This is a genomic window from Pseudomonas sp. WT-JTC (genome assembly GCF_056711565.1).
The window spans coordinates 3494340-3552010 of sequence record NZ_CM160042.1 but is presented as its reverse complement, the minus strand read 5'-3'; the positions used below and the strand labels follow the sequence as shown (position 1 = coordinate 3552010).

Genomic DNA, 57671 nt, shown 5'->3' with positions numbered 1-57671 from the left:
TCGCGACGATGGTCAGGGCAGAGGCTGGAGGCTGGTTTTGAAGGTGGTGACCACTCGGTTACGGCCTTCGTGTTTAGCGTGATACAGGCGTTGATCGGCTGTGCGCAGAATTGCCTCGATGGTGTCGCCGTCGCGACCGGATTGCGATACGCCGATGCTCACCGTGACCACGGTTGAGCGCTGCAGGCCATGAAAAGAACTATTTGCAACGGTGCTTCGCAGACGCTCGGCGATTTCGTGCGCGCCTTCAAGTGAAGTCTGGGGCAGCAGTATCATGAATTCTTCCCCACCTACTCGGGCTACGCCGTCATACGGCCGAATCGAATCCAGGCATTTCTCCACGAAACTCTTCAGGATGTCATCGCCAACCTGGTGCCCGAAGCGATCGTTGATGGACTTGAAATTATCCAGATCGAGTGCCAACACGGAGAACGGCGCACCGCCGCGTTTGGTCCGGCCAATTTCGACGTCGACCCGCTCCATGAAGCGACGCCGATTTTCAGCGCCGGTCAGTGGATCGGTCGCCGCAAGGTGCCCGAGTTCCTGATTGGTGCGCTGGAGTTCCTGCAGGGCGCTCTCGGCATACGCCATCGCTTCGGCAAGACGCACCATCAATTCCTCTTGGCTGTAGATCTTCGAAAACGACCGCGTGGTGAGGAACGCTTGCACCACCCCATAGCTCAGCATGAAGAATCCACCGGCGAAGATCGCATGAGCGAGCCACCACATATGGTTCCACGGACGCGCAAGGATGAAGGCAAGAGATGACAGCGCGAACGCGGTGACCGAGATGATGAAAATTATCATCAGCGGCGAACGGATACGGCGCAACAGAAGTATGGCCGCGGTCAATGCGGAAAGAACGAGGGCACCACCCTCCATGGAGAGGCGCACCGCGAGATTGCCGGCGATCGGCAAGTTCGCGACGTACGCCACTGCCAGGTCAACCAGCAGGAACAGTCCTATCCAGGTCAGCCACGGGTGGGCCTTCATTCGTTGGTCCGCGGCATCAGGTGGGCGGTGGTACGACAGCATTCCGACCAACAGCAGAATCGACATGACCAGTCGAGAGGCTGGTCCATAAAGCAGGAAGAGCCAGATATTGTGGTGTGCAAGCCCTGTGAACGCACCATGCAACGCGTAGATCAGTACAAACCCGAGGAAACCAAGCGTCATCCATCGTAGCAGCGGATCCCCCGATGACTGATAGCAGCGCCACGTTACGTAAGTGACAAACGAGCCCGCCAGGGTGGCTGTGATGATCGCGATTACATGGAACAGGTGATTCTCGAATACAAGCGTGGGGTCCTGGAAAAAGTACAAGTAGCCAATCAGATAGGCCGGAACGAACGCAAACCCTGCGAGCAGCAAGTAGGCGTAAACCTTGACCATGAGGCGAACGGCTACAGGTGACTCGTCGGTGGCGATGAGATTGCTCATGGTTCCCTCCAGTTTTAAATCCGCATAGCCAACACCGGTCGGGTGTTGAAGCCGCCTGCATGCCAACAGTCTCTCGCATCACTACGCAAACATGGGATGGAGCGATCTGCGGCATTTCAATTATGGATAAGAATTCAACCTGCGGATCAGAGTTTTTTCAGGAAGCCCAGCAGCAGCTCATTGACCTCTGTCGCGCGCTCTTGCTGTATCCAGTGGCCGGCACCTTCGAGGATATGACACCCGCGCAGTTGCGGCAGTGTCTGCGCGAAGGCTTCGATCTGCCGCGGGGAGCCCGCAAACTTCAGCACGCCGTCGCGGCTGCCGGCAATGAACATCGACGGCTGCCGGATAATGCAACCACGCCAGGGTGCCAGCAGTGCCCATGAACGCGTCATGTTGCGGTACCAGTTCAGGCCGCCGCGAAATCCGCTGCGGGTGAATTCGCGGGTGTAGCAGGCAATATCCTCAAGGCTTAGCCAGGCTGGCAGGGTTTTGGGTTCGATCATCGCCCCCAGGAAGCCCTGGCCCGGCTGCAGCTGGCCGAACACCGGCCAATCGGGCCCGTCACCCGAGCCATTGAAGTAGATGCGCCGGATCGACGACTCGACGTCCCTTTCCAGTTCGGCCTCGGCCACACCCGGCGTCTGGAAATACTGGATGTAGAAGTCACGGATGCCCCGCGAGGCAAGCGCGCCGAGGAGCTCCACGCGCCCCGGTGGCGAGAAGGGAACGCTCATGCCGACCACGGCGCGGAACAGATCGGGCCGCATCATTGCTGTGCTCCAGGCCACCTGCGCGCCCCAGTCATGGCCGACGATGACGGCTTGCTGTTCGCCGAGTGCGTGGACCAGCTCGACCATGTCGCCTACCAGGTGCAGCATGGTGTAGGCGTCGGGTTCGGCCGGTGCATCTGTGCCGCCATAGCCACGCATGTCGGGCGCGACCGCTCTGTAGCCAGCGGCCGCCAGCGCAGCAAGCTGGTTACGCCACGAGTACCAAAGCTCCGGGAAACCGTGGCATAGCAAGACCAGCGGGCCACAACCTTGCGTTGCGATCTGCATGCGGATGCCATTGATATCGAGCAGTTCGAGGTGTGGCTCGTTCATGTGCGCTTCCTGCGATTCAAGCGATGGCCCCCAGCAACCGTGGCAAACTCGCCAGAGCCTGCTGCCTGCCGACAGAGAGCCGATGCAGCTGTGCCAGTTTTTCGGTGTCGGTTTCTTGCAAACCCCTGACCACCGCCGTCATGAAGTACAAGCGCGACTGCCTGATCCAGCGGTTAAGGCCGTCATGCTCTCCCCAGCGTAGCTGGTTACCCAGGTAGACCGCCCAGATTCTGATCCAGTCCGTGGGGACGTGAGGCGGGGGGACCATCATGCACAGCGAGTTCATTTGCGCTTGATCGACCAGGTGGCTTTCCACATAGGCGATCAAGGCCGCGCTGAACACGGGTTGGCAGCTGCTGACCATCAACAGGTTGATCTTGCCGCCGTCGAACACCTTCATTTCAGGGAGTGTCGGGATGGCACTGGCGCTGCAATCGATGTGCAGGGCACTTGGGCTCGTGGCGATGTTGCCCTGCTCGAGCACGATGCGCGTTGGCTCGATCACTCGCACTCTCCCCAGGCGCACAATGTTGTCGATGCGTCGAAGCTCGCGTAATTCCGCCTGTGTGACGGTGGCGCAGCGGTAGGCAGTGGGTTCGACGGACTTGTCCAGGCGCAGGAGCTGGCCCGCCGCCTCGAGCCTGGAGAACAGGTCCGGGATCGAGTCTGCGGCTGCGATGGCCTCGAACTGTGCCGTGACACCGCCGATTGTTCGTTCGAAGTTGTCGAGGCCGGGTTGCATGTTGGCCCGGTCGATCAACCACGGATCGTTCGGCATGATCCAGCAGATTGTTGCGGGCGCAACACCGTTTTGCAGCAACCACAGGCAAGCGTCGATCCCGGTCTTGCCCGAGCCCACCACTACGTAGCTGGAGTATGGGTGCCGGATTTTCGGCAAGTCGTTCAGCGGCACGCATTGCACGCCGGGTTCCACCTTGTACCTGGGCGGGTGGGTCGAGGGAACTGCTGTCTGCGCATGGGTGGCGTCTACCACCTTTTTGTGCACCCGGACCTGATGGTTTACGCCGCTGACCAGCGAGGTAAACCGGTGGTCGTCAAGGCGGTCGCCGGTGTAGTTGCACATGGGGAAATAACGGACTCGACCTGACGGCAGAAACCGCTGATTCATCACCTGGTCGAAGTAACTCACCACCTCGGCACCGGAGGCCAGCTCATACAAGCCCTCGTTCAGTGCCGTCGTGTCTTTCGTTCCGCTGCCCAGTTCGCGTGAGTTGACGCCATAGCAGGTCGAGGGCTGGTGCAAGCGGACGAAGGGGTAGGCATCATTCCAGTGACCACCAGGCCGTTCGTGTCGATCCACTATCACGATGCGTGCATTCGTTTCCTCGAGTAGCGTATCGACGAAAGCCATGGCCGTCGCGCCAGCACCGATGATCAGGTAGTCGGTTTCGATCGGATTTGCGTCCATATGGTTGCACCTTCCTGAAGGTTGCCGCCCCTCAACCTCAGTAGATTAGCCAGCGATGCCGTGTGCAATAGAACGAATGCTCCTCACCCACATAACCAATGGAGTTAATGGCTGCAGCCTGAATGTCCTGGCTCAAATCGGCATGCACGAAGAAGCATCCAGCTACGCGGCCCGGATTTAATTTAACCCGTTGTCACTCAACGCGCCGCTATCGGCACCGTCACGGTTTTGCCGAAGGCCGACTGAACGGTCACCGTCGCGCCAGGCGCCGGGCCACTGCCGGTGGTCGTCACCGCTATCTGCCAGCGCGCGCCTGCCGCCGTCGGCGTCAGGGTGGCGGCGCCAAGGCTCACTGGACCGGAGGTGGTCGTGGCAGTCGCCGTGATGGTATTGCCCGTGCCACGCGAGGTGGTGCCGGACAGGACCCAGTAGTAGCGGCTGTTGCTGCGGGCGGTGACGGTAGCGCTGGTGACGATCAGGTTCTCGGCGACCGCCGCCGAGACCGCCACGGACACCGTCGTCGGTGCCGACTCCGCCCCCTTGGCATCGGCGGCCTGATAGGTAAAGGTCGCGGTGAACGGCGCGGGGACCGTGGCCGGTGGTGTGTAGATCACGCGCAGACCATCGGTGCTGACCGTACCCTTGCCGGAGTCCGGTTGTGCCAGGCCCACCACTTTAAGCGGCACGTTACCGTCAGGGTCGGTGTCGTTGGCCAGGACGTTGATGGTCACCGGTTGGCCGTTGTTGCTGATGGCGCTGTCGGGGTTGGCAAGCGGTTTTATGTTATCGCCGTCGTTATTGTCACGTTTATCGCCAGTGCGGAAAGTCGGCAGCGCGGCGGAGTTTACGTAGGTGACGCCGTCCCAGCCGGGCAGGGGCGTTGGCATAAGCTGGAACTGGCCCGGGTGCTCGACATCCCAGCGCAGCAGCATGGAGGTGTCCTCGTGCTGGGTGTTGTGGCAGTGCTCCATGTAGGTCCCGGCGAATTCGCGGAAGCGGATGGCGATGTCCACGTCCACCGAGCTGTCGATGCCCTGGCCAATGAGATAGACGTCCTTGCGTGCCCATTTTTCCCATTCCGGCGGTGCCTTGCCGTCTCGATTGAGGACGATGCCTTCTTCGAAATGCACGTGCACCGGGTGGCTCCAACCGTTGCCGCCGTTCCTGATTTTCCACACTTCCAGGGTGCCGTCGCCAGAGAACCCGGCATCGGTCGGGCCGTTGGCCAGTTGCGGAGCGGCGCTGATGATTCGAGGGTCCATCTGGAAGCCGAAACCGCCGTCGGTCTTGATCGTCCAGGGTTGTTCGTCGGTGCCGTCGGAGCGACCGAAAGTGAATTCGCGATGGCGTGCCAGTTTCAGTTTGGCCTGCATTGCCGGATCGTCGCGGTTGATCGTCAGCGGGATCATGACCTTGCCGACCGGTTTACCCGGTTTGGCGGGTTCGTAGTCGGCGGGGTTCATGCTCACGTCCTGGCCGGCATAAGGCTGGACCACCATCTGCAGGAACTTGCCCACCACCGGGTCGCCGGCGTCCCATTCCAGCCCTTTGCTGCCCAGCTTGAGCACCGCCTTGTACTTCCCGGACAGGACATCGGCCAGGCTCAGTGGAGTACTCTCCGGACCCTTGCCGTTCTGGTGCTCCATCAGGTTGACGAAGTACAGCTTGTCGCCGGTCCTGATCCCGTTTTTCGCGAAGTTGACGATGATGTCGAACCGCTCGGCAATGCCCTGGGTGGGCAGGATGGCGTTGTGGTCCTGCACATCGCCGTCGCCGTCCAGATCCATGCTGCCATCGAACGGCACCGCGTGTTCCATAAGGTTGCCGTCGTTGCCGATCATGTGGAACGGCACGCGGGTGTAAGACACGCCGGAACCTGCCGGGCCGGGGAATTCGCCACCGCTGCCGGCGACTTCACGCACCAGCGCGATCCTGAAGAAGCGCGAGACCGAGCCGTTGAGAATGCGGAAACGATAGCTGCGCGCGCGCACGTTCAGGCGTGGCTGGTACTGCCAGTTGACCAGGATCTGGTCGCCGAGGAAGCCGTCGGTGTTGAACGGGTTGAACCACAGCTGGCCGTTCTGATCCCAGGCCTTGTCGGCCACCAGCAGGTTGACGTCATAGTCACGGTTGCCCCAGGGCAGCGCCGAACCGCTGGGCAGGCGCAGGTTGACACCGTCTTGCAGCGCTTCGTTGCCACGATCCAGGGCGCTGTAGTAGTTCATCATCGTCGCGTTGCCCTTGTAGACGTTCTGCGCGGTGAAATCGAGCATGTGGTCATGGAACCAGTGGGTGCTCATGGTTTCGCGCCAGTCGCCACGAATCTTGATGCTGCCGTTGTTGCACGTCTTCAGGCCCGGAGTGGCATCGTTGACGAACAGGGTTTCGCCCGGGGCGCAGGGGAACGCCGCGCGCGGATCCTGAGCGTTGGTGTTGATGCTGTCGTAGCCGGCCAGTTGTATCGGCCAGCGATAGTCGTAGTACTGCCCCGGAAAGAAAAATGCATTGGCATAGCCGTCGCTTTCGGCCGGGGAGTGGCCGTTGTGTTCATGGGTGCTGAGGGTGTGCAGGCCAAACCCCATGTTGGCCGACGGATCGATCGGCAGGGCGTTGTAGTGACGCATCAGCACCGGTTGGCCGTAACGCACCATCAGCAGTTTTGGCGGAAAGGTGCCGTCGAAGGTCCAGAGCGCCTTGTGGTTCTGGATCGGCATGTTGGGGTGGAAGCGGGTGTCGATGCCTTTGGTGGTGCCTGCGATGACCGGAGCATCCGAGGTCTGGTTGTAGAGCCCGCCAGGCCCGAACTCGCCGACAGCGTAGTTGTGCAACTGGCGGCGGTCGCGCATGCCGCCGTTGAGCTTGGCGCCCGCTTGAGCGGTCTTGAAGGCGACCTGCGGGTAGAACTCGTTCCAGCGCTGGTGCGACCAGCCTTTTCCTGGCGGACGACCTTCGGCCGGCGAGCCGACCGGATGGCGGTTGAGGAAGGCTTCGATCTGCGCTTTCCACGGGTTGCGGTCCAGCACGTTGGAATACTGCGACGGAAACGGGTACAGCCCCGGCTGGCGCATGAAGGCTTCCAGCGCCGCGGCCGAAGGACCGCTGCGGGCGATGTTGTTGGGGTCCTGCGTGGGCGCCGGGCCGACGAGCGGAACCGGGAAGGTCAGGGGAGGGGCCGGCAGTGTCGGGTCGAGTTTCTCCGTGCCGAATTCTTCGAACAGCAGCAGTTGCTGGGTGTACGGCTGCGCTCCGAACAATGGGCTGGGCTTGCCATTGGTGGGGATCTTGAAGGATGTCTGAAGGGCTGGCGGCAGCACGTTGTCGGCCGTTGGCGTGGTGCGGGTGCCAAAAGCGCCATTGGGCAGGGCGATGGCGCCCTGGTTGGCGGGTAGCATGGCCCGTATGGCATCCACCGCGGCCTTGGGGTCGGGCGGCGAGTTGGTAAACGCCGAGGGGTCGGTCGGTGGCGGCTGGCTGACATCGTCCAGCGGTGCGGCGTCTGCCGTGGCCAGGGACAGGAGCATCGCACAAGGCAGGCTTGATTTGCGCAGCCGGCCGAAGGAATCGCATGGTGGTGTCGCGCTTTTCATTTTTCACCCCTCCGCTGATGCTCCACCGTCTCCATGTCCGGGACGACAGGTGTTGCGGGCATAAGGGGCGGGGTGCAACTAATGAGCCATCACCCGGGCGAAGGAAAAATTCAAATAAATTAACAAGTTGTTCTGAGCGTTACAGACGGGTGAAGCGGGGGTGGGTGAAGTACCCCATTTGTGGGGAAAGTAGCGGCGCTGTTTCACCGACCGCTTTTGGTGGATTTGCATGTACCGCTCACGCGGGGAATTGGCCTATCCAGTGCCTGGCAATCTCTTCGCGCCGGCAGATCCACACCGCGTCGTGGCCTTGCACGTAATCGAGAAAGCGCGCCAGCGCCATCGCACGACCGGGATGGCCACTGATCCGCCCATGCAGGCCGACGCTCATCATCTTCGGGTGTTGCGCGCCTTCTTGCCACAGCAGGTCGAAAGCATCCTTGAGCAGCTGGAAGAAGTCTTCGCCGCAGGCGAAACCGTTCGGCAGCAGATAGCGGGCGTCGTTGTTGACCAGTGTGTAAGGGATCACCAGGTGGGCGGGTGAGCCCGGGAGCCAATAGGGCAGATCATCGTTGTAGGCGTCCGAGCTATAGAGAAACCCGCCTTCCTCACGCAACAGGCGGCGGGTGTTCTGGCTGACCCTTCCTGTGTACCAGCCTACGGGGCGTTTACCGCAGATCTGCTCGATCACGTCGAGGGTCAGGCGGATATGGCGCCGCTCCTGGTCTTCAGGCATGTCGCGATAGTCCAGCCAACGGTAGCCGTGCCCGGCAATCTCATGCCCGGCGGCGCAGAGCGCATGGCCAATCGCCGGGGTGAGTTCCAGTGCCCGGCCGACGGCGAAGGCGGTCAGCGGCAGGCCTCGGGCGCTGAACAGCTGCAGAATGCGCCACACCCCTGCGCGCGACCCGTATTCGTACATGCCCTCGACGCTCAAGTCCGGTTCGCCCACACGCGGCGGACGGCCCGGTAGCTCGTGCAGCCAGGCCTCCGACTGTGCATCGCCATTGAGGATGCATGATTCCGCGCCCTCTTCGATGTTGAGGACGAACTGGACCGCGACGCGCGCCTCACCGGGCCATCGCGGGTGGGGTGGGCAGCCGCCATATCCGATGAGGTCGCGAGCGGCCATCAGCCCAGCTCGAAAGTCGTGACGCCGAACACACGTTCGTGCGCGATCGCCGGAGGAGGGCCGAGGTACATGCGTGCGCAGCCGAAAACCTCGATCATGCCCTGTTGGCGCACGAGCGCCATCGCGGCGGGGTTATTCTCCGGGGCATCGAGAAACAACGGGCCACCTGCCGCAAATTCCGCCAGGTGCGCGTAGAGGGCATTGGCTGCCAGGGCGTCATCGGCGAACAAGGGGCCGATCTTGCAGCCTTCCCGGCAGCGCCTTGCTACGCCATAGCCGCTTAGCCTGCCCTCGCGCCGGCAACCCACGGCGAGTGCGTCGGCCTGGGCTATCCAGCCGCTCAGGAAGGTTGCGCGCGCGGCGGGGAAACAGGTGCGGTCGTAATCGACAACCTGATCGAACGGGAAGGTGGCCAACGGGACGATGTCCTCGCCTACCTGCGAGGTCGCCGGGTGTTCGGTGATCTCGGCACGAAAACGCATGTTGCGATGGGAAAAGACGAAACCACCCTTGGCGTAGTAGTCCTGCATCGCGAAGACGCCGTCCATGCCGATGCTCGCGCCTGGGCGCAGGCGGGCGAGGAGTCGCTCGCGGCGTGCGTGCCACAGGGTATTGCCCAGACCTTGACCGCGATATTCAGGCCGGACGATGAAAAAACCCATGAAACCGAATTCGCCATTGTAGGAGGTGATGGCACCGCCGCCGATCAATTCGCCGCTCCGGGACGCCGCGATGAAGGCGGCAGGGTCCGTAGCCCAGAACAGCTCGGCATCGTGAAGGCCGGGATTCCAACCCTCACGGGCGGCCCAACCGACGAGTTCGTCCAGCTCGGGACGGGTCATGTTGCGTATGACCAGCTGATTGGACACCGCGAAGTTCTCCTCAGTCGCTAATCGAGCGTGTGGTCCATCCCCACTCTGAACCCTTTCGGTATAGCTTCAACCCGGGTATTGATCCAGATCGTCGCACCACCTGCAGAATATGCTCGTCGCCATTGAGCGCAATACTGTTCAGTCAAGGATTCTGTAGGAGCGAGCTTGCTCGCGATGGACTTAAGGGCGCTGCGTTTAGTCAGTAAACACGCGGCATCGTTAGCGACCATCGCGAGCAAGCTCGCTCCTACAGTAGTGGCGTGGTTCGATGGCACCACCGTCGTCATGTGCGTGGGAGATCCTGCGCGTCGAAGGCATTCGGCCCGTTACACTGTGGCAGATTCCTGTATTCGTCCTGGAGCTTGCATGAAAGTTGGCGTGATTTCCGATACCCACGGCTTGCTCCGTCCCGAAGCGCTTGCCGCCCTGCAGGGGTGCGAGCGAATCATTCATGCCGGCGACATCGGTGCCCCGGAAGTCCTTGATCGACTGGCCGCTATTGCACCCCTGCACGTCGTGCGCGGGAACAATGATCAAGACCTTGCATGGGCAGGGCATCTCCCTGATCTTCTGCGTTTCGACATCAACGGTTGGCAGGCGTTGTTGGTGCATGACATTGCCGATGTCCCGGTCGAACTGGAGGCAGGCGTACAGCTGGTGATCACCGGCCACTCCCACCAGCCACGCATCGAATGGCGTGGGGAGCGATTGTTTGTCAATCCCGGTAGCGCGGGGCGACGACGCTTCAAGCTTCCGGTGACGCTGGCGCTGCTTGAGGTATCGGCGACTTCAATCGAGCCTCGGTTGATTGATCTGTTGGAGTCATCCCCGTAATGGGTTGAACCCTTCGTGATTTGAATCAGCGCAGCCCGTTCACGCTCAGCAGAATCAAGCCGACCCAGAACAACCGCCAAAGCGAAACCCCGTCACCGAGCCAATACATGCCGACGATGGCCGTACCGGCAGCGCCGATACCGGTCCAGACCGCGTAGGCGGTGCCCACGGGCAGGACCCGCAATACCATCGTCAACAAATACAAACTGCTGGCCAATGCTACTAAGGTGCCGGCGAGGATCCAGGGTCGATCCAGGCCATTTGCGCATTTCAATCCAACCGCAAAGGCGATCTCCAGAAAGCCGGCGACAATCAGCAGTAACCAGGATGTGGTGTAAGTCATTCGACAAGACCTGTGTTGGCAAAAAAAAAGCGAGCCGGTCAAGGCTCGCCAAAGGGAGGTAAACGTCAGTTGGCCAACAGTTTGCCGCTGAACAGACTGGCCAGGGTCTTCACGGTCAACACAAGCAGGGCCACTGTGAGGAACAGCAAGATCACTGCCGCGATAGCCATCAGCAACGTGCTGTCCTGGGCATGGGCATACTTCAGCGCAGCATTGCTCAGGGCTGCGATGGGAAAGCTGATTGCCCACCACGAAGGGGCAAAAGGCACATCGCGACGGAACACTTTGAAGCTCAGTACCACGAACAGGAACAGGCCGAAGTAGAACAACACGCTGGCAAACCGGTCGATCTCGCCGAACACGTTGGTGTACGCCAGGAAACCCACTTCAAATGGTGCAATCAAGACCATCAGTGAAGGCACCATGCCTTTGGCCAGAGCGGCCTGATGCACCAACCGCGAAAAGATCCGGGTAAAGAAAACCAGTGCCAGCACCGCACCCACGGCAAGCGCAAACAGGTTGAACTCCGCAGCCCAGGCCATGGGCATGTGCGCACCGGTTACCGCGATGTCGAGGGTGGCTACGCCCGGGATCAACCAGGCGGGTACGGCATTGAGTTGATCGTGACCGCCCGACAACAGGCGCGAAACCACCAGGCCGGCAAGCAACACGGTCAATACGCTGCCCAGTATCCAGAGTGCCTGTCCAAGCAGTTGACTGTGGGGCGCTGCCACTGCGGAAAGCAGCAGCAGGGCGATGGTGACGGTGCCGAAAAAGTTGCTGGCGACCGGATGGTTGAATTCGGCCCGTACCGCTTCGGGATGCTTCACCCATTTGCTCAGATAGCCCAGCGTCAGCAACACGAATACCAGGCCGGCAAACGCGCCAATCGCTTCACCCAACATGCCACCGACGCCGTAATGCTGACCACTCAAGCGCCAGGCGAGGCCCAGGCCGGCCAAGCCCATGACTGAACCGAACAGATTGATGGGCAGGTTCTTGATGGATGTCTTGCTGGTCGATACTGATTGAGCTGCAGCGATGTTGGGGGTGTATGCAGTGTTCATGGCAGTCTCCCGTTTGACTGAATTTGCTGTTGGAGCTATTTTCAGCCAAACAGCTGTTGGCTGAAATAGTGCAGTTACGACGTATTCAGCCAATGATTCGACGAGGACAGACATCATGCGCATAACCCTCCTGGCCTTCCCCCGCGTGCAGCTGCTGGATGTGGTCGGTCCGGCAGACGTCTTCGCCGAGGCCGCCAGGCAACTTGGCAATCCACGTGCCTACCGGGTCGAAGTCATCGGGACCGACAAAGGGATGATCAAGGGCTCAAGCGGTCTGAAGCTCGGCATCGACGAGACCTTCGAAACCTATAAAGGCCGGATTGACACGTTGCTCGTGGCCGGCAGCCCGCACATCGACGAAATTGCCCTGAACCCCGCACTGCAGGAATGGCTGCGCCAACAGGCGAAATCAGTGCGCCGTATCGGCTCAGTCTGCAGCGGCGCCTTCCTGCTGGCCGCCGCAGGCTTGCTCGACGGGCGCCGTGTCACCACTCACTGGAATTCCAGCGCGAAACTCGCAAGGGAACATCCCCAGGCCCACGTCGACCCCGATAGCATTTTCATCAAGGACGGCAACCTTTACACCTCGGCGGGCGTCACGGCCGGCATGGACCTGGCCCTGGCGCTTGTCGAAGAGGATCACGGCAGGGAGCTGGCGCTCAGCGTTGCCCGTGAAATGGTGATGTTCTTCAAGCGACCAGGCGGGCAATCACAGTTCAGCGCGCAACTGGCAGCGCAAACCGCCGAGCGGAGTGTGATAAGGGATGTGCAGGAGTATGTCGTGCAGCACCTGAAGGCCGACTTGAGCGTACCGACCCTGGCCGCCCGCGCCGGCATGAGCGAACGCAACTTTGCCCGCACGTTCAAGGCCGAAGCCGGCTCGACGCCGGCCGAGTTTGTCGAACTGGCCCGCATCGATGCGGCCAGGCGGCTGATCGAGGATTCGGACGTATCACTCAAGCGCTTGGCCGATACCGTCGGCTATGCAAATACGGATGGGTTCAGAAGGGCCTTCATGCGGCGTCTCGGGGTGGGGCCGAGTGATTATCGCAAGCGGTTTTCAACTGGGTGACGGGGAAGGGGGCTCATCGTCAAAACGTCATCAGGCACTTCGGTACCTGATGTCAGCTTCTCACCGGTCGATGCACCACTCGTTCTGTGTATGCAGGACGAGTGGTGCAGGCGTGGCTTGGCAACTAGCGATAGTAGCGGCGATCGTCCTCGTAGCGGTACCGCATGTCCCGATCCTGGTGGCGCTCCCAATAACGATGGCGTTCGGCTTCGCGGCGGGCCTGCTCTCTGCGCCACTGCTCTCTACGCCACTCGTCTCGGCGCCAATCGTCTCTTCGCCAATCATCTCTGCGATAGTGCCAACGGCCGTTATGCCAGTATCGGTCGTCATGGGCCAACATCGGCCCTGGCTGCTTGCCGGCCATGTTGGCCAAGGTCGGCCAAGGGTTGTCGGCAGCCTTGACCGGAGCCTGAACGACTGCGACTTCAGGTGCGACAACAGGGGTTGCGGTCTTCATTTGTGTTGCTGATGCCGAGCCCACTGCCGCGAGCGCGAACAGGCCGAAGAGCACCATCCGTGGGTCATGGAATTTCATGAACGAAGACAACCTCTGATTGACAATTGGACGTGTGGCCATCCACCTGCGGGTTTGCGCCTGCCGGACGGAAGTGCCTATCCACATAGACCGATAAACAGGGAAAAGTTCTAGAAAGCCGCTGTTTAAATAGCCGATGGCCCCGAGTGTTTAGCGCCTTTGAGGTATTGGTCGCGACGGCCTTTACAGCGGGAACTTCAGGGCACGGGCCAGGTCAATAGGGGCCCTGTATCGCAGAAGCCGAGCAGCGCTGGTGGCCTGTTTTCGGGCAGTGCCGGCCGAGATCAGTCGAGTCCACCCCCTGATGCCAACCAAGAGTTTTCTCCCCGGTCTCCTCCTGGTGCTCTGCGCCGTCGCGTCGCATTGTTCCATTGCTGGCGAGCGAATCGCGCCCACGCAAAGTAACCGCGCCTCTACCACCCTGATCGAAACGGCCTCGCGGCAGTATGAAAATGGCCAGCTGGACCAGGCTGCTGCCACGCTGGAGCGTGCCCTGCATATTCAGCCGAACAATCCCGCGACGCTGCATTACCTCGGTGTGTTGCGCCTTCAGCAGGGGCAGTACCAACAGGCTGAAACATTGGCGCTGCGCTCGAATGTGCAGGTTGGTGGCAACGTCGAGTTACGCAACCGCAACTTCCAATTGATCCAGGCGGCCCAGCAGGCCCGGGCTTCGAATACCCCACCCCAAGCCAGAGAGGGCCAGGTTGCAGTACAGAAGGGGCAGGATGAGCAGATCCAGGAAGCACAGATGGCGCCTGTTGAACAACCCGCTGCGGACACTGGGCAACAAGCTGGCATTTTTGATCGGGTAAAGGCTGCGTGGGCATCGGTTTCGCCGACGGCTGACAAACCACAGCCTGAAGAAGCAGTGCAAATGGCTTCCGTTGCGCCAGCGCCCGCGTACGATGAGGTTGTGATTCCCCGCGGCCATTTGCCGCCTCCGGGGAAATGCCGGATCTGGTTTCCCGATCGCCCGCCCGGGCATCAGCCGGCACCCGGTCGCTGCAAGAAGCTGCGACATCGGGTTCCGCCGGGAGCCTTTCTGCTGCACGGTTGAGGCTGCGGGTGAGCCGCTATTCAATCAACTGATCGATCAACACTGCGTTGGTATAGACCAGGCTGCCATCGCTCGCACGGTGCCCGACCAGGTGAAACTGACCGCGTTCGTGGTGCAGATAGACACGCATCTGACAGTCGGACAAGGGCGCGTATCCCTCGGGCATGATCAATTCCATCGTATCCATATCGACATCGACCATGGCTTCACGCTCGTGGGACTGCTGCAAGCGCTCTTCGGCCTCCTCCAGACGGACATGGAGAGGGCCGTCGACGTAAAAATGGATCTCACCGATCGGGATGGACTTCTGGTCGGGGCTGGGCTTGCACCAGCCTGCGATCGTCAGTGCACTCATGACGAAACCTCCCATGTGGATTGCTGGACTCTATTAACTATCGTCCCTGTTCATTGCGATCACTCATGTTTGACGACTGTACAAGGGCAGGGTTCGCACTTTGTGGTCGCTTCTGGCCGATCGCTGCCGTCCGTCATCAGGATTCAAGTATAGCTGGCAACCGGAACTCCCTTGCCAACCTCACGGTACAAGCCGATGGCTCTATACTCCTTACTGACTTTACCGCCCGGACGGGTGGTATTTGTCTGGCCTGCTTGGATGTCAGTGGCGATGCTTTTGCATAACCAATGAACATCAGGAATAGGATGAAGAGCAAATGGCAATAGCAATTATCCTGGTACTAATCGTTATTGCATCAGTGCTATTCCACATATTCGCGCCCTGGCATGCGACACCGGCCGCATCCAACTGGGGGTCCATAGACACCACCCTGTTCATCACTCTGATCATCAGCGGAATATTCTTCATTGCCATCGTCGTATTCATGGCAGTCGCGGTGATGCGGTTTCGTCACAAGGAGGGTGCCCGGGCGGCCTACCAGCCAGAAAACAAAAAGCTGGAATTATGGTTGATCATCGTTACCTCGATAGGCATTGCCGGGATGTTGGCGCCAGGCCTGGTTGTTTACGATGATTTCATCCGGGTACCGAAAAATGCCTATGAACTTGAAGTGGTCGCCCAGCAGTGGCAGTGGGCCTTTCGTTTTGCCGGTCAGGACGCAAAGCTGGGCAAATCGGATATCAAGTTTGTTGATTCCACCAATCCTCTCGGCCTTGATCCCAAGGATCCTGCAGGGCAGGACGACGTGCTTGTCATGAATAATGAAGTTCACCTTCCGCTCGATCGGCCGGTGAAAGTCTTACTGCGTTCCAAAGATGTTCTGCACGATTTCTATGTACCGCAAATTCGCAGCAAGATGGACATGGTGCCAGGAATGGTGTCGTACTTTTGGTTTACGCCGACCAAGACCGGAAAGTACGAAACCCTTTGCGCTGAGTTTTGTGGCGTAGGTCATTACAACATGCGCGGCCATATGATCGTGGAAGAACAGGGCGTCTTCGATCAATGGCTGAAAGGCCAACCGACGTTTGCGCAGACATTGGCCACAGCTGCCAGGCCTGGAAGGGACAGCCTGTTGGAAAAAGGCCGCTTGCTGGTCGACAAATACGGTTGCGGTGCCTGTCATAGCCAGGATGGCAGTACCAGTCTTGGCCCTGGATGGAAGGGACTGTACGGCCGCACTGAACAGCTGGCCGATGGCTCCAGCGTACAGGTCGATGAGGCCTACCTGAAAGAGTCGATTCTCGATCCGAAGGCCCGCCTGGTAAAGGGCTACCCGCCGGTCATGGTGGCCTATACTCTCTCTGACGATGAACTGGGCGCGCTCGTCGCCCTGATCAAATCACTGGGTGCTGCGCGCCAGGGCGATGAAGCCTCTGTTGGCGAAGCATCGGGCCCGGGTGAAGACCTGGTGGCGCAGGGACAGCGGCTGGCCGGGTCGCTTGGCTGTCTGGCCTGCCACAGTGTCGATGGCAACAAGGGCGTCGGCCCCAGCTGGCAGGGCCTGTATGGCAAGACCGAAACCCTTGCCGACGATACGAGCGTCAAGGTCGACGAGGGTTATTTAAAGGAATCGGTTCTTGAACCTGCTGTCAAAGTCGTCAAGGGTTACGCAGCCGTCATGCCGGCCTTGAAACCGAGCGACAAGGAGCTGGACGCGCTGATCGCTTTTATCAAGTCCAAAGCGAATGCCAACGCTGATGCAAGCAAGGCGGAGCCAGGGAAGTAGCCGTAAAGCAGCCAGCAATACACTGAAACTTCGACAGGAGGATGACGTGATGGCCTATGCGGAGCAAGCCGATACAGAAGCACTGCACGAGCCCAAGAGTTTCCTGACCAAATATGTCTGGAGTCAGGACCACAAGGTCATAGCCATTCAGTATTCCCTGACGGCTTTGTTCGTGGGTCTTATCGCCGTAGTGTTGTCCGGCTTGATGCGCATGCAGATCGGTTTCCCCGGCAGTTTGGCGTTCATGGATGCCAGTACTTACTATCAGGCGATGACCATGCACGGCATGATCATGGTCATTTACTTGCTGACGGCCCTGTTTCTGGGGGGCTTCGGCAACTATCTGATCCCGCTGATGGTCGGCGCCCGCGACATGGTCTTCCCCTATGTCAACATGCTCAGCTACTGGTTCTACCTGGTGGCGGTAGTGGTGTTGCTCTCCAGTTTCTTTGTCCCTGGCGGCCCCACAGGTTCCGGCTGGACGCTCTACCCGCCACAGTCCATCGCCCGGGGGACACCGGGGGTCGAGTGGGGCATCGTGCTGATGCTCGTCTCACTGGCGATTTTTATTGTCGCCGCCACCATGGGCGGGTTGAACTACGTCACCACTGTCTTGCAGGCGCGCACCCACGGCATGACCTTGTTTCGCATGCCGCTCTCGGTCTGGGGAATCTTCATGGCCTCGATCATGGCCTTGCTGGCCTTCCCGGCGTTGTTTGTCAGCGCAGTGATGATGCTGTTCGACAAGCTGTTGGGCACCAGCTTCTTCATGCCGGCGATGATTTCGCTGGGGCAGCAGCTCGATCACCAGGGTGGCAGCCCGATATTGTTCCAGCACCTGTTCTGGTTCTTCGGCCACCCGGAGGTGTACATCGTTGCTCTCCCGGCGTTTGGCCTGGTCTCGGACTTGATCAGCACCCATGCGCGTAAAAACATCTTCGGTTACCGAATGATGGTGTGGGCCATCATTGCGATTGGCGTACTCAGTTTTGTGGTCTGGGCACACCATATGTATGTCAGCGGAATGAACCCGTACTTCGGCTTTTTCTTCGCCGTCACCACCTTGATCATCGCGGTGCCGACCGCGCTGAAAGTCTATAACTGGGTACTGACCCTGTGGCGCGGCGACATCCATCTGACCGTGCCAATGCTGTTTGCCCTGGCCTTTATCGTGACCTTCCTGGTCGGCGGTCTGACCGGCTTGTTTCTCGGCAATGTGATCGTGGACATACCGCTCTCGGACACCTATTTCGTCGTGGCCCATTTCCATATGGTCATGGGCGTCGCACCGGTACTGGTGGTGTTCGGCGGCATCTACCACTGGTTTCCGAAAATAACCGGGCGCATGACCAACGACATCCTGGGCAAGCTGCATTTCTGGATTACCTTCCTGGGCACCTACGCCATTTTCTTTCCCATGCACTACCTGGGTTTCCAGGGCATGCCACGCCGTTACTACGCCTATGAAAACTACGCGTTCATCCCGCAGTCGGCGCAAGAGTTGAATGCCTTCATAACGGTGGTCGCCTTGATCGTCGGCGCTTCCCAGTTGCTGTTCGTGTTCAACCTGGCCTGGAGCGTATTCAAAGGCAGACCCGCAGGCAGTAACCCCTGGGGCGCGGCTAGCCTGGAATGGCAAACGCCGGACACCCCACCGGTACACGGTAACTGGGGCGCGAAGCTGCCGGTGGTGCATCGCTGGGCCTATGACTACAGCGTGCCGGGGATAGAGCAGGATTTCGTGCCGCAAACGGTCTCCGCCGAGGAACTGGAGCAAATGCGCCAACTCAGTGCCGGAACCAAAATAGCGGACGTTAAAACATGAACAGACTGCTACTGAGAAACGCCGACGGTGCTGACCCCGGCGGTAGCTGGAATCGCGATCCCGAGGGCATTCAGGCCGGCGAGGGCGGCGATAGAAGCCAAATCGCAAGGTTTGGCCTGCGCTTGTTTCTGGTGGTGGTCAGTTCGTTATTTTTTCTGTTTCTGCTCGCCTTTATCGCCCGCTCACAAATGGTCGACTGGCTACCCCTGACAGAACCCATGGCGCCGCTGGCCAATCCATGGCAGCTGTGGGTGAATTCGGCTTTCCTGGTATTGAGCTGCATCGCACTGCAGTGGTCGCGCATGGCTGCCCGCAAGGCTCGAATGGACGCCACGGTCATCGGCTTTGTATTGGGGGGAGGATTTACCATTGCCTTTCTGGCGGGGCAGCTCTGGGTCTGGCAGCAGTTTGTCGCCTGGGGTTACTTTGTCGCCAGCAATCCGGCCAACAGTTTCTTCTACCTGTTGACCGGCGTGCACGGCTTCCACCTGTTGGGCGGGTTGATTGCCTGGGCCAGGACCGTCGCCAAATTCCTGCGTCATGTGCCGTTGCCGCAACTCAGCGCCAGCATAGAGCTCTGTGCCATCTATTGGCATTACCTGTTGGGTCTCTGGTTTGTGCTGTTCGCGCTGCTGACCAGCACGCCGCAAACCTATGAAGCCATCGCCAGATTCTGCGGCCTGAGGTGAAAAGCCATGGCATCGCACCTGCAAGCCCAAGCCCAAGCCCAAGCCCAAGTCGAGACCAGTTCATCCAATCCGCCAGGCTCGCCACCTGCATCGGGATGGGAGGGCATCGCCAGCGACTGGTCCTCGGATAAAGACGCCTTCAAGCAGGTCCACTGGGGCAAGGCGATGATGTGGATATTCCTGCTCAGCGACACGTTTATATTCACCTGTTTTCTGACCGGCTACATGTCGGTACGCATGACCATCACCACCGCCTGGCCGAACCCCAGTGAAGTGTTCGCCTTGACCATCGGCGGCACGGAAATTCCACTTATTCTGATTGCCATCATGACCTTTGTGCTGATCAGTAGCAGCGGCACCATGGCCATGGCAGTCAACTTCGCCTATCGCCGTGATCGCGCGAAAACCACGGCCCTGATGCTGGCGACCGCGGCCTTGGGCGTGACCTTCGTCAGCATGCAGGCATTTGAATGGAGCAAGCTCATCGCAGAAGGGGTGCGCCCCTGGGGGAACCCCATGGGGGCGGCGCAATTTGGCGCCAGCTTTTTCATGATCACCGGATTTCACGGACTGCACGTGTCAATCGGCGCGCTCTACCTCAGCATTGTGGCGCGCAAAGTATTGCGCGGAGATTATGAGCGCTCCGGAAATTATCAGAACGTCGAGATAGCGGGGCTTTACTGGCACTTCGTGGATTTGGTGTGGGTGTTTATTTTTGCTTTCTTCTATTTGTGGTAGAGGAGCACGGGTGATGGCACATGCTCAGGGTCAGCAACATCCAATCAGTCTGTACCTCAAGATCTGGGGGCTGTTATTCGTCCTCAGTACGATGTCGTACCTTGTCGACTATTTCCACTTCCATGGCTACCTTCGGTGGTTCCTGATTATCACGTTCATGTTGTTGAAGGCGGGTTTGATTGTCTCCATCTTCATGCACATGGCCTGGGAGCGGTTGGCCATGGTCTACGCGATATTGGTCCCACCTTTGTGTTTACTGGTGCTCGTCGGACTGATGGCCACTGAGGCGGATTATGTTTTCCTCAGCCGGGTCATTTTCTTCGGTCAATAAGCCGCCTTCGGATGGCCTTGAGTCTCCAGGAGCTAACCCGAAATCACTCGCTTGAACTGATGCCACTTGTGCTGCCAGGCTACTGTCCAGTGAGGGGCTGCCGCTCCCGTGCCGGCGATCTTCAGTTTTGGATGATGTCCGATGACCTGGTCCAGTATCGACTCCTGGTTCGGTTCAACATCCACGAAGAAGATATGTTTGCCTTCCTTTACCACCTGGCTGAAATTGCGAAAGTGAGTGTTCGGCACCTGGAACCCGAAAAAGCCGCCTTCCCAGATGCAGAAGCCCAAAACAACAATGGCAAGGAAGATAAAGGGCATCCAGCCTGCGGCGGACTCGGTCCAGCCCATCCAATAGGCGCCAAGCAGGACCAGCGCCGCGAGTGGCACACCGACCACCGCACCAATCTCACCGGAGTGAACAGCATCCTGTTCCATTAACGAGCTGATCTCGTGGAGGTGATGTTGTTCAACATCAGCAACTTTCTCACTGAACACATGAATCTGTTCGGAATTGATGCCGCTGGCTTCCAATTCATTTTCAACGGTTTCAAGTTCGTTGAGATTGTCACTGATGTAATAGTGTCGATTCATGCCACACCTCCGATCTAGAGTTTGCTGTAGACCTCCTTTGTCCGGCAGCCGTTAACCAGGATTTTGTAGTCGGTATCTGTACTGGGGGAAACGTTTCACACTTCATGCAATCTGAGCGAAGTATAGCACTCGCCAGCCTGCGGGCCGGTCGGCAACTTGCGACACCGGTAGTGTCGCGAGATCAACCGCAAGGGCACGCTAGTTGATCTGCACAATGACCGGACCTTCAGTTACGATCGGCGGGTTCGCCCGGATATTCGAGGTGTTTTTCTGAATCCACTCGCGCGCGACTTTCGAGCTCGCATCACTGCCGGCCTTGTCCTCGCAAACAGTCACCGACGTACCACCATCTCCCGTATTCAACAGTGTGTAGCTGACCAGACCAGGCACTGTCCGCAAGGTAGCTTCGATGTCGACATTGCGTTCTTCCAAAAGATTGAAAAGCTCCTTTGCTCCAGTACCCAGGTAGGTTCGTATAACCGCATACATGGTCGTCTCCTTTGGGACTACCGATCCGTTGATGGCCGCAATCACTCAGGTTTCAGTTCGCCCTGATTTATTAAGCTTAGCCAAACGCCGGCGATAATCTGAAAGCAACGACCACCGGCTACTTATGGCCGTTTTCGTATTCATGCGCCGTAATACGCAGCGATAACCATGAGCGCAAGAAAACAGACCAGTTGAACGCAAAAGAAGGTAAACCGGACTGCGACGAACGCATTGGTTTGCACATGGGATACGTGAACCAGCGACTGGCACACGCGAGCGATCAGGATGAGCGTGGACAAGTAGTTCACTGCCGGGCCGTTGATATCAAGGGCGGAAATCACGAACACGATGACGGCAAAGACAGGCAGGTTTTCCACACAGTTGGCGTGTGCCCTGGTCCCGCGCTGGTACCAGTCCGCGCCTTCGAGCTGATCGCTGCGGAAAGAGGCGATCGGAGCACTCGAGAACAGGATGGCGACCCAGCGATAAACGCCGACGGTTGCCATCAACAGCAGCAAAGTCCAGGTCGCAAACCCAAGCAACATCCACATCGGTATGGTCATGGCCGCCATCCTCGATAGATCATTATCGGCAAGTCATCCCACAGTCGCGCGACCAACGAACAGTCGGTCGCGCGCTGTCGTTCAATTGCGCATGATGGGTGCCAGTGCGGTCTGAATCCTGGACATCTGTGCAGGCGTTGTCATGTGCGTCAGCAACCGGCCAAAGTGTGGATGCTGCACGCCCGAGACAATGTATTGCCAGCGGTAGGCGCCCAGCACACCGACCTTGATTTGCGCGGTCTCCTCGGCACTGAACGATCGTGAAACACTACCCATGAAGTAGTCGGCATCGGATGCCGACTGTGCCAGCAGGATTGCGTCGACGGCCGCCACCAGCGCAATCAGGTCATTCACCGCCGAGTCGCGCTCGGCCGGCGAGAGTTTCGCGTGCTCCGCCTGCCACTCCAGTTCATCGAGTACGACGTGCCGGCTTTCATCCATCCAGTGAAATTTGAAGACATCCTTGAACAGCGGGCACAACTCTTCGCGTGGTGCGATGCTCTGTACGTAGTGCGCCTGAACGAACAGCTCGATATGACAGGTCAGCGCCAGCACCGACCAGGTGCTGGCCGCCAGTACCACGTGCGCTACATCGTTTGGATCGGCAACTTGACGATAGCCCGCGGGCAATTGCGAACCGATCATCGTCTCCATGCGCCGGAACAACGCCTGGTGCTTGATCTCGTCGTTGGAAAAGCGCACCAGCGCTTCGAGTGCGAGTTGATTGTCAAATACATGGGCCCGACCCTGATCGAGCATTTTGGCACTGATAAAGCGCTCCACCAGGCCAAAGATATACGCATAGGTTCGGCCCTGAATCTGACTGAGCAGGCGTGCCTCGGCCGCGGTGAGAAAAGTCAGGCGATCGATCTGCGACAGTCCGTCGGGCAGGAATTTGCGCGAGAAGTCGAAACGCCGGTCCTGTAGCAAATCGCGATCGATCTGCCATTGGTTTTTTTCCGATGATCTGACAATCCGCGCATAACGGGCAGCGTTGCCTGACTCTGAGCCGGGTAGGGTAGCTACGGTGTTCATGTGGATCTCCTGTTGCCCCGGTTGAATTGGAGTGGGGCAATTACGGTTGACGCCGGAGCCAATGATCTTGGGTGAAGCCTCTGGGAACAGTCTCGATCTCTGAGTCCGCGCTGGTGCTAATCTAGGGCTCGCGGTTCAGGCGGCAAATGACCGGTGCGCCTGATTACATGCTCCGGACTCCGGAAAGGAGGGCTGGCAATTGCTGGACGCGCTTTCTGATGTTTTGCGGGTGATTCGGCTGTCTGGGGGGGTGTTCCTCGAGGCGGAGCTCACTGCGCCCTGGTGCATCAACGGAAGACTCTCGGCGGATGATTGCAAACCGTTCCTGGCGGTACCCCGGCATATCATTGCGTCGCATTTTGTCGCGGCGGGGCACATGCAAATACGCATCGACGGTGATACCACCGTCGACGTGGGGGCAGGCGAACTGGTTCTGCTGCCTCGCAATGACGCTCACTCTTTTGGCAGCGACCTGAGCGTTGCGCCCATGCCGGCCAGAGAAGTCATTCAGCCACCGGAAGTCGGTGGGATTTCGCGGATCAAGTACGGCGGGGGCGGCGAGGCCACACAGTTGTTGTGCGGATTCCTCGGCTCTGAAACGCCTTTCAGCCCGTTGCTTTCGTCATTGCCATCCTTGTTGAAACTGGACGTACGCGCGACGGCTTCGGGCGCCTGGATCGAAAGCTCGTTCCGTTTTGCTGTCAGTGAAATCGCGGCGGGGCGCGTCGGTTCGACAACGGTCATCGCCAAGCTGTCCGAGCTGCTATTCGTCGAAGCCATCGGCCAGTATGTCGCCAGCCTGCCCGCCGAGCGGCGCGGATGGCTGGCAGGTTTGCGGGATCCGCATATCGGGCGTGCGCTGGCGCTACTCCATGCTCGTCCGACCGAAGGCTGGACTGCGGAAGCCCTGGCGCTTGAGGTGGGCATGTCGCGCTCGGTTTTCGCGGAGCGATTCACGGCGCTGGTCGGACAGCCACCGATGCAATACCTGACGCTCTGGCGTATGCATGTGGCCGCTCAACACCTGCGCGAAGGTCGCGGCAATGTGGCGCAAGTCGGTTTTGCAGTTGGCTACGAATCCGAAGCCGCGTTCAGTCGCGCATTCAAACGCCAGTTCGGCACATCCCCCGGCACCTGGCGCAGACAGTCAGCATGAGAAGGTCCGGTGCCGGTGGACACCCTGAAAAAGCCAGGCAGCCAGTGTCCGACCAGCGACCCAAAGCCGACTGTGATGTCAGGCGGCTTTGGGTTGAAACGGTCATGCAGGCGGATTTTTGTGTTTGATAGACGACACTAGCCTTTGCCTCCGCTGCTGCCACTACTGCCGCTGCCGCTGCCGCTGTTACCACTGCCGCTGTTATCTCCTTGGTTGTTATTGTTGACCCTGACCTGTGGCCCGACGCCATCTCCCGTACGGAATGTCGGTAACGCAACCGAGTCCACGAATTTCACGCCGTCCCAGCTGGGCAGCGGTGTGGGCATCAACTGGAACTGGCCCGGGTGCTCGGAGTCCCAACGCAGCAGCATCGAGGTGTCCTCATGCTGGGTGTTGTGGCAGTGCTCCATGTAGGTACCGGCAAACTCACGGATGTGTATGGCCATTTCGACATTGTCTCGGCTCTCTGGATGGCGGCCTATATCGTACATATCTTTGCGCGCGCCTTTTTCCCATTCTGGTGGTGGTCTGCCACCGCGGGTGAGAATGATCCCTTCCTCGAAGTGCACATGCACCGGGTGACTCCAGCCATTGCCGCCGTTCTGGATCTTCCAGACTTCCAGCGTGCCTTCACCCTTGAACCCGGCCGGTGTCGGGCCAGTGGCCAGTTGTGGCGCGGCGGAAATCCGGCGTGGGTCCATGTTGAAGCCTCGGCCGCCATCGGTCTTGATCGTCCAAGGCGCAAAATCCGTGCCGTTGGAGCGGCCAAAGATAAAGGTGCGGTGCCGCGCCTGGGCAAGCCGGGCGATATCGGCAGGGTCATCACGGTGCAAGGGCAGGGGGATCATGAACTTGCCTTCGGGCTTGCCAGGCTTGGCGGGCTCGAAGTCGACCGGATTCATGCTGACATCCTGGCCGCTGTAAGGCTGGACGTTGAGTTGCAGGAACAGGCCCACGCCCGGGTCACCGTTGACCCACTGTGGCCCGTGGCTGGTTTGCCTGACCACGGGCAGGTACTTCTCGGAGAGTACATCCGCCAATGGAATGTCGCGTTTAGGGCGCCTGCCGTTTTCATGCTCCTCGATGTTGACGAAGAAAATCCTGTCGCCCGCCTTGATGCCGTTTGCCGCGAAGTCGATGACGATGTCAAAACGCTCGGCAATGCCCTGTATTGGCAGAATGGCATTGTGGTTCTGTGTGTCGCCGTCGCCATCGAGGTCCAGGCTGCCATCGAACGGCACCGCGTGCTCCATGATATTGCCGTCGTTGGCAATCATGTGGAACGGCACCCGGTTATAGGAAACCCCGGAGTTGTTCGGGCCAGAAAACTCGCCACCATTACCATTGACCTGACGCACCACCGCCAGCTTGAAGTAACGAGAAACCGATCCGTTGAGAATGCGGAAACGGTAGCGGCGGGCACGTACGTCCAGGAAGGGCTTGAACTCCCAGTTGGTCAATACCTGGTCACCGAGAAAACCGTCGGTGTTGAAGGGGTTGAACCACAATTGGCCGGTCTGGTCCCAGGCCTTGTCGGCAATCGTCAGGTTGACGTCATAGTCGCGGTTACCCCAGCCCAGCGCCGAACCGCTGGGCAAGCGCAGGTTGACCCCGTCGTCGACCGACTCGTTGCCACGGTCCAGGGCGCTGTAGTAATTCATCATCGTCGCGTTGCCCTTGTAGACATTCTGCGCGGTGAAATCGAGCATGTGGTCGTGGAACCAGTGGGTGCTCATGGTTTCGCGCCAGTCGCCACGGATCTTGATGGTGCCGTGGTCGCAGGTCTTGAAACCTGGGGTGGCGTCGTTGACGAAAAGGATTTCACCGGGGTCGCAGGGGAACGCTGCCCGTGGGTCCTCGGCCGTGGTATTGATGGTGTCGTAACCGGCCAACTGGATCGGCCAGCGATAGTCGTAGTACTGGCCCGGGAAGAAGAACGCGTTGGCAAAGCCGTCGCTTTCCGCCGGGGTGTGGCCGTTGTGTTCATGGGTGGTGAGGGTGTGCAGGCCAAAGCCCCGGTTGGCCGATGGGTCAATCGGCAGGGCATCGTAATGACGCATCAGCATCGCCTGGCCATAGCGTACTAGAAGCAGTTTGGGCGGAAAGGTGCCGTCGAATGTCCACAACGCATTATGGTCCTGGACAGGAAGGTTTTCGTGAAACTGCACTTGAATGCCCTTGGTGGTGCCCTCGTTGGCCGGGGTGCCGTTGGTGTTGTGATAGAGCCCGCCTGGCGCAAATTCCCCCACGGCGTAGTTATGCCGTTGCATGCGATCTCGCAAGCCACTGTTGACGTGCGCGCCTGCTTGCACAGTCTTGAAGGCGTCGCGCGGGAAAAACTCATTGAAACGCTGGTGCGACCAGCCTTTTCCCGGTGGCCGGCCTTCTGCGGGCGAATCGACTCGGCGATTGAGGAAAAGCTCGATCTGTGCCTTCCAGGGGTTGCGGTCCAGTACATTGGAGAACTCTGTCGGGAAGGGCGTCAATGCCGGCTGCCTGAGAAAGGCATCCAGCGCATCCGGCGACGGGCCGCTACGCGCCACGTTCAATGGATCTTGCGCCGGTGCTGGGCCCACCGTCGGAACCGGAAACGGAACGGGTGATGGCGGGTCGGCCGCATCCAGTTTGTTCGAGCCGAATTCCTCGAACAGTTCAAGCTTCTGTGTGAACGGTTGAACCCCGAACAACGGGCTGGCATTACCGTTGGTGGGGATATTGAAGCTGGGTTGCAGATTGGGTGGCAGCACATTGTCGACCAAGGGCGTCTGGCGGTTACCGACCACTCCATTGGGCAAGTCGAAAGCGCCGACGTTTGCCGGAGGCAGCTTGAGCAAATCCCGTAATGCGGCATCGGCGTCGGCAGGCGGATTGGTGAACGCCGATGGGTCGGTAGGAGGCGGTGGATCGGTGTTGTCGAGGGGGGCTGCCGGGGCCTGGGACAAGCCCAACCCCAGCATGATCGCGGCAGCAGAGATACTCATCGCCAGCCTGGTTTTGGACAATGGACTAGGATTCAACCTTCCGGTATCCAGTTTCATCGCAAACACCTCTGACGGGTTCCGCGGAGCGCGTGGCAATACATGGGCAACGAGCCACTGCTCCTGGCCGGGCAGGCGAAACTTTTTATTTCGAGCCGGGATGGGAACGATGCATATTTCCCGCCGAAAGTGACAGGCGGTGACTAATGGCTCTACGCCACGCCCCTCTTGCTTGCGGGCTTTGAGCGGGCGTATCAGAAGCTGGGTGAAGGCCCCCGATAATGGGGAATACCCCCCAATACAGGGTGCGATTGTGCGGGATATTCGGGATAAGAGACGTTGTAGGAGCGAGCTTGCTCGCGATGGACTCAAGAGCGCTGCGTTTAGTCAGGAAACACGCGGCATCGTTGACGACCATCGCTAGCAAGCTCGCTCCTACAATTTATGCCTGTCGTCATTATTGACTGGAGCGAACGGCGCCTCCATCGATCAACAGGTTCTGCCCGGTCAGGTAGCCTGCATGGCTGCTGCAAACGAAGGCGCAAAGCGCACCGAACTCCTCGGGGGAGCCAAAGCGTTTGGCTGGGATTTCGGCACGGCATTCGTCAAGGAATGCCTTACTGTCTTGCCCCGACTCTTCGGCGGCAGCGACCAGGTTGTCACGCAGTCGATCGGTATCGAATGAGCCCGGTTGCAGGTTGTTGATCGTCACATTGCGACTGGCAATGTTGTCCTGTCGGGCGAGCCCTGCGATGAACCCCGTCAGGCCACTGCGCGCGCCATTGGACAGACCCAGGCTTTCGATGGGGGACTTCACGGCACTCGACGTGATGTTGATGATCCGGCCAAATCCGCGTGCCGCCATACCGTCTACCGTTGCCTTGATCAATTCGATAGGGGTCAGCATGTTGGCATCCAGCGCCTTGAGCCAGGTGTCGCGATTCCATTCGCGGAAATCTCCGGGGGGAGGACCTCCGGCGTTGTTGACCAAAATATCGAAATGCTCATGGGCCTCGAGCGCTGCCGCCCGACCCTCGGGCGTCGAAATGTCTCCGGCCACGGCGATGACCGTCACTTGAGGATTTATCGCTCTGAGCTCACGGGCCGTTTCATTCAGCGTGTGTTCGCCCCGTGCGGTGATCACCACGTTCACGCCTTCGCGCACGAGTGCCTGTGCGCAGGCTTTGCCCAGGCCTTTGCTGGCGGCGCAGACCAGCGCCCAGCGTCCTGCTATTCCAAGATTCATGCGGGTTTTCCTGAAAGTAGGTAGTTCAAGGAAAGTGATTGCCTGTTCATGCATGGTCCACCGTAGCAGACAGGTTTGGCGATCGGGCAGCGATTCCCATGAAGCGCCGTACTCGCTCGCCCTTGGCATCGCATCGTATGGTTTCAGGAGCGGCATCGAGTTGAATATTGCCGTTCTCCATGAAAATCACCCGGTCGGAGATCGACATGGCAAAGTCCATTTCGTGGGTCACGATCAGCATGGTCATGCCTTCCTTCGCCAGGTCGCGGATCACGTTGAGCACGTCGTTGACCAGTTCCGGGTCGAGGGCTGAGGTCGGCTCGTCGAACAGCATGATCTGCGGCTCCATCGCCAGGGCCCGAGCGATCGCCACACGCTGTTGCTGCCCGCCGGAGAGCTGGTGCGGGTACTTGTGGGCATGGGCCAGCAGGCCGACCTTGTCCAGCAGCGCATACGCACGATGTTCACTCAACTCGCCCGGTTGGCCGTGGTAACGCGGTGCCAGCGTGACGTTGTCGAGAATGGTGCGGTGCGGGAACAGGTTGAAGTTCTGGAACACCATGCCGATGTGCCGCACGCCTTTGCGCAGGCGGGAGCTGTTGGGTTTGTCCGATGCTTCGATGAATTTTTCGCCGAACAACAGAATGTTGCCGGTATCGATGCTTTCCAAACCGTTGACCGTGCGGATCAGCGAAGTCTTGCCGGAACCGGATGGCCCGATGATCGAGACCACCTGGCCGTAGTCGACATTCAGGTCGATACCCAGCAGCACCTTGTGCGTGCCATAGCTTTTCTGGATGTTCTTCAGTTGCAGGATGGGCGTCGCGTTGTTGCCGGCGGCTTTGCGCGCAGTGTCGGGCAACGCTTCGGCGCAGGCCTTGAATTTGGCAATGGTGGCCGCGTCGAGTGTGTGCGGCTTGCGGAAGTTCAGGTCCAGGTAGCGCTCCAGGCGCTGCAGGAAATAGCCGAACACGGTGACGATCAATACGTAGTAGACGCCTACCGCCGCCAGGGTCTCCATGACCAGGAAGTTGGTGGCATAGAGGCGTTGGCCGACCGTGAGGATTTCGGTCAGGGAGATGACCGAGACCAGCGATGTCAGCTTGACCACAGTGATGTATTCATTGATCAGCGTGGGCAGCGAAATACGGAAAGCCTGGGGGATCACGATCAGGCGTTGCATGCCGAACAGGCCGACACCCAGCGCGCGTCCGGCTTCCTTTTGGCCCTTGGCCACGGAAATCAGACCGCCACGATGGATTTCCGCCATGTACGCCGCCTCGGTGACCACCAGGGCCAGCAAGCCGGAGTAGAAGGGGTTGGACAGGATCGGTCCACTGCCGGGAAACAGTTGCGGCAGGTTGTAGACGAACACCACCAGCACCAGCAACGGGATGCTGCGGAAAAACCAGATATAGGCAGCTGCCGGCATGCGCAGCAAGGGCGATTGGGACAGCTTGGCCGTGGCCAGGAGAAAACCCAGCAGCATGCCGATGAACCAGGCCAGGGCACTGAGCTGGATCACCGTGACGCAGGCTTTCCAGAAGTCTGGCAAGGAGAACAGGGAGAGAAAGTACGACCAATCGAATTGCATAGGGCACCTCGATCTGCCGCCCCCGTGCAGGGACGGCAGATGACCAGACTACAAGGACAGGTTCTTATTGGGCAGCCGGCTCTTCCAGGCCATATTTCTTAAGGATAGCGGCGTATTCACCGCTCTTTTTCGTCTCTTCGAAGGCTTTTTGCAAAGCCTGGAAGGTTTCGTCGTTGCCTTTCTTGACGAAGATGCCCAGGGTTTGCTGATAGATCGGGTGCTCGGTGGTGATCACGACCCGGCCATTGGTTTTTTCCGCGATCATTTTTGCGGCACCGGCGATTTCAACCTGGGCCTGGATGTTTTTGGACAACAGGGCCTGGGTCACTTCGGGCGCAGAGGGGTACTCGCTGACGGTGATGGCGCCTTTGTTGTTCGGCACGCAGTAGTCGTCGGACAGCTTGCGGAACTCCTTGACCCAGGTAGTGCCCTGTTCCAGGCCCAGTTTCAAGCCGCACAGGTCCTCAGGCTTTTTCGCATTGATCTCGCTGCCCTGAGGCACCATGACCGCAGCACCGGTGTTGGCATAGGCGATGGTCTGGGCTTGAGTCTGGCGCTCCGGCGTGATGTACATGCCGGAAATGACCGCGTCGTACTTGCCGGAGTTCAGGCCCAGGATCAGGCTCGGGAACTTGGTGTCGACGAACTCCACCTTGCCGTTCATGTGTTTGGCCAGTGCCGTTGCCAATTCGGGGTCCGAACCCACCACGTTCTTGTCCTTGTCATAGGATTCGAAAGGAGGGTAAGTGATTTCCATGCCGACCTTGAACGTGTCCGCCGCGGCCATGCTTGCCGAGGCAGCGAGCATGCCGGTTGCCAATACAGCCAAGCTCAACAGGTTTTTTTTATTGTTTTTCATTATTTACTGACTCCGGCGTAGATAAGGATTTAACTGAAAACTTCAATCAGGACAGTTGAGCCTGATTTTTCAAATGTCCGAAACTGGCGGGCTTGCGTGCCTTGCCTGGCAGTTGAACTTCCCCGTTGGCCACCCTCTGGCGCAGATACTGATAGGTCTGCAGCGCCTGGCCATACATGTGTTCGCCGATCGTGATTTCTTCGTAGTCGTTGCCGGCCTGGGCGAACCCGGGCAGTGGTTTGATCTGGGTGTGATAGTCGCAGGCATAAAACAGCGGGAAGGAATAACGCTCCTCCTTCACGCTGCGCACCCGGTGCGCAGTGGCAACGAATGCGCCTGCCGTCATCACTTCCAGCATGTCGCCGATGTTGACCACAAAGGCATCGGCGATCGGTGGTGCATCGATCCATTGACCAAGGTTGTTCATCACCTCAAGGCCAGGTTTGTCGGCCAGGAGGATGGTGAAACACTCGTAATCAGTATGGGCGCCCAGACCCGGTGCGTCATGGGCCGCACCGTCGTAGGGGTAGTGGATCAGCCGGAGCTTGGACGGCGGACGGCTGACCAGGCTGTCGAAATAGTTTTCGTCCAGGCCCAGGGTCAGGGCGAAGCCGCCGAACAGGCGCCGGCCCAGGGCGAAGATCGCTTCATAGTAGGCCTGCACCGATGCCTTGAAACCTGCCAGCTGCGGCCAGTCGTTGGGCCCCAGCAATGGCGTATTGGCCAGCACCAGCGGGTCATCGGCCGGGACTTCGAAGCCGACGTCGAAGGCTTCCTTGTGGTCCGGCTTGCCTTTGGAATAGACCTCTTCGCCTTCGGGTACAAAGCCCTTGTGGGTTTGCGAGGTGCCGATGTAGTGCCGCATCTTGGTGTCGAAGGGCTGGTCGAAAAAGTCCTTGGCCGCCTTGCGCAGGTTGGCGATCAGTTGCGGGTCGATGCCGTGATGGGTGATATAGAGGAACCCGACTTCGCTGGCGGCACGCCCCAATTGTTCGGCCACGGCCAGGCGGTGTTCCAGTTCAACGCTGAACAGACCGGCGATGTCGACCACCGGGATGCTATTGAAGTTGGCTTTGTGTGTGTCAGTGCTGGCGCTGTTGTTTTTATTGTCAGGCATGACGCATCGGCTCCCTAAGGATGGCTTTTGTGGTGGAAACGCTCGAAGTGTTCGCGCTCGGTCTGGCCCATCCACACGTTCAATGACCACAGGTCGGCGACCGGGACATTGGTGAAGGGCAAATGATGCAGGTAGCCGTCGGCGCCGAATTCCGGGGTCAGGGTGCTGACCTGGTAACCACGGGCTTGCTGCGAGCGCCAGATGCTTTCCCAGTGCTGCTGATGGAACGCCAGTTCTTTTGCATATTCGGGGGCCGCCGGGTGCGGAACCTGCGGGCCCTGGTCGTAACCGACCCGCGCCTGGATATGGTGAACCCGCTCGACGAAAGCGCTCAGGTCATCGGCCGGGTCGTTCAACAGACGCTCGCAGGTCACCACCCAATGGCTGATGTCACTGGTGAACAACAGATCGGGCAGTTGCCGGATCAACTCCAGGGTTACCCAGGGGTTGAACAGCGAACGCGAGCGGTGGGTTTCGAAACTGCAGACCTGGCCGTGCTTGCGCGCCAGATCCAGTGCCTGGCCAAAAAAATCCACTTGTTGTGGCAAGGACCAGCGGTCGTTGCCCGCCAGTACGTTGACGAAGCGTGGACCGAGTTCGGCGGCCAGGGCGAGCTTGCGGTCCAGGTCATAGAGGTGCACTGCAGGCGTTGCCGACTGGTCGGGCAGTACGTCGTACGCGGTGAAGACGGTGCTGATATAGCCCAGGCGATTGGCCTGGAGAAACGCGCCAAACTCAGCCCGTTCACCGGCGTCCAGTGGCAGGCGTGCTTCCATGCCATCAAAGCCCGCCCGCAGCAACTCATCGAGCGCCTGAGCCTTGCTGGCGGTGTAACCCCACAGCGTGCGAAAGATTTCCAGCTTCATCGGTGATCCTCAAAAATCCCAGGGCCTGGTGCAAAAGCACTTCGACGGCACCAGACGGCTTGGCGATCAATGGTCAGCGGCAGCAGGGGACTTCGGATCCGGGTCTCTGCGTCATCTGATCCCACTGAGCGATACCGAGACTGGTTCGCTGTGGAGCCGATGTTAGGCACAGGCCGCACGACGAAAGAATCTGAAAACTCAAATGAATAGTTCAGATTTTCGTTAACAATTAGCTGGCTAATTATCGTGCTTGTCAGGAGGGATTTTTGCGGCGAGTACGTGTCTATGTTGGCTATTAGCGAGATGTGCCTTTATTACGGCATCATTTTGAAGAGTCCCAAGCGACAGCGGGCCGCTTAGGGGAGGGCTCCTGGTCGATTTCTGCCTGTCGTGAAGGGTAGAAATCGCCCCATGGCTGTCGGGCTGAATCCTCTCACCTGCATTCGCGACTAGAATTCCACTGCCGACAATTCTAAAGCCAGGCCAGATTTCAAAACTGCAGCGTCAGGTCTCGAGCGTTGTTTCTGTCTATGGGAAACCGGTATGACAAATCCGCAAGATAAAGCCGAATCCGACGAGGATTTAGGTCAGATGGTAATAGGACGAGGGCCCTGCACCTATCTATTGCTGCTCTTGTTAGGATTGATCCTCCTGTTTCCCTTTCTTGAGGAAGGTCTATTTGCCCGCACATCGCTTGGCATTCTGTTTTCAACCGTGCTGCTCGTGGGCGCTTTTGCCACCAGGCAGACTCAGCGGGGGTTCATCCTCAAACTGGGCCTGGCGTTGCTTGGGGTTGGCCTTCAATGGGCGGCGTTGTGGGCTGAGAGTGTCGCGATTCTTTTTCTTGCCGGGATATCTTATGCGGCGTCTCTTGCCGTCTCGTTTAGCGGGGTGCTTCGCTATATTCTCAAACGCGGACCGATTACCGCCGACAAGCTGCATGGCGCACTTGCGGGGTACATCATGCTGGCCTTCGTCTGGTCCTTCGTCTATGCCCTGGTCGAGATATCCAGCGCTGGCTCATTCGGCCCTGCCCACCTCGACTTCGGACAGCCCGGCACCTTCTTCAAACTGATCTATTTCAGCCTCACGACGCTCACGACCACCGGTTACGGTGATGTTCTCCCGTTGACCAACCACGCCCGCTCACTTGTGATGGTCGAAGAGTTTTCAGGCGTCTTTTATGTGGGTGTCGTGATAGCGCGGCTTGCCGGTCTTTATCCGTCGAATCAGACCAAGTGACTCTCGATTTGCCTGAGCCACCTCCGGGCATTAATGATTGAGTCGTCCCTGATTTAGTGGACATCTGCGACCTACTGCTCTTGGCCGTTAACTGCCTGCCAGGAACTGCCATAAACGCCCCATTCATGGCTTGAAGGTCGCCTGTTGCTCACGTCCCCAGGGCCTGATCCGTGCTTTTTCGCCCCACCTGCCACTTTCGCCACAATCGGCGTGGATCTAAAGTCAGGGGCGCACCTTCAGGGGACTTCCAGTCATGTACAGCTCGCTTGCCACACCGAGCACCGCTCGCCAATTGCATGACCGGATCTATGCTGGCGAGATCATTCGCTTCACTGACCTGCAGCCCATGACGGCGCTGGTGGAATATACACGTGCGTTCCTCGAAGACGCGCTGCATCCCTGGCCGCCGCAACAGATCCATCTCCATTTGAGCCACCCTGAGCAGACTGAGCGCTTTGCGAAAATTCAGAGCGACTTCGCAGGCTCGGCTGAGGTCCAGCAGCGCTGGCAGGACGTCGTGCAAAGCCTTGGCATCGCCCCCGATACCCTGGCGTGCGATCGCCTGCATTTGCGTTTTCAGCCGCATTGCGAGCCAGGGCTGTCGACGCCGCGTGCCCGCACGACGGCCACCATCGCGTTTCACCGCGATACCTGGGGGTCGAATATCTATGCGCAAACCAACTGGTGGGCGCCCATCTATCCCATCGCGGCAGGGCGTACCGTCGTCTTGTATCCAGGCCTCTGGCAGCGACCGCTGGGTAATTCGAGCGCAGATTTCGATATGCGCGCCATTTTGCAGCGATCCCATCGAGACGGCCGCAATACCGTGGATGCCGACGCAGCCATTCCGCACCTGCTGGAAGCGATCGACCCGCAGGAGGGGATTGCCGTCGATATCGCTCCGGGGAGTCTGATCGCCTTTTCCGGGGCTCATGCCCATGCCGGCGTCGGCAATAGCACCGGGCTGACACGCATCTCTTTCGAGACCCGATCAATACTGATCGCCGACCTGTTGGCCGGATTGGGAGCGCCCAATGTCGATGGTCACGCGCCTTGGAAGACTATTGGACTGTTTCGCCGAATGAACGATGCGCAACGCCTGAACGAGATCCTGGGCTGCGGCTTTATCGAGCCCTATCTGCGGCCAGCAGAGCCCTGACGCTGGCGCCGGTAGTCGCTTGTGGAAAGACCGATGTGCTTGCGAAATACAGGGGCGAAGTGACTGGGGCTGGAGTAGCCGACTTCATTGGCGACAGTGACCACGCTCAGCTTCGTTTCACGCAATAAGCGTGTGCGGCGTTTACCCCGAAGACGTCCTGCAGTGCCTCGTCGAATAGCGACGGGCCCGGCAGCACCATGACCACTTCGAAAGGTTCGGGGCGGGCACCTCTGCATCTCACAAGCGCGACTCTCAGGTGCGCTTGGGAAGCTTCCAGTTCGGGCGGATGAAGTGGCATGTGTAGCCATTCGGTATGCGTTCGAGGTAGTCCTGGTGCTCCGGTTCCGCTTCCCAAAAAGGCCCCGCCGGTTCGATTTCGGTGACTACCCGGCCTGGCCACAGGCGTGAAGCATCGACATCGGCAGCGGTGTCTTCGGCGACGTCGCGTTGCTGTTCGCTGAGGTAGTAGATCGCTGAACGATAGCTGGGGCCAAGATCATTGCCCTGACGGTTGGGCGTGCTGGGGTCGTGTATCTGGAAGAAGAACTCAAGAATCTGCCGGTAGCTGATCACGCCAGGGTCGAAGACGAGCTCGATGGCTTCAGCGTGATTGCCATGGTTGCGATAGGTGGCATTCGGCACATCGCCGCCGGTATAACCGACCCGCGTGTGCAGCACACCGGGATAGCGCCGTAGCAGATCCTGCATGCCCCAGAAGCAGCCGCCGGCGAGAATGGCAGTTTCGGTTTGTCTGGTCATGGTCTGTCCTTCCTCTCGGAGATGTTGGGTATAGCCAATGTTATGAGGGCGTGTTGGCCAATTCCAAGGTTTCGTGCAAACAGTACTGGAATGACCGTATATGGGGACCCAACTGGAGCCCGTCGGCCGCTCGGCAAGGGAGGAAATTGCCGAGTGCGTGGCAGCGCATTTTCCGTCCCTGGACCCCATCTCCATGCCGCTAAAAAATGCGTCTACACCATGAGCCCGGATGAGTCGTTTATCTTGGGGGAGTGGCTGTCCTGGGCGGTTCTTGGCGAGTCGCTGCAGCACATTGCCCCGGCTTTCTCCAGAGCTCGCTTCGATAAGACCGGGTGAGCTGTCACTGGTCTGGGTGCGGTCTGTTTTCGCTGTCAGTGATTGATTGGAGTTGACTGGTCAGCACCTGGCAGCAATGCCTCAATGAGCTGATGAAGTTGTCGACCAGCGGCGAATAGGGGCGATGCTGCGGGCGAACAACACTGACGGTGTACGGAATGGAAAGTGACAGCCCGCGAATTGTCAGCCCAAGTTTGGCGTAGGCCAGTGCTGTGAGCGGGTTGATGATTGCAATGCCGACCCCTAGGGCCACTGTCGCGCAGACCGCCGCTGCGCTGTGCGTTTCAACCACCAACTGTCTGTTGATTCCGAGGCTGTCGAAAAAACTGTCGATCTTGTTGCGATAGGGGTCGTTGGTCGCCAGAGAAATAAAGTGTTCGCCTTCAAAGTCCTCGGGGAACAGGACGGCTTTTTTACACAGTCGGTGGCCGGTGGGCAAGATGCAGACAATGTCCGACGTGAAGATGGTCTCCAGGTCTGTGCCACGGGGGGCCATGGTGTCCTCGATAAGCCCCAGATCAAAGCGCTGTGAAGAAAGCCACTCGTTGAGCAGGGGAGAGTCCTGGGGAGTGATGCTGACTCCCACGCCGGGATACTGATCGAGGAAATGTTTGCAGACAGTGGGCGCCACAGCCTGGGAGAAAGCAGGCAGGCAAACGATGGTGATTTGCCCGTGCTTGTACTGGCGAATGGCGTCAGCCGCTTTGGCTATCCGCTCAAGGCCAAAATAAGCCCTTTTGACTTCGTCGAAGAGCATCAGCGCTTGTTCGGACGGGATCAGTTTGGCATTGGCGCGTTTGAACAACGTCAACTGGGTCACCGACTCAAGCCTGCCCAGTTCTCGGCTGATTGTCGGCTGGGAGGTGCGCAGCAGGGCTGCGGCGGCTGTCGCGCTACCGGTCGTCATGACGGCCCAGAATATCTCGATATGCCTGAAATTCAGCGTTGCCATGGCGATCCTTGCCTCGGTGATGGGGAGGGTTTAACCATATCAGATATGAATCGATAATGAATAAATTGATATTTTTAATCTGACTGTACGTTGCAGATAATAGCCAGCAAGCAAGTTCAGTATTTAAGCAAGTGCCCTGGATTATTGGTGGTTATGGATAACACGATGAATTACAGAACGTTTGGCCGGCTGGGCTGGAAAGTCAGTGAAGTGGGTTATGGCATGTGGGGCATTGCCGGCGGCGTCATCGCTTACTTGCACAAGGGCGGCAGGTTGAATTGATTCGGTGACGCCTCGGCGTATGAATGACATTAAAAAAACATGCAATGACTATTTAACTGTCGTGTTTCAGAGAGGTTCGAATGGATGGGTTTAGCTACAAACAAGGTGTTCTGCATGCTGAAGGGGTGGACCTGGAAAGCCTGGCTGAAAAGTTGGGTACACCGTTGTTTGTCTATTCATTGAGTACCTTGGCGTTGCATTTGCAAAACATGCGTGACGCTTTTTTTATGATTGATCCGCTGATTTGTTTCTCGGTCAAAAGCTGCAGCAACTTGAGCATCCTGAAATTTCTGGTGGAGCAAGGCGCGGGTCTGGATGTCGTCAGTGGCGGCGAAATATATCGGGCCCTGTTGGCCGGTGCTCGTCCCGACTCCATTGTGTTTGCCGGTGTAGGCAAGTCTGCAGACGAAATCAGATATGCACTGGAGGCGGGGGTCTACCAGTTCAATGTCGAGTCCGAAGGTGAACTGGCAAGGATCGATACCATTGCCGGCCAGTGCAGTTGCAGGGCAAGGGTTTCTATCCGGATCAACCCCGACGTTGCTGACCGCGATACCCCGCAAAAAACCTCCACGGGAGGACGTCAGACCAAATTCGGCATTCCGGTGACACGGTCGGCGCGGCTTTACGCGGCGGGTTTGTACGGCAACGTCGACGTTGTCGGAATCCATGCACACATTGGCTCGCCTATCCATGACAGCGCATCCTATCTGGCTTGCATTGATGTCATCGAGAAGCTGCTGGATGAGGTGGAACAGGCGGGCGGCAGCGTCGAAACGATCAATATCGGTGGTGGCTTTCCAGCCATATACGAAAGTTCCCATTCCGATAGCATTTCATTGCAGGAAATGGGCAGCGTCATCTGTCACCGATTGCTGGGGCTCAAGGCGCGAGGCCTGCGGTTCGTGATCGAACCTGGCCGCTCTATCAGCGCCAATGCCGGCGTGCTGTTGACCGGCGTCGAATACATCAAGGACGGTTGGGACCGTCAGATCGTCATTGTCGATGCCGGCATGAACATCTTGCTCAGACCCACGCTGTACGGTGCCCACCACGCCACGTGGCCGATTCGATACGACCATTTCAACGGGCACTGGACGCATGCGACCAATCCTTCGCAGGTCCGGCCAGAGACGTCATTGTCGTCGGTGGATGTGGTTGGGCCGATTTGTGAAACAGGGGACTTTCTAGCGCTGTCGCGTCCACTGCCGACGCTTTCGGAGCATGACACCCTGGCCATTTTTTCGGCGGGTGCCTACGCAATGAGCATGGCCAGCCAATACAACTCGAAAGTTCGTCCAGCTGAAGTGGTGGTCACGGGCGAGCACTATCAAGTTGTGCGTCAGAGAGAGCGCTACGAGGATCTCGTTGCCCGGGAGATGGTCGGCATTGAAACAGTCAGGTCTGACGCTAAAAGTTTGAGGCGGGTCAAGTAGCCCTCTCTTTTTTGATTAATGCAGTTGGAAGTCACTGTGGACAATGAGCCGTTTTGGTTTGTTTTTTTGTTTTCGGCACTCCATACACAGGCGTCAGGCCAGCAACCCGTACCGTGTAATCATAAGGGTGGCTGCTAGCGGTCAGGGATGATCGCTTCTGGCCGATTTCTGCCTCTGGCTAGGGGCCGCAGTCGACCCGAAGCGGACGGTGGCTACAGGCGACAAATAGCCGACTTCTGTCTGTCTAAAACAAACGCAAGCGACCGAAAATGGTCGGTGAAAACCGACACTTTCAGATATAGGCATCGCCTATACAGCGTACTGGAAACGTCCTGTTCATCCCCTCGCGTGAAGAGCGCAACAATGCTCCACGGCACTCCGTATTCGATGCACCCAGTATCGTGCCCCTTCCAACCGGCGACTTAATTCGCTGGTCCTTCTGTCCGACAGGAATGCCACTTCATGAAGCTTTGCTGGATTCATCCCACGGGCCGCAATTCGGCTCTTGAACCTTTGTGGAACGCCATCCACGACACAGTCTGCAGCACGCTGGCGCGAGGTACGGAGCTTGATTTTCGCTTCCTCGACAACAGCGGTGGTTTTACCCGTTCGCTGTACGCCGAGCATCTGAACTCTGTATTGATGGTGGAGGCAGCAATCAAGGCTCAATCCGACGGTTATGACGGGGTGTTCCTCGGTTGCTGGAACGATCCACTGTGGGAAGCCAGGGAAATGCTCGATATCCCGGTGGCATCGGTCGGCGAGCAGTCGATGCTGGCTGCGCTCACCATGGGACAGCGATTTGCGGTAATCACCGTGTCGGAGAAAACCGCCGTGACCATCGAGCGGGATATCATCGGCTATGGTCTGACCGAGCGTTGCATCCGCCGGCCGGTGCGCTCGATCCAGCCATTTTCGGATGCCCAATTGCTGCTTGAGGCTACACATTCGCCGGCTGAACGCTTTATTCCGAGGCTGGAAGCAGTGGCGCATCAATGCATCGCCGAGGGTGCGGACGTCATTTTGGTGGGCTGCGCTTATTATGGGCCGCTGTTGCGCCGTGCCGGTTATCGGCAGGTGCAGGGCACGGAAGTTCCGGTAGTGGATTCGTCGACGGTGGCGCTTAAATACCTGGAGGCCATGGTGGGTATTGCCCGGTGCACCGGGTTGGTAAAAAGCGGTGCAAACCTGTTTGCCGGCATTGCACCGGCGTCCATTGCCCAGGCGCGTAAGGCGTTGGGTCTTTTGCCTATAGGCGATTAGAAAACAAGATCGCAGCCTCGTTTCACTCGACAGCTCCTCCAGGGATTTACTTTCTGTAGTGGCTGTCGAGCGTAACGAAGCTGCGATCTTGTGTCAGACGCTGGCGCTCAGGGTTTTGATGTCATGCAGCAAAATCTGTTCGTTGTCCGAGTAATCCACGGGGCAGTCGATCACGTGAACACCTGGGGATTGCAGACACTGGGTGACCAGCGGGGCGAAACTCGCTGCGCTTTCTACCCGGTGGCCGTGGGCGCCGTAGCTCTGGGCGTAGCGCACGAAGTCGGGGTTGCCGTAGTCCAGACCGAAGTCAATGAAGCCCATCTGTTGCTGCTTCCAGCGGATCATGCCGTAGGCGTCGTCGCGCAGGATGATGACGACCAGGTTCATGTTCAGTCTTACGGCGGTTTCGATTTCCTGGCTGTTCATCATGAACCCGCCGTCGCCGCAAACTGCCACGATTGGCGTGTCGGGGTATACCAGGCGTGCGGCCATGGCTGAAGGCAGACCCGCACCCATGGTCGCCAGGGCGTTATCCAGCAGTACCGTATTCGGCATATAGGCCTTGTAGTTGCGGGCGAACCAGATTTTGTAGATGCCGTTGTCCAGGGCGACGATGCCATCGGATGGTAGTACTGCGCGCAGGTCCGCCACCAGGCGTTGCGGATACACCGGGAAGCGTGCGTCGTCGCTGCCTTCTGCGACATGGGCCTCATTGGCTTCGCGGATGGTCAGCAGGCGTTCGAAGTCCCAGGTGGGCTGCACTTCGATGCTTTCCTTGATTTGCCAGACGGCGTTGGCGATGTCGCCCACCACTTCGATCTGCGGGAAGTACACTGGGTCGACCTCGGCGGAACGGAAGCTGATGTGCAACACTTCGGTCCCGCCACGGACCATGAAGAAGGGCGGCTTCTCGATCACGTCGTGGCCGATGTTGACGATCAGGTCGGCGGATTCCAGCGCGCGATGCACGAAATCACCCGCCGACAGCGCCGCGTTGCCGAGGAAGCGCGGATGGCGCTCATCCACAACACCCTTGCCCATCTGGGTGGTGATGAATGGGATGCCGGTTTTTTCGATCAGTTGACGCAAGACCCGCGCGGTCATTTTGCGGTTGGCGCCGGCACCAATCACCAGCACCGGGCTGCGCGCAGCTTCGAGCTTGGCGACGGCGGCGCTGATGGCCTTGTGTTCGGCTACCGGGCGACGGTTCAGGCTTGGGGCTATGGGCGTGCTCTCGGTGTACTCGGCGGCAATGTCCTCGGGAAGCTCCAGGTGCACCGAGCCCGGTTTCTCTTCTTCGGCCAGGCGAATAGCTTCGCGGATGCGCGAAGGAATGTTATCTGCCGAGGCCAGTTGGTGGGTGTACTTGGTGAGCGGCGCCATCATGGCGCACACGTCGAGAATCTGGAAACGACCTTGCTTGGATTTCTTGATCGGTTTCTGGCCGGTGATCATCATCATCGGCATGCCACCCAGATAGGCGTAGGCACTGGCAGTTACCAGGTTGGTTGCGCCAGGACCGAGGGTGGACAGGCACACACCGGTCTTGCCGGTGAGGCGGCCATAAGTTGCGGCCATGAAACCCGCAGGTTGCTCATGACGGGTCAGGACCAGCTTGATTGATGAGCGCGAAAGTGAGTCCAGCAGGTCCAGGTTTTCTTCACCGGGAATACCGAACACGTACTCCACACCTTCGTTTTCCAGACACTTCACAACTAACTCGGCAGCTTTGATCATGATGGGGTCAGCCTTTTTGCGGGTCAAAAAAAGGCCGCGACAGGGTCGCGGCCTCTGTGGTGAATCGCGAACTTTCAGTCAGCGACGATGGCGTAGGTTTCGATTTCAACTTTCTGCCAAGGTCGCAACATCGAGTCCACCTGGATCAGGCTGCTGGCCGGGCGGATGCCGTCGAACACTTCGCTGTGGGCCTTGGCCACAATCGCGGCATCGTTGATGTCGCGCAGGTACACCACTGTGCGCACTACGTCTTCAACACTCATCTCGGCTTCGGCCAGGACTTTTTTGACCGTGCCGAGAATGGCCTGGGCCTGTTCATAGGCATTGCTGTGTTCGTAGTCGGGCGATGCGCAGGTGCCGGAAATGTGCAGATGGTTGCCCACGCGTACCGCACGGGAATAACCGAACACCGATTCATACTGGCCGCCCGAAGAAATGTTTTGCCGCGATGCTGTTTTGCTGGTCATGTCGTGTCTCATTTTGGGAGGGGTTTACCGGTGGAATCCTTGACGAACAGGATCGAAATCAGGCCGACCACTGCACCGGCGATCAGGTACCAGGCGGGAATCATCTGATTGCCGGTGGTGGAGATTAGCCAGGTGTTGATCAGCGGGGCGGTGCCGCCGAAGAGCGAGACAGCAATGTTGTAGCTGATGGCCAGAGCGCTGTAGCGCACTCGAGCACCGAACAGTGAAGTCAGGGTCGCGGGCATCGCACCTTCAAAAAACAGTTGCGACAGGGTTAGCGTCAGCAAGGCTGCGAACAGGAAACCGACCTGTCCGGTATGCAGCAGCATGAAGCAGGGGAACGCCATCACGATCAACAGCACGCAGCCACAGATGATCATGCGGTTACGGCCGAAACGATCAGCCATATGGCCGGAAACGGGGATCAGTACGAGCATGAACAGGGTGGCCGCCAGCCCCAGGGACAGGCTGAAGCTGTTGCTGTAGCCGAGCACGTTTTCCAGGTAGCCGGGGATGTAGCCAAGCACGATGTAGTAGGTGACGTTGAACACGGTCACCAGCCCCATGCACTTGAGCATCTGTGGCCACTCGCTGACCATCAGGCTGAAGAGACTGGTTTTCTCGCCTGAGGTCGACTTTTGCAGCGCTTCGTTCTTCTGGATTTCCTTGAACACCGGGGTTTCTTCCAGGCCCAGTCGCAGGTACAGCGCAATCAGGCCGAGCACACCACCGATGGCGAAAGGTACACGCCAGCCCCATTCGCTCATGGCTTGTTCACCCAGCGCGAGGGTAAACAGGCTGACCACGGCACCGCCGATCAGGAAACCTGAGATGTTGCCGAACTCCAGCCAGCTGGTGAAATAGCCGCGGCGCTTGTCCGGACTGTGCTCAGCGATGAAGGTGCAGGAACCGCCGTATTCGCCGCCGGTAGAAAGACCCTGTAGCAGTCTCATCAGTACCAGGAGAATGGGCGCGAATATCCCGATGCTGGTATAGCCGGGAATCAAGGCGATGGTGAAGGTCGCGATGGCCATCAGCGAAATACTGAGGGACAACGCGGTACGACGCCCGTATTTGTCGCCGATTGGGCCAAAGATCACGCTACCCAGCGGACGGATCAGAAAGCCGGCGGCGAAAGTCGCGTAGATCGCCATCAGTTGAGTGGCGTGATTTTCAGAGTGGAAAAACGTTTTGCCGATGATGCCTGCCAACGAGGAGTACAGCGCAAAGTCGAACCATTCGACCATGTTGCCAAGTGTCACGCCGATGACGGCTTTTGACAGACGTTTGCGCGATTGCTCGACTGGCGCATCATTGCTGGAAAACTCAGGAATCGCGGTAGCGTGTAATTCGCCCATGATATTGCCCTCTGTAGTATTTGTTAGTGAGGCAGCAGTCAATAGGAGGAGCAGGCCCACGTCTGGCGCGTGGGGCCTGCGCTCAGGTCAGCGCATGAACACACCGCCGGCGATGCACAGCGATTCGCCAGTGATGTAGGAAGGTTTGGCACTCAGTTGCCAGACCCAATCTGCGATTTCTTCAACGCGCGCCGCGCGTTTCAAGGGGATGGACTCGATGGCGGCTTCGATGCGCCCGCCGGCTCGGGTCCCTTCAGTGTCGACCCAGCCAGGTGCGAGAGCGTTCACCACAATGTTGTGGTCGGCGAGTTCGATGGCCAGGGAGCGTGTCATTGCCACCACCGCTGCTTTTGAGGCGCTGTACAGCAGCTGGTTTTTGGAGACGGTGAACGCATCGACCGAGGCGAAAAACACGATGGCACCACCGCCGGCCGCTTTCAGGTGACGCGTGCCGATGCGGGCGATATTTAATGAGCCTAGTACGTTGATGTCGAAAATTTTCCGGTACAACGACTCGCTGTAACTTTCCAGGCACGAGGTGGGGAAGATCCCCGCCGCGTTGACGACCGCCCGCAGCGGCGCCTTGCCGTCGAGGGCCGCGTCGATGGCGCCGGTCAGCGCTTCTTCGCGGGTAATGTCGCCGACGACCGGCGAGAAAAGGGCGCTCGGGGCTTGCTGGCTCGGCGTTACATCGACGGCGACAACGTGCCAGCCTTCATCTTGAAAGCGTTGCGCGACGGCCTGGCCCATGCCCGAAGAAGTGCCGGTCACGATGACGCTGGAGTGAGGTGCATTGTTCATAGTAGTCGTCCGATCAGGCGATTTCAGGGAGGGAGTGGGGCAGCAGGGCCAGTTCCATGACGTCCAGTTGGCTCTGGGTGTCCTGGTAGTTGCTCAGCCATTCGCGTTTGACGATATCGATGCGCGATTCGGCCGCTTGCAGCTTGGCGAACTTGCCGGCCAGGCCTTTCATGCCGGCGGCGCGCAGCTTGAGGAAACGCATGACCAGTTTGGTCTGGTCGCAATACACCGGCCATTGCGGACCACGCGGCGCGCCTAGGCCAATGTAGAACAGGCCTTCAAGGTTGGTCGGCAAGGTCATCGCCGCGGTGCGTAGCGGGGCGCCGTTACGCCAGTGCAGTAAGCTTTCATCGAGGAACGGCAGGCGAGTGTTGAACCCTGTAGCCCAGACGATGGTGTCGTAGTCGCCCTGACTGCCATCGGTGAAGGTGACGGTTTTGCCTTCGATGTTTTCGATCCCCGGAGCGACTTTGATACGACCATGCTGGATCCAGTACAACAGCAGGGTGTTGACCACAGGCGGCTGCGCATCCAGGTCGTAAGTTTCCGGGGCCGGCATGCCGGGGTAATTTTTGTGTGTGCCGACGCTGGCCATGATCAGCATGTTCATGACCATGTTCTGCTGCTCGGGCGGCAATTGCCCGAGGAAAGGCAACTCGCCACGCGGCACGCCGAAAATAGTCTTGGGTTGGAACAACTGGCCGCGACGGATAACGATGGTGGTATCCAGGCGCGCCTGGGCGGCATCCACAGCCAGGTCGCAGCCGGAGTTACCGAAGCCAACGACCAATACTTTGCCTTTCACCTGTTCGACGTTGCGGTACTCACCGGAATGGATCGACACACCGGTAAAGCGCTGGCCGACCTCCGGGACCTTGCAATCCCACAGGTGACCGTTGGCAACCAGTACACCGGCGTAGTGCTTGCTGGTGCCGTCGGCGAGGGTCACTTGCCAACCGGCTTCGCCGTTCTCGCCCAGCGGGACAAGGCCGCGAACTTCGGTATTGAAAGAGATTTTCTCGCGCAGGCCGAAGGTGTCGGTGTAGGCGTTCATGTACGCCTTGACCTGGTCGCGGCTCGGATAAACCGGGTAGTCCGCCGGCATGGGGAAGCCGTCGAAGCAGGAACTGCTTTTCGGGGTGATCAGGTGCAGGGCGTCGTAGTCGGTGTTCCAGTGACCGCCGATGTTCCCGGACTTTTCAAAACAGTCCACCTGGAAACCAGCGTCGGTCATGGTCTTCAGTGCGGCGAGACCAGCGGCCCCGGCGCCAATGATGCAATAGTGATTGGACATTATGACTCCCCATTCCTCGAACGTTGGAAGCGCCTGTTGTTGGCGTCCGTGGTTTGAGTATCCGTCCACGCAATGGACGGATGAATGGGCTAAGCCATGTGTGTCCTATAGGTATCGCCTATGGCTAGATGGATTCCAGATGGGCGTAGAGATTCTGGATGCGGCTCAAGTGGCTGCGCATCAAGTTGATCAGCACCCGAGTGGGTGGTGAGATGGGGGTGTCGTGTCGATGGATGAAACCGAATACTTCGAAGATGGGCGGGGTAATGGGCACCCAGCCAAGGCGGTCGTTGAAGCCCAACTGGTGCAAAATGGGACGGGTCGCAATGACATCGCCCAGCCCGCGTGCCGCGAGTTCGAACCCGGTGATCTGATGCTCCACCTCGATAATCGGGTCCAGTACTTCACCGCCTTTGGCCGCCAGTTGCGCCAATAACCGGCGAATCGGATCGCCAGTGCTCCAGCGCGCCTCGGTCAGGATCAGGGGCGCCACGGCCAGGTCGCTGATGGTTTTAGGACCTTTCAGCCGCTCAGGGTCTGCGCTGATGTAGCCTACCTGGGCCGACCACACCGGCTCGCTCACCGCGAGGTTCTGCTGCTTGATGGGCAGCATGACCAGACCCGCTTCAAGCTCGCCCTGGCTGACCAGTTCGGCGATCTCCGAAGAGTTGTAGCCCACGATTTTGATGCGCATGTCCGGGTGCTGCATGCGGAATTGCTCGATCAGGTCCGTCAGAAAGTAATGGTGCGCCGTACCGAAGGTGCCAAAACTCGCCACGCCTCCGGATAACTCCCGCACGGCTTGCACCGCTTCATAACCCTGTCGAGCCGCCGTCACCATTCCTTGGGCAAAAGGCTGCAAGCGCCGTCCCGCCTCGGTCAACATCAACCGGCGGTTAGTGCGGATAAAAACATGCGTGCCGAGGTGTTCTTCCAGTCGCAGAATCTGCTCGGAAAGCGAGGGTTGTGAAATATGCAAACTCTCTGCGGCCTTGGAAAACGTACCGTGCTCGATGGCGGCAAGAAAGTAGTGGAGTTGTTGCAGCGTCATAGAGCAGACCCATCACCGATTGTGAAATCAACATGACACAGTTTCGTGGTATCGCGAAGCGGGTCTAATCCGTGATGCAGGAAATCCCCCTGATAGGTTTGTACATTGTTGGATGACCGGTTGAATCCACAGCCGTTTGCTGCCCGTCGCGACAGGCAGAAAACGACCCATTGCCGATCAGCACCGGAAGAAAACGGCCAGCAGCGGCTACGGTTCAGCATGTGTCACCGGCACCATTCGGTGACGCTTCGCCGCCCAGATAACCCCACCCACCAACAACACGATTGACGTCACCTCCATCAAGCCAGGCACCCGCTGGCTGAACAGAAAACCGTATACACAGGCAAACAGCGTTTCGAACACGATCATCTGGCCACTCAACGACGTGGCCATTCGACGCGAGCAGGCATTCCACAACCCATTGGCAACCCACGAACCACAGAGTGCCAGGAACAGGCAGACCCACAGCAAAGTCATCCAGCGGCTGCTTTCAACCTGAGCGGGTACCAGGTTCGGGAAAAGCATCAAGGCAGCGATGCCGAACACGACCGCCACGACGCCCGTCACGATGCCCAACAGCGTCGACCATTCGCTGCTGTTGAAATGGCTTTGTTTGAGATAACGGGCATTGTGGGTGGCGTACCACGACCAGCAGACAACACCGCTGAATCCGCAGGCAAGGCCCAGCAACTGGGAAGACAGCGAGGTACTCACCGCCCGCGCGCCTGAATGTTCCAGACTGACCGATACGATGCCCAGGAATACCAGCAACAAGGGCAGCTTGAGCTTTGTCAGGGGCAGGGACCCTGTATCGCCACCCCCCAGAAAGGTAATGGCAACCGGCATCATGCCGTTGATGAGGGCGGCGGCAGTCACCCCGCTCAGTTGTACGGAAGCGCCCAGCAGCGCGTAGTTCAGGATGTTTCCGGTTAATGAAAGACGAAGCAGCATCAAGGCATCGCGGCGCGTCAACTGTGAGAGCAGGCGGGATACAATCGGTAAAGCCACGAGGAGCGAGATCAGCCCGTACATCGCAAACCGCACACTGCTGATCAGCACGGTATTGAATTCCGGCAGCAACGAAGGGGCGATAATCACCCCACCCCAGATGGCACCCGCCAATATCGCAAATAAAATCCCGCTATTCATCATCTCTGCTCTGGCAGGCTGTTTAGCGGCATTCTAGCCATGGTATATAAGCGCAACCTGCGATAAAAAGTTGGCCACCCATTCCTGTGCGGAATGTCGTGCCATGGTCACCCGCCGAGGAGAATCCTGATCAACCGTTACCTGCGCACCTTGCCCCCATTGGAGACCCTGATCACGTTTGAGGCGGTGGGGCGACATGCCAGCTTCACGGGTGCGGCTGGCGAGCTATTTCTTACCCAGAGTGCCGTGAGCAAACAGATGCGCCAGCTTGAAGATTGTATGGGCGTTCCGCTTTTCGAGCGCAAACCACGGGGTGTCAGGCTGACCAGCGCAGGAGATGAGTTGCTGATGACAGTCAATGTGCTCCTCGCCACGATGTACCAAAGCGTCACGCGAATTCGCAATGCCCATCAGTCCAACGCCGTCTCGGTGCTGGCGACCCACGCCCTGGCCCAGTTCTGGCTGTTCCCGAAGCTGATCGAATTCAACAAGGCGTACCCCGACATCGCCGTGCATGTCCACGCGATCAACGAGTTCGATGAGGCCAGCCTCAATGATTTCGACGTGGGCATTCTCTATGGTTCTGGCGAATGGCCCTCGCTGGACAGTGATTTCCTGCTGCCGGAAATTGTCTATGCGGTGGCTCATCCTTCACTGGAAGTCTCGGGGATAAAGACGCTGGAACAATTGGCGCAGGCCAACCTGGTGCAAATCGACACTTGCGCCTGGCAGTGTCTGGACTGGCATCAATGGTTCGGCCACTTTGGCATCGACTACATACCGCGGGACAAAGCCCCGGTCTTCAACCAGCTGACGTTGGCGTATCGGGCCGTTCAGCAAGGCATGGGCATCGGCCTGGCGTGGACGTTCATGGCTGATGAAGCGCTGGCCAAGGGGGAATTGCAGCGGGTTACGTCTTTCGAATGCGTGACTGGCAATGGCGAATTCCTTGTATCGCTGAAACATCGCAAGCGTTCTGCCTCTGCGGAGATATTTCGGCAGTGGCTCCTGGGATCAATGGGCGACTGACTAGCCAAAGCGAGCGGTCACAGGTGCCAATCAGCGGCGGTTAATCGTGTGCAGGCTTCGCACGCCTTCAACCCATCTTATCCAACCATTGCGACATCAACAGAGCGAGCTTTTCAGGCTGCTCCAATGGAATCCCGGCGGTCTTCATCGTGCCGCTCAGGGGGATGTGGAAAGGCCCGCGGTTGGCCTTTTCCTGGTTGATCAGTCTGCTCGTTGCGATCCTGGTCTACCTTACGGTACCCGGCGCCTGGTTCGTGTTTGCTGGCGTCATCGCCAGGATGCTATTCACTTGCCTGCGGGCGATAGAGCCATGATCAGCATGGCGGCTTTGCTGACGATCGTGGGCATGGCGTCAGCCACCTATGCAACACGCCTGGCGGGATATCTGCTGCTGCGCAAACGCAAGCTCGGGCCACGTGCCCACGCGGTCATGGAGGCCGCACCGGGGTGCGTGCTGATCTCGGTGATCGCTCCACACTTCGTCTCGCCTCATCCTGAAGAGTTGATTGCATTGGGCATCACACTGGTTGCCGCGTGGCGGTTACCGATGCTGTTCACAGTCGCTATTGCTGTGGCGTCGCTGGCGGTGCTCCGGTTGCTCCTGTAGGTGATGAGTAATTTGCATCATCAGGCAACGAAGCCTTCGGTAGTATGCCTTCAATTTTCTACGAGACTGGAACCATGGACCCGAACACTATGCTGGCATTTACCCTGGTCGCCGCGATTGCCATCGCCAGCCCGGGGCCTGCGACACTGATGGCGATCAACAACAGCCTCGCCCATGGCCAACGCAGCGCAATGTGGTCCTCGCTGGGCAATGCCAGTGGCCTGTTCTGCCTGTCGGCGGCTGCGATGCTGGGGTTGGGGGCACTGCTTGCCAGCTCCGAAGGGTTGTTCAACATGGTAAAGATCGTCGGTGCCGGGTATCTGTTCTACCTTGGGGTGAGGCAGTTGCTCAACAAGACGCCGCTGCTGGCTGATGGCATTCAGGAGGGGCAGCGCCTGCGGCCCACACGACTAAAACTGTACAGGTCGGCGTTTTTTACCGCGCTCTCCAACCCCAAGGCGACTCTGTTTTTTACGGCGTTGTTCCCGCAGTTCATCGACCAAGGCGCGGCCCTGTTCCCACAATTTCTGATCCTGACCGCGATTTTCATGGCGCTCTCGGTGTCGTCGTTGAGCCTGTATGCCGCACTGGCCTCGCGTGCCAAGGGCGTGCTGGTACGACCCGAGTTGTCCCGCTGGGTTAGCCGGGTGGTGGGGGTAACGTTCATCGGGTTTGGGGCTGCGATTCTCGCTATACGTAGGCAGACGGCCTAAGCCATGAGTGTTGATGAATGGCCGCTATTGGCTGTCACGAAGGGCTGCTTCCGGCCCAGGTTCACCACTTGCGCAAGTGGTGAACTTTTCGTACTGCCAATCAGACTTATGTGAATCTGGTATCAGTGCTATGTGATTGGCGCGCTTTATCGATTAATCGATGACAGGTAATTTGCTTCCCGGCGATATCAGACCGAGAGCAAGTCATGATCCAGAGCTTCATCCGTCAATGCGTGCCCGCCGCGGCAAAGGCCGGCAGTCTTTGTTTCGCACTGGGCGCCGGGGCGTGTGTCGGCGCTGACGATCACGCCCCGCTGATCATCAAGGATCAGGGCAGCCTCACTGCCGGCGGTGGATCGATCACTCAGCCGGGAACCTTCGACCCCTACAAACCGTTGATGCCCGATGGCCAGACCTATCACGGCGATCATGTGTATGCGTTCTATCAGGTTCCCGTCGGCGCTCGTCCGCTGCCGATTCTCATGCTGCATGGCGCGGGGCAGTCCGCGAAGTCCTGGGAGACAACGGCCGACGGCCGTGAAGGGTTCCAGAACATTTTCCTGCGGCGGGGATTCTCCACGTACCTGATCGACCAGCCGCGCCGTGGCGATGCGGGACGCAGCCTGGTTGAAACGACGATCAAACCGGTGCCGGACGAGCAACTGTGGTTCAACCAGTTTCGCATCGGCCTGTGGCCCGAGAGTTTCGAAGGCAGCCAGTTTCCACGTGGGCAGACGGCGCTGGAGCAGTTCTTTCGGGCGATGACGCCCAATACCGGACCCTACGACATTGACGTCGTATCCAATGGCGTGTGCGCTCTGTTGGAAAAGACCGGTCCGGCCATCTTGTTTACGCATTCCCAGGGTGGCGGCCCCGGTTGGCTGGCGGCGATCAAAAGCTCGAACGTGCGGGCCATCGTGGCGTTCGAACCGGGCAGCGGTTTCGTGTTTCCAGAGGGGGAGGTGCCCGCACCGATTGCCAGCGCGTTCGACACGCTCTCTGGCCTGGCCGTATCGGCGGATCAGTTCAAAGCACTGACCCGAATCCCCATCGTTATCTTCTACGGCGACAACATCCCCGACCAACCCGTTCGGCTACCGGCCCAGGACAGTTGGCGCGCACCGCTCGAGATGGCGCGCCTGTGGCGCGATACGGTGAATCGCCATGGCGGTGACGTCAGGCTCGTTCACCTGCCGGAGATCGGTATCAAGGGCAATAGCCACTTTCCTTTTTCGGACATTAACAACGTCGAGATCGCGGATCTGGTTTCGCGGTTTCTCGCTGAAAAACATCTGGATTGACCAGGAGCGCGGCGATATCGGCCGCCCCTCACACACATTTGAAATATCAGGAGTATTCCCATGATGCGAACCACGCTCAAGGCCACGTTGATGGCCGCCATGATCGGGATGTCCGGTGCCGAAGCCGAAGCCGGCGACTACAGGAAGAATCCATTCACGTTGACCTACGGTGGCGCGCTGACGAAGAACGAACCGGGCAAGGTCAACATCCATCCGGTCACCTACAAGCTCGATGGCCTGGACATTGCCGCCAACGTTTACACCCCGGCGAACTATGATGCGGCGAGAAAATACCCGGTCGTCGTCGTGGCGCACCCCAATGGTGGGGTGAAGGAGCAGGTTGCGGGCCTGTATGCCCAGCGTCTGGCGGATCAGGGTTACATCACGATCACGGCGGATGCGGCGTATCAGGGGGCCAGTGGTGGTGAGCCGCGCAATGTCGACAAACCGGCGCATCGCATCGATGACATCCATGGCATGGCGGACTTCATTGCCGGCTATCCCGGCGTCGACAGCAAGCGTCTGGGCTTGCTGGGTATCTGCGGCGGTGGCGGTTATTCATTGGCGGCGGCGCGGACCGACAAGCGCTTCCAGGCGATTGCGACCTTGAGCATGTTCAACTCCGGGCTGGTTCGCCGAAATGGCTACCAGGATTCGCAGCTGTCGACGATCCAGGATCGCTTGCAGCAGGCGTCGGCGGCCCGCGCCCAGGAAGCGGCGGGTGGGGAGGTGCTCTACGTCGGTGATGCCAGACTGACTGATGAGCAGATTGCCAGGCTGCCGTTCGATCTGTACCGACAGGGCTTCGAGTACTACGGCAAGACCCACGCTCACCCCAACTCGACCTTCCGTTACACCCAGAGCAGCCTGATGGACCTGATGAGCTTCGATGCCACGGATCAGATCGAGCTGATCGACAAGCCGTTGCTGATGATTGCAGGCAGCAAGGCCGACAGCCTGTACATGTCGCAACAAGCCTTTGCCAAGGCCACCGGTACCCAGGACAAAAAACTGTTCACCATCGATGGCGCGACCCACATCGACACCTACTGGGTGCCTGCGTATGTGGACGTCGCAATGGGCCAGTTGACCGCGTTTTACGCCGGAACGCTCTGACTTGAAGGGATACGTCCTCATGAAGAACACCTTGATAGGCATCGCGGTGTGCGCCGCGGCGCCTTTTGCCGACGCCGTCGGTGCAGACAATGCCAGTGAGTCCCGGGCTGTGCAGCAGATTAGCCGGGCGGGCAGTCAGGCTTCGGTTGCGGGCCCCGCGGACTATTTCACCGGGCGGGTACGCGTCGATCCCTTGTTTCCCGCCACGGACGAGATCAATGCTTCCGGTGCTTATGTCAGCTTCGAAGCGGGCGCGCGCTCGGCCTGGCATACCCATCCCGCAGGACAGCGATTGGTGGTGACTTCCGGCGTGGGGCGGGTCCAGGAATGGGGCAAGCCGGTGCAGGAAATCCGCCCGGGCGACGTGATCGTCTGCCCGCCGGGCGTCAAGCACTGGCATGGCGCCGCTGCGACGAGCGCCATGACGCACCTGGCCGTGACGGGCTCGGTGGATGGCAAGAGTGTGCAATGGCTGGAGAAAGTGACCGACGAGCAATACAACGCCCAAGGTTCGCAGGCACCGCAAGCCCAGACTGCGACCCAACCGGTGTCCGGGACGCTGTCCGCCAGGCAACAGGCCATCCCGTTGATGGCCGCCGCCATGGCCACGAGCAACATGTCCGCGCTCAATACCGCATTGAATCAAGGGCTGGATGCCGGCCTCACGGTCAGCGAGGCGAAGGAAACTCTGGTGCAGCTCTACGCCTACAGCGGCTTTCCACGCAGCCTCAATGCACTCGGCGAGTTGATGAAGGTGGTCGAGGCATGCAAGCAACGCGGCGTTCAGGACGATCCAGGGCGCGAGCCCGGCCGGGTCATTCCCGTCGGCGATGAACTGCTGGCGGCGGGCAAAGCCAATCAGACGCGAATCGCCGGTGCGCCGGTGCAGGGCCCGTTGTTCGACTTCGTTCCCGTCATCAACCAGTACTTGCAGGCGCATCTGTTTGGCGACATCTTCGAGCGTGACAACCTGGACTGGCAAAGTCGTGAACTGGCCACCGTCGCGGCTTTAGCCGTCACTCCCGGTGTCGAGCCGCAACTGCGCTCGCACATGGCTGCCAGCCTGCGGGTCGGCCTGACGGCTGCGCAGTTACGTCAGCTGGTTCAACTGCTGGCTGACCAGGGTGATGCCGCCGCGGCCAAGCGCGCCGGTGAAGCGCTGGATAGCGTCCAGCCTAATCAACCCAGATAGCGCAGGGCTTCGCGCAGCAAGGTGAAGGCCGGTGAACTCTGGCGCCGGCTCGGATAATAGAGGTGGTAGCCAGCAAAGGGTTCGCACCAGTCCTGGAGCACGTGAACCAACCGACCTTGCGCTACATGCTCCAGCACCAGGTCCTCCGGCATATAGGCCAGTCCCAGTCCCTGGAGGGCCGCCTCCAGGCGCATGGCGATGTTGTTGAACACCAGTTGGCCTTCGACCCGTACCTTCAGTTCTTGTCCGTCTTTTTCGAACTCCCAGAGGAACAGGCCGCCGTAAGTCGGCATGCGCAGGGTGATGCAGTTGTGCATCATGAGGTCACTGGGGATGACTGGTTTGGGATAACGGGTGAAATACGCCGGAGAGCCCACCACCGCCATGCGCATGTCAGGGCCGATGCGCATCGCGATCATGTCCTTGGCGACTTGCTCGCCCAGGCGCACACCGGCATCGAAGCCTTCCGCGACGATGTCGGTCAAGCCGTAGTCGACGATGATTTCGATATTGAGATCGGGATTATCGGGCAGCAGCTTCGCCAGCACAGGATGCAACAGCGTAATCGCCGAGTGCTCACCCGCCGTGATGCGCAATTTGCCGGCCGGCTTGTCGCGGAACTCGCTGAGCAATGCCAGCTCACTGTCGATTTCTTCGAACCGGGGGGCGATCACCCGCAGCAAATGCTCGCCGGCTTCGGTGGGGGAGACGCTTCGCGTGGTGCGAGCAAGCAACCTGACCCCCAGTCGCTCCTCCAGCTGACGCATCGCCCGGCTCAAGGCCGGTTGAGACATGCCGAGCCTGGCGGCGGCGCGGGTGAAACTGCGCTCCTGGGCCACGGCCGAGAAGATCGCGAGTTGGTCATAGCTTTCGACGGTCATTCATGCGCCCCTGTTATAAACAGTTTGCGATTATGCCATCTGTGCGATTGATCGTCCGGTCTCTTGGGGAGCGACGATTAAAATACACCGCCCCTGGTTGGCCGGTCTGAAAGGCCCGGGCCATAGTGTTTCAATGCCATCCGGGTCAGTCGAGTGGCAGCGATATCGTCAGTCTCGTTCCTTTGTGCGGTGCGCTGTCGATGGTGAATTCCCCGCCCAGCATGCTGATGCGTTCCTTCATCCCCACCAGTCCGAACGAGTTCAATTTTTTGCGATCGGTCATGCCTACGCCATTGTCTTTGATCTGTAGGTAGAGTCGGCGACCGTCCCTGTAGAGTTCGATATGCACCTGTGTCGCTTGCGCGTGCCGGGCAATGTTCGACAGCGACTCCTGCACGATACGAAACAGTGTCGTGGCGGATTTTTCATTCAGCTCGCAACGCAAATCCTGGTCTTTCACCGACATCGTGCAATCGACCGCGCTGCGCTGGCGGAACTCTTCAAGTTGCCACTCGATCGCTGCCTGCAATCCCAGATCGAGTACGGGCGGCCGAAGTTCATTGATGATACTGCGGACACTGCGGATGGCTGTATCGAGGTGATTCAGCGCATCGCTGGCCTTTTCGTTGAGCTTGGGGTGCATGGTACTGGTGCGCGCCTGCAACATGGAGACATCGATTCGCAACGCCAGCAGACTCTGTCCCAGCTCGTCATGGATGTCGCGTGCGATGCGCTTTCGCTCTTCTTCCTTGATGTGCTCCTGATAGGAGGCCAGCTCACGCAGTTGCAGCTTCGATTGCAGCAATTCTTCGGCCTGCATCGTCAGTTTGCGCTGCAGGTAGAACAGGTCGACAAACACCCGGATCTTGGCGCGAAGAACTTCGGCCACAATCGGCGAGAAGATGTAATCCACTGCGCCGGACGTATAACCGCGGAAACGCTCGGTATCCGTATCGGCCTCGGCTGTGACGAAGATGATGGGCGTGTGGGCCGACTTCGGGCGGCCGTGAATCAGTGCCGCGGTTTCAAAACCGTCCATCACGGGCATTTTCACGTCGAGCAGGATGACTGCGAAGTCGCGCTGCAATAGCAGGCGCAGTGCCTCGCGCCCGGAAGTCGCCGTGGCAATATCCAGGCCCATGTCGGCAATCACCGCGGCCAGCGCCGTAAGCTTGGCGGGGTTGTCATCCACCAGCAACACCGATGCTGGCACGCCATCAGGCGGGAGCGGTTGCCGCACCTGGGTTATCTCTTTGAGTACCGGGGGTTCCTGCTGCATATTTATGCCACTTCAGTTTGCGCCAGCGTCTCCAGCCTTGACGGCAGCACCGGTAAGCTTGCGCACAATGCCACTTTTGCTGTCGCGCAATGGGCGTGGTCCAGCGTCATCGATAGAGCCATTTGCGCATCAGTGACAGCAGCTGGTCGGTATCCACCGGCTTGCTGACATAGTCCGATGCTCCTGCCTCGAGGCACTTTTCACGATCACCCATCATCGCCTTGGCCGTCAGCGCAATCATGGGCAGGGTCTCAAATCTTTTGAATGTACGGATCTGGCGCATGGTTTCAAAGCCATCCATCCCGGGCATCATGATGTCCATCAGGATGATGTCGGTATCGGGCTGCTGCTGCAGCAGTTCTATGGCGGTCCGGCCGTTTTCGGCCGTGGCCACCAGCATTTTGTTGCACTCGAGCACGCTGGTCAGGGCAAAGATATTGCGCACGTCATCGTCGACCACCAGGGCTTTTTTGCCCTCCAGACTGTCCGAGCCCTCATAGAGTTTTTCCAGCATCCTGCGCTGGGTCTGCGGCAGCCTGGCTACGACGCGGTGTAGAAACAGCGCGGTTTCGTCGAGTATGCGCTCGGGGGATTGAACTGCCTTGATGACGCCCTTGCCGAGCAGTGTCCTGAAACGCTCGTGTTCCGGCTTGGTCAGTGTCTCTGCACCATAGACCACGATTGGCAATTCACGCATTGCGTGGTCTTCCTGCAACGCTTCGAGAAAGCTGATACCGGATGCGTCGGGCAGTTTGAGGTTGATTGCCATGCAGTCGTAGCGTTTCTTTGCCAGTTTCTTCAAGGCTCCAGCGCCGCTGTCGGTCGTTGCGACCTTCACGTCGGTATTGCCGAGCAGATCGAGGATGCGGGCGCGGCTGCCTTCGTCGCCGTCGACGAGCAGCAGACTCCTGGTCTTGCGTCGTGCGAACGCCACGATGCCGACCAGCGCATTTTGAATTTCGTCGGCTGTGACCGGTTTGAGCAAAAAGTCGAAAGCGCCATAGCGCAGCCCGCGTGTGCGGTCGTCAGCGGTCGAAATGATCTGGACCGGGATGTGACGCGTGGCGAAATCTCGCTTCAACTGCTCGAGTAGCAACCAGCCATCGATGTCCGTCAGGCCCGGGTCCAGGGTGATCGCGGCGGGCTTGAAGCGCTCGACAAGCTCCAGCGCATCCGTGCCACGGGTCGTGACGATAGCCTTGAATCCCTTCTGGCGCGCGGCCTCGAGCAGAATACTGGCGAATCGGGCGTCGCTCTCGAGCATCAGCAGCACCTGGTCCCCGGGTTGGACAGACTCGCGGTCGTCCAGTATCTGTGCAGACGGGCCTGGCATGAGGTCGCGCCTGACCTGGTCAGGTACTGTCTCTACCTCTGTCGCTGATTCGTCTGGCGACTGACGCTGGGCATCCCGTGTGCGCAAGGGCACGTACAGCGCGAAAATGCTGCCCTTGCCGATCTCACCGGCAATCAGCCGCAGCTCACCGCCCAGCCGGTGTGCGAGCTCGCGGCTGATCGACAGACCGAGGCCGGTGCCGCCGTATTTTCGTGAGGTTCCGGTGTCTGCTTG

52 protein-coding genes (1 of these 52 only partly in view) are annotated in these 57671 nt (G+C 59.0%); 19 read left to right on the top strand and 33 right to left on the bottom strand.

Features of this window, described 5'->3' with window-relative positions:
* Nucleotides 1-12: 12 nt before the first annotated feature.
* The 6 genes from AC06G5_RS16220 to AC06G5_RS16195 all read right to left on the bottom strand — a co-directional run bounded on the left by AC06G5_RS16220 (nt 13) and on the right by AC06G5_RS16195 (nt 9563).
* A complete protein-coding gene (locus tag AC06G5_RS16220; RefSeq protein ID WP_413704695.1) occupies nt 13-1440 on the bottom strand; it encodes a sensor domain-containing diguanylate cyclase in 1428 nt (475 codons plus the stop codon).
* A gap of 146 nt (nt 1441-1586) precedes the next feature.
* Nucleotides 1587-2546 (bottom strand): alpha/beta fold hydrolase, encoded by a 960-nt coding sequence (locus tag AC06G5_RS16215; protein WP_413426993.1) that lies wholly within the window; start codon nt 2544-2546, stop codon nt 1587-1589.
* 16 nt (nt 2547-2562) lie between these two features.
* Complete coding sequence (locus AC06G5_RS16210; RefSeq protein ID WP_480457523.1) at nt 2563-3975, bottom strand: NAD(P)-binding protein; 1413 nt, start codon at nt 3973-3975, stop codon at nt 2563-2565.
* A gap of 197 nt (nt 3976-4172) precedes the next feature.
* On the bottom strand, nt 4173-7562 hold the full coding sequence (locus AC06G5_RS16205; protein ID WP_413426989.1) for an Ig-like domain-containing protein: 3390 nt from the start codon (nt 7560-7562) through the stop codon (nt 4173-4175).
* A gap of 238 nt (nt 7563-7800) precedes the next feature.
* On the bottom strand, nt 7801-8694 hold the full coding sequence (gene puuE, locus AC06G5_RS16200) for an allantoinase PuuE (protein ID WP_480457520.1): 894 nt from the start codon (nt 8692-8694) through the stop codon (nt 7801-7803).
* Nucleotides 8694-9563 carry a GNAT family N-acetyltransferase gene (locus AC06G5_RS16195; protein ID WP_480457518.1) on the bottom strand — a complete coding sequence of 290 codons (870 nt, stop codon included), beginning with the start codon at nt 9561-9563 and terminating at the stop codon, nt 8694-8696. The genes puuE and AC06G5_RS16195 overlap by 1 nt, the downstream gene beginning before the upstream one ends.
* Before the next feature lie 369 nt (nt 9564-9932).
* Here AC06G5_RS16195 and AC06G5_RS16190 point away from each other — a divergent pair, with 369 nt between their 5' ends.
* Complete coding sequence (locus AC06G5_RS16190) at nt 9933-10400, top strand: metallophosphoesterase family protein (RefSeq protein WP_413426983.1); 468 nt, start codon at nt 9933-9935, stop codon at nt 10398-10400.
* 25 nt (nt 10401-10425) lie between these two features.
* Here AC06G5_RS16190 and AC06G5_RS16185 read toward each other — a convergent pair whose 3' ends face one another.
* Complete coding sequence (locus AC06G5_RS16185; RefSeq protein WP_413704700.1) at nt 10426-10743, bottom strand: DMT family transporter; 318 nt, start codon at nt 10741-10743, stop codon at nt 10426-10428.
* Between the two features lie 65 nt (nt 10744-10808).
* Nucleotides 10809-11810: an SLAC1 anion channel family protein gene (locus AC06G5_RS16180; RefSeq protein ID WP_413426979.1), complete on the bottom strand. Its 1002-nt coding sequence runs from the start codon at nt 11808-11810 to the stop codon at nt 10809-10811.
* A 115-nt stretch (nt 11811-11925) separates the two neighbouring features.
* On the opposite strand from AC06G5_RS16180, the gene AC06G5_RS16175 reads away from it, so the two are divergent.
* Nucleotides 11926-12882: a GlxA family transcriptional regulator gene (locus AC06G5_RS16175; RefSeq protein ID WP_413704702.1), complete on the top strand. Its 957-nt coding sequence runs from the start codon at nt 11926-11928 to the stop codon at nt 12880-12882.
* Nucleotides 12883-13006: 124 nt separating this feature from the next.
* Here the strand turns inward: AC06G5_RS16175 and AC06G5_RS16170 are convergent, their stop codons facing one another.
* A complete protein-coding gene (locus AC06G5_RS16170) occupies nt 13007-13417 on the bottom strand; it encodes a hypothetical protein (RefSeq protein WP_413426975.1) in 411 nt (136 codons plus the stop codon).
* A 304-nt stretch (nt 13418-13721) separates the two neighbouring features.
* Between AC06G5_RS16170 and AC06G5_RS16165 the strand changes: the two genes are divergently transcribed.
* Nucleotides 13722-14477, top strand: a complete 756-nt coding sequence (locus AC06G5_RS16165) for a tetratricopeptide repeat protein (RefSeq protein WP_413426973.1) — start codon at nt 13722-13724, stop codon at nt 14475-14477.
* Nucleotides 14478-14493: 16 nt separating this feature from the next.
* Here AC06G5_RS16165 and AC06G5_RS16160 read toward each other — a convergent pair whose 3' ends face one another.
* A complete protein-coding gene (locus AC06G5_RS16160) occupies nt 14494-14832 on the bottom strand; it encodes a hypothetical protein (protein WP_413426972.1) in 339 nt (112 codons plus the stop codon).
* A 316-nt stretch (nt 14833-15148) separates the two neighbouring features.
* Here AC06G5_RS16160 and AC06G5_RS16155 point away from each other — a divergent pair, with 316 nt between their 5' ends.
* Genes AC06G5_RS16155 through AC06G5_RS16135 form a run of 5 tightly spaced genes read left to right on the top strand, consistent with a single transcriptional unit; the run spans nt 15149 to nt 20204 of the window.
* Complete coding sequence (locus tag AC06G5_RS16155) at nt 15149-16621, top strand: c-type cytochrome (protein ID WP_480457514.1); 1473 nt, start codon at nt 15149-15151, stop codon at nt 16619-16621.
* Nucleotides 16622-16670: 49 nt separating this feature from the next.
* Nucleotides 16671-18446: a cytochrome c oxidase subunit I gene (ctaD, locus tag AC06G5_RS16150; protein WP_480459896.1), complete on the top strand. Its 1776-nt coding sequence runs from the start codon at nt 16671-16673 to the stop codon at nt 18444-18446.
* Nucleotides 18443-19135 carry a cytochrome c oxidase subunit 3 gene (locus tag AC06G5_RS16145; RefSeq protein WP_413426968.1) on the top strand — a complete coding sequence of 231 codons (693 nt, stop codon included), beginning with the start codon at nt 18443-18445 and terminating at the stop codon, nt 19133-19135. The genes ctaD and AC06G5_RS16145 overlap by 4 nt, the downstream gene beginning before the upstream one ends.
* A 6-nt stretch (nt 19136-19141) precedes the next feature.
* Complete coding sequence (locus AC06G5_RS16140) at nt 19142-19873, top strand: heme-copper oxidase subunit III family protein (RefSeq protein WP_480457511.1); 732 nt, start codon at nt 19142-19144, stop codon at nt 19871-19873.
* Nucleotides 19874-19886: 13 nt separating this feature from the next.
* The gene (locus tag AC06G5_RS16135; protein WP_008017298.1) at nt 19887-20204 is read left to right on the top strand and encodes a cytochrome C oxidase subunit IV family protein; all 318 of its coding nucleotides are present in this window, start codon (nt 19887-19889) and stop codon (nt 20202-20204) included.
* Nucleotides 20205-20236: 32 nt separating this feature from the next.
* On the opposite strand, the gene AC06G5_RS16130 is transcribed toward AC06G5_RS16135, so the two are convergent.
* From AC06G5_RS16130 to AC06G5_RS16115, 4 genes are all read right to left on the bottom strand, one after another.
* Nucleotides 20237-20797, bottom strand: coding sequence for a magnesium transporter (locus AC06G5_RS16130; protein WP_413426963.1), 561 nt, complete (start codon nt 20795-20797; stop codon nt 20237-20239).
* A gap of 198 nt (nt 20798-20995) precedes the next feature.
* The gene (locus AC06G5_RS16125) at nt 20996-21286 is read right to left on the bottom strand and encodes a hypothetical protein (RefSeq protein WP_413426961.1); all 291 of its coding nucleotides are present in this window, start codon (nt 21284-21286) and stop codon (nt 20996-20998) included.
* 140 nt (nt 21287-21426) lie between these two features.
* Complete coding sequence (locus AC06G5_RS16120) at nt 21427-21849, bottom strand: MAPEG family protein (RefSeq protein WP_413426959.1); 423 nt, start codon at nt 21847-21849, stop codon at nt 21427-21429.
* 81 nt (nt 21850-21930) lie between these two features.
* Nucleotides 21931-22884 carry a diiron oxygenase gene (locus AC06G5_RS16115; RefSeq protein WP_413426957.1) on the bottom strand — a complete coding sequence of 318 codons (954 nt, stop codon included), beginning with the start codon at nt 22882-22884 and terminating at the stop codon, nt 21931-21933.
* Between the two features lie 199 nt (nt 22885-23083).
* Here AC06G5_RS16115 and AC06G5_RS16110 point away from each other — a divergent pair, with 199 nt between their 5' ends.
* Nucleotides 23084-24040, top strand: coding sequence for an AraC family transcriptional regulator (locus AC06G5_RS16110; RefSeq protein ID WP_413426955.1), 957 nt, complete (start codon nt 23084-23086; stop codon nt 24038-24040).
* A gap of 137 nt (nt 24041-24177) precedes the next feature.
* On the opposite strand, the gene AC06G5_RS16105 is transcribed toward AC06G5_RS16110, so the two are convergent.
* The 6 genes from AC06G5_RS16105 to AC06G5_RS16080 form a co-directional block, all read right to left on the bottom strand.
* Nucleotides 24178-27078 (bottom strand): multicopper oxidase domain-containing protein, encoded by a 2901-nt coding sequence (locus AC06G5_RS16105; protein ID WP_480457507.1) that lies wholly within the window; start codon nt 27076-27078, stop codon nt 24178-24180.
* A gap of 397 nt (nt 27079-27475) precedes the next feature.
* Complete coding sequence (locus tag AC06G5_RS16100; protein ID WP_480457505.1) at nt 27476-28264, bottom strand: SDR family oxidoreductase; 789 nt, start codon at nt 28262-28264, stop codon at nt 27476-27478.
* A 46-nt stretch (nt 28265-28310) separates the two neighbouring features.
* On the bottom strand, nt 28311-29858 hold the full coding sequence (locus tag AC06G5_RS16095; RefSeq protein WP_480457503.1) for an amino acid ABC transporter permease/ATP-binding protein: 1548 nt from the start codon (nt 29856-29858) through the stop codon (nt 28311-28313).
* Between the two features lie 64 nt (nt 29859-29922).
* The gene (locus AC06G5_RS16090) at nt 29923-30717 is read right to left on the bottom strand and encodes an ABC transporter substrate-binding protein (protein ID WP_413426947.1); all 795 of its coding nucleotides are present in this window, start codon (nt 30715-30717) and stop codon (nt 29923-29925) included.
* A gap of 46 nt (nt 30718-30763) precedes the next feature.
* Entirely contained in the window at nt 30764-31834 is a 1071-nt protein-coding gene (locus AC06G5_RS16085) for an isopenicillin N synthase family dioxygenase (RefSeq protein ID WP_413426945.1), read from the bottom strand.
* 14 nt (nt 31835-31848) lie between these two features.
* The gene (locus tag AC06G5_RS16080) at nt 31849-32700 is read right to left on the bottom strand and encodes a sugar phosphate isomerase/epimerase family protein (RefSeq protein WP_480457499.1); all 852 of its coding nucleotides are present in this window, start codon (nt 32698-32700) and stop codon (nt 31849-31851) included.
* 543 nt (nt 32701-33243) lie between these two features.
* On the opposite strand from AC06G5_RS16080, the gene AC06G5_RS16075 reads away from it, so the two are divergent.
* Together AC06G5_RS16075 and AC06G5_RS16070 are read left to right on the top strand one after the other, a co-directional pair.
* On the top strand, nt 33244-33942 hold the full coding sequence (locus AC06G5_RS16075; RefSeq protein ID WP_413704710.1) for an ion channel: 699 nt from the start codon (nt 33244-33246) through the stop codon (nt 33940-33942).
* Nucleotides 33943-34195: 253 nt separating this feature from the next.
* Entirely contained in the window at nt 34196-35101 is a 906-nt protein-coding gene (locus tag AC06G5_RS16070; RefSeq protein WP_480457496.1) for a hypothetical protein, read from the top strand.
* On the opposite strand, the gene AC06G5_RS16065 is transcribed toward AC06G5_RS16070, so the two are convergent.
* The 3 genes from AC06G5_RS16065 to AC06G5_RS16055 all read right to left on the bottom strand — a co-directional run bounded on the left by AC06G5_RS16065 (nt 35077) and on the right by AC06G5_RS16055 (nt 37148).
* The gene (locus AC06G5_RS16065) at nt 35077-35337 is read right to left on the bottom strand and encodes a helix-turn-helix domain-containing protein (RefSeq protein WP_480457494.1); all 261 of its coding nucleotides are present in this window, start codon (nt 35335-35337) and stop codon (nt 35077-35079) included. The genes AC06G5_RS16070 and AC06G5_RS16065 overlap by 25 nt on opposite strands.
* Before the next feature lie 16 nt (nt 35338-35353).
* The gene (gene msrA / locus AC06G5_RS16060; protein ID WP_413704713.1) at nt 35354-35860 is read right to left on the bottom strand and encodes a peptide-methionine (S)-S-oxide reductase MsrA; all 507 of its coding nucleotides are present in this window, start codon (nt 35858-35860) and stop codon (nt 35354-35356) included.
* Nucleotides 35861-36200: 340 nt separating this feature from the next.
* Nucleotides 36201-37148, bottom strand: a complete 948-nt coding sequence (locus tag AC06G5_RS16055) for a LysR family transcriptional regulator (RefSeq protein WP_413704714.1) — start codon at nt 37146-37148, stop codon at nt 36201-36203.
* Between the two features lie 362 nt (nt 37149-37510).
* Here AC06G5_RS16055 and lysA point away from each other — a divergent pair, with 362 nt between their 5' ends.
* Nucleotides 37511-38866: a diaminopimelate decarboxylase gene (lysA, locus tag AC06G5_RS16050; RefSeq protein WP_413704715.1), complete on the top strand. Its 1356-nt coding sequence runs from the start codon at nt 37511-37513 to the stop codon at nt 38864-38866.
* A 462-nt stretch (nt 38867-39328) separates the two neighbouring features.
* On the top strand, nt 39329-40129 hold the full coding sequence (locus AC06G5_RS16045; protein WP_480457491.1) for an aspartate/glutamate racemase family protein: 801 nt from the start codon (nt 39329-39331) through the stop codon (nt 40127-40129).
* Nucleotides 40130-40222: 93 nt separating this feature from the next.
* Here the strand turns inward: AC06G5_RS16045 and AC06G5_RS16040 are convergent, their stop codons facing one another.
* From AC06G5_RS16040 to AC06G5_RS16010, 7 genes are all read right to left on the bottom strand, one after another.
* Nucleotides 40223-41866, bottom strand: coding sequence for an acetolactate synthase large subunit (locus tag AC06G5_RS16040; protein WP_480457489.1), 1644 nt, complete (start codon nt 41864-41866; stop codon nt 40223-40225).
* A gap of 74 nt (nt 41867-41940) precedes the next feature.
* Nucleotides 41941-42333, bottom strand: a complete 393-nt coding sequence (locus tag AC06G5_RS16035) for a Rid family hydrolase (protein ID WP_008062571.1) — start codon at nt 42331-42333, stop codon at nt 41941-41943.
* A gap of 8 nt (nt 42334-42341) precedes the next feature.
* Entirely contained in the window at nt 42342-43691 is a 1350-nt protein-coding gene (locus tag AC06G5_RS16030) for an MFS transporter (RefSeq protein ID WP_413704718.1), read from the bottom strand.
* An 87-nt stretch (nt 43692-43778) separates the two neighbouring features.
* Nucleotides 43779-44492 carry an SDR family NAD(P)-dependent oxidoreductase gene (locus AC06G5_RS16025; RefSeq protein ID WP_413704719.1) on the bottom strand — a complete coding sequence of 238 codons (714 nt, stop codon included), beginning with the start codon at nt 44490-44492 and terminating at the stop codon, nt 43779-43781.
* Nucleotides 44493-44505: 13 nt separating this feature from the next.
* Complete coding sequence (locus tag AC06G5_RS16020; RefSeq protein WP_480457486.1) at nt 44506-45786, bottom strand: flavin-containing monooxygenase; 1281 nt, start codon at nt 45784-45786, stop codon at nt 44506-44508.
* Between the two features lie 124 nt (nt 45787-45910).
* On the bottom strand, nt 45911-46837 hold the full coding sequence (locus tag AC06G5_RS16015) for a LysR family transcriptional regulator (protein WP_413704721.1): 927 nt from the start codon (nt 46835-46837) through the stop codon (nt 45911-45913).
* Between the two features lie 207 nt (nt 46838-47044).
* The gene (locus AC06G5_RS16010; RefSeq protein WP_480457484.1) at nt 47045-47989 is read right to left on the bottom strand and encodes a DMT family transporter; all 945 of its coding nucleotides are present in this window, start codon (nt 47987-47989) and stop codon (nt 47045-47047) included.
* A gap of 90 nt (nt 47990-48079) precedes the next feature.
* Between AC06G5_RS16010 and AC06G5_RS16005 the strand changes: the two genes are divergently transcribed.
* The 6 genes from AC06G5_RS16005 (at nt 48080) to AC06G5_RS15980 (ending at nt 53944) form a co-directional block, all read left to right on the top strand.
* Complete coding sequence (locus AC06G5_RS16005; RefSeq protein WP_480457482.1) at nt 48080-49015, top strand: LysR substrate-binding domain-containing protein; 936 nt, start codon at nt 48080-48082, stop codon at nt 49013-49015.
* A gap of 310 nt (nt 49016-49325) precedes the next feature.
* Nucleotides 49326-49622 carry an AzlD family protein gene (locus tag AC06G5_RS16000; protein WP_413704724.1) on the top strand — a complete coding sequence of 99 codons (297 nt, stop codon included), beginning with the start codon at nt 49326-49328 and terminating at the stop codon, nt 49620-49622.
* Nucleotides 49623-49696: 74 nt separating this feature from the next.
* A complete protein-coding gene (locus AC06G5_RS15995; RefSeq protein WP_480457480.1) occupies nt 49697-50335 on the top strand; it encodes a LysE family translocator in 639 nt (212 codons plus the stop codon).
* Nucleotides 50336-50541: 206 nt separating this feature from the next.
* Complete coding sequence (locus AC06G5_RS15990; protein ID WP_480457478.1) at nt 50542-51636, top strand: alpha/beta hydrolase; 1095 nt, start codon at nt 50542-50544, stop codon at nt 51634-51636.
* Nucleotides 51637-51696: 60 nt separating this feature from the next.
* Nucleotides 51697-52752, top strand: coding sequence for an alpha/beta hydrolase (locus AC06G5_RS15985; protein ID WP_480457476.1), 1056 nt, complete (start codon nt 51697-51699; stop codon nt 52750-52752).
* Between the two features lie 19 nt (nt 52753-52771).
* Nucleotides 52772-53944, top strand: coding sequence for a (R)-mandelonitrile lyase (locus tag AC06G5_RS15980; protein WP_480457474.1), 1173 nt, complete (start codon nt 52772-52774; stop codon nt 53942-53944).
* On the opposite strand, the gene AC06G5_RS15975 is transcribed toward AC06G5_RS15980, so the two are convergent.
* The 3 genes from AC06G5_RS15975 to AC06G5_RS15965 all read right to left on the bottom strand — a co-directional run.
* The gene (locus tag AC06G5_RS15975; RefSeq protein ID WP_413704728.1) at nt 53932-54825 is read right to left on the bottom strand and encodes a LysR family transcriptional regulator; all 894 of its coding nucleotides are present in this window, start codon (nt 54823-54825) and stop codon (nt 53932-53934) included. The genes AC06G5_RS15980 and AC06G5_RS15975 overlap by 13 nt on opposite strands.
* A gap of 145 nt (nt 54826-54970) precedes the next feature.
* Nucleotides 54971-56104, bottom strand: coding sequence for an ATP-binding response regulator (locus AC06G5_RS15970; RefSeq protein WP_413704729.1), 1134 nt, complete (start codon nt 56102-56104; stop codon nt 54971-54973).
* A 106-nt stretch (nt 56105-56210) separates the two neighbouring features.
* Nucleotides 56211-57671, bottom strand: partial view of a HAMP domain-containing protein gene (locus tag AC06G5_RS15965; RefSeq protein WP_413704730.1) — the end only. It continues 3408 nt past the right edge of the window; the window shows 1461 of its 4869 coding nt (coding positions 3409-4869); its start codon lies beyond the right edge, outside the window; the stop codon is at nt 56211-56213.

Coding starts and splice junctions, on each gene's coding strand:
- AC06G5_RS15975 (WP_413704728.1), bottom strand. CDS start 54,825: ATGACCGTCGAAAGCTATGACCAACTCGCGATCTTCTCGGCCGTGGCC.
- AC06G5_RS16025 (WP_413704719.1), bottom strand. CDS start 44,492: ATGAACAATGCACCTCACTCCAGCGTCATCGTGACCGGCACTTCTTCG.
- AC06G5_RS16215 (WP_413426993.1), bottom strand. CDS start 2,546: ATGAACGAGCCACACCTCGAACTGCTCGATATCAATGGCATCCGCATG.
- lysA (WP_413704715.1), top strand. CDS start 37,511: ATGGATGGGTTTAGCTACAAACAAGGTGTTCTGCATGCTGAAGGGGTG.
- AC06G5_RS16180 (WP_413426979.1), bottom strand. CDS start 11,810: ATGAACACTGCATACACCCCCAACATCGCTGCAGCTCAATCAGTATCG.
- AC06G5_RS16100 (WP_480457505.1), bottom strand. CDS start 28,264: ATGAATCTTGGAATAGCAGGACGCTGGGCGCTGGTCTGCGCCGCCAGC.
- AC06G5_RS16065 (WP_480457494.1), bottom strand. CDS start 35,337: ATGCAGAGGTGCCCGCCCCGAACCTTTCGAAGTGGTCATGGTGCTGCC.
- AC06G5_RS16000 (WP_413704724.1), top strand. CDS start 49,326: ATGATCAGCATGGCGGCTTTGCTGACGATCGTGGGCATGGCGTCAGCC.
- AC06G5_RS16190 (WP_413426983.1), top strand. CDS start 9,933: ATGAAAGTTGGCGTGATTTCCGATACCCACGGCTTGCTCCGTCCCGAA.
- AC06G5_RS16075 (WP_413704710.1), top strand. CDS start 33,244: ATGACAAATCCGCAAGATAAAGCCGAATCCGACGAGGATTTAGGTCAG.
- AC06G5_RS16185 (WP_413704700.1), bottom strand. CDS start 10,743: ATGACTTACACCACATCCTGGTTACTGCTGATTGTCGCCGGCTTTCTG.
- AC06G5_RS16030 (WP_413704718.1), bottom strand. CDS start 43,691: ATGGGCGAATTACACGCTACCGCGATTCCTGAGTTTTCCAGCAATGAT.
- AC06G5_RS16035 (WP_008062571.1), bottom strand. CDS start 42,333: ATGACCAGCAAAACAGCATCGCGGCAAAACATTTCTTCGGGCGGCCAG.
- AC06G5_RS16155 (WP_480457514.1), top strand. CDS start 15,149: ATGGCAATAGCAATTATCCTGGTACTAATCGTTATTGCATCAGTGCTA.
- AC06G5_RS16220 (WP_413704695.1), bottom strand. CDS start 1,440: ATGAGCAATCTCATCGCCACCGACGAGTCACCTGTAGCCGTTCGCCTC.
- puuE (WP_480457520.1), bottom strand. CDS start 8,694: ATGGCCGCTCGCGACCTCATCGGATATGGCGGCTGCCCACCCCACCCG.
- AC06G5_RS16175 (WP_413704702.1), top strand. CDS start 11,926: ATGCGCATAACCCTCCTGGCCTTCCCCCGCGTGCAGCTGCTGGATGTG.
- AC06G5_RS16040 (WP_480457489.1), bottom strand. CDS start 41,866: ATGATCAAAGCTGCCGAGTTAGTTGTGAAGTGTCTGGAAAACGAAGGT.
- AC06G5_RS16070 (WP_480457496.1), top strand. CDS start 34,196: ATGTACAGCTCGCTTGCCACACCGAGCACCGCTCGCCAATTGCATGAC.
- AC06G5_RS16045 (WP_480457491.1), top strand. CDS start 39,329: ATGAAGCTTTGCTGGATTCATCCCACGGGCCGCAATTCGGCTCTTGAA.
- AC06G5_RS16210 (WP_480457523.1), bottom strand. CDS start 3,975: ATGGACGCAAATCCGATCGAAACCGACTACCTGATCATCGGTGCTGGC.
- AC06G5_RS16115 (WP_413426957.1), bottom strand. CDS start 22,884: ATGAACACCGTAGCTACCCTACCCGGCTCAGAGTCAGGCAACGCTGCC.
- AC06G5_RS16010 (WP_480457484.1), bottom strand. CDS start 47,989: ATGATGAATAGCGGGATTTTATTTGCGATATTGGCGGGTGCCATCTGG.
- AC06G5_RS16090 (WP_413426947.1), bottom strand. CDS start 30,717: ATGAAAAACAATAAAAAAAACCTGTTGAGCTTGGCTGTATTGGCAACC.
- AC06G5_RS16120 (WP_413426959.1), bottom strand. CDS start 21,849: ATGACCATACCGATGTGGATGTTGCTTGGGTTTGCGACCTGGACTTTG.
- AC06G5_RS16020 (WP_480457486.1), bottom strand. CDS start 45,786: ATGTCCAATCACTATTGCATCATTGGCGCCGGGGCCGCTGGTCTCGCC.
- AC06G5_RS15990 (WP_480457478.1), top strand. CDS start 50,542: ATGATCCAGAGCTTCATCCGTCAATGCGTGCCCGCCGCGGCAAAGGCC.
- AC06G5_RS16095 (WP_480457503.1), bottom strand. CDS start 29,858: ATGCAATTCGATTGGTCGTACTTTCTCTCCCTGTTCTCCTTGCCAGAC.
- AC06G5_RS15980 (WP_480457474.1), top strand. CDS start 52,772: ATGAAGAACACCTTGATAGGCATCGCGGTGTGCGCCGCGGCGCCTTTT.
- AC06G5_RS16130 (WP_413426963.1), bottom strand. CDS start 20,797: ATGAATCGACACTATTACATCAGTGACAATCTCAACGAACTTGAAACC.
- AC06G5_RS16085 (WP_413426945.1), bottom strand. CDS start 31,834: ATGCCTGACAATAAAAACAACAGCGCCAGCACTGACACACACAAAGCC.
- msrA (WP_413704713.1), bottom strand. CDS start 35,860: ATGACCAGACAAACCGAAACTGCCATTCTCGCCGGCGGCTGCTTCTGG.
- AC06G5_RS15970 (WP_413704729.1), bottom strand. CDS start 56,104: ATGCAGCAGGAACCCCCGGTACTCAAAGAGATAACCCAGGTGCGGCAA.
- AC06G5_RS16135 (WP_008017298.1), top strand. CDS start 19,887: ATGGCACATGCTCAGGGTCAGCAACATCCAATCAGTCTGTACCTCAAG.
- AC06G5_RS16125 (WP_413426961.1), bottom strand. CDS start 21,286: ATGTATGCGGTTATACGAACCTACCTGGGTACTGGAGCAAAGGAGCTT.
- AC06G5_RS16105 (WP_480457507.1), bottom strand. CDS start 27,078: ATGAAACTGGATACCGGAAGGTTGAATCCTAGTCCATTGTCCAAAACC.
- AC06G5_RS15985 (WP_480457476.1), top strand. CDS start 51,697: ATGATGCGAACCACGCTCAAGGCCACGTTGATGGCCGCCATGATCGGG.
- AC06G5_RS16005 (WP_480457482.1), top strand. CDS start 48,080: ATGTCGTGCCATGGTCACCCGCCGAGGAGAATCCTGATCAACCGTTAC.
- AC06G5_RS16160 (WP_413426972.1), bottom strand. CDS start 14,832: ATGAGTGCACTGACGATCGCAGGCTGGTGCAAGCCCAGCCCCGACCAG.
- AC06G5_RS15995 (WP_480457480.1), top strand. CDS start 49,697: ATGGACCCGAACACTATGCTGGCATTTACCCTGGTCGCCGCGATTGCC.
- AC06G5_RS16055 (WP_413704714.1), bottom strand. CDS start 37,148: ATGGCAACGCTGAATTTCAGGCATATCGAGATATTCTGGGCCGTCATG.
- ctaD (WP_480459896.1), top strand. CDS start 16,671: ATGGCCTATGCGGAGCAAGCCGATACAGAAGCACTGCACGAGCCCAAG.
- AC06G5_RS16140 (WP_480457511.1), top strand. CDS start 19,142: ATGGCATCGCACCTGCAAGCCCAAGCCCAAGCCCAAGCCCAAGTCGAG.
- AC06G5_RS16205 (WP_413426989.1), bottom strand. CDS start 7,562: ATGAAAAGCGCGACACCACCATGCGATTCCTTCGGCCGGCTGCGCAAA.
- AC06G5_RS16080 (WP_480457499.1), bottom strand. CDS start 32,700: ATGAAGCTGGAAATCTTTCGCACGCTGTGGGGTTACACCGCCAGCAAG.
- AC06G5_RS16145 (WP_413426968.1), top strand. CDS start 18,443: ATGAACAGACTGCTACTGAGAAACGCCGACGGTGCTGACCCCGGCGGT.
- AC06G5_RS16165 (WP_413426973.1), top strand. CDS start 13,722: ATGCCAACCAAGAGTTTTCTCCCCGGTCTCCTCCTGGTGCTCTGCGCC.
- AC06G5_RS16015 (WP_413704721.1), bottom strand. CDS start 46,837: ATGACGCTGCAACAACTCCACTACTTTCTTGCCGCCATCGAGCACGGT.
- AC06G5_RS16170 (WP_413426975.1), bottom strand. CDS start 13,417: ATGAAATTCCATGACCCACGGATGGTGCTCTTCGGCCTGTTCGCGCTC.